The 57671-nt window shown below is 46.4% G+C and carries 41 protein-coding genes (2 of these 41 cut by a window edge); 18 read left to right on the forward strand and 23 right to left on the reverse strand.

Annotation, left to right across the window (positions count from 1 at the left end; genetic code table 11):
* From tilS to AAE02nite_RS06165, 17 genes are all read left to right on the forward strand, one after another.
* On the forward strand, positions 1–1104 hold the 3' portion of the coding sequence (gene tilS / locus AAE02nite_RS06085) for a tRNA lysidine(34) synthetase TilS (protein WP_146895982.1). The gene continues 222 nt to the left of window position 1, outside the view; the window shows 1104 of its 1326 coding nt (coding positions 223–1326); its start codon lies beyond the left edge, outside the window; the stop codon is at positions 1102–1104.
* 397 nt (positions 1105–1501) lie between these two features.
* Positions 1502–1957 (forward strand): NfeD family protein, encoded by a 456-nt coding sequence (locus AAE02nite_RS06090; protein ID WP_146895984.1) that lies wholly within the window; start codon positions 1502–1504, stop codon positions 1955–1957.
* 10 nt (positions 1958–1967) lie between these two features.
* Complete coding sequence (locus AAE02nite_RS06095) at positions 1968–2942, forward strand: SPFH domain-containing protein (RefSeq protein WP_146895986.1); 975 nt, start codon at positions 1968–1970, stop codon at positions 2940–2942.
* A gap of 219 nt (positions 2943–3161) precedes the next feature.
* Positions 3162–3671: a hypothetical protein gene (locus AAE02nite_RS06100; RefSeq protein WP_146895988.1), complete on the forward strand. Its 510-nt coding sequence runs from the start codon at positions 3162–3164 to the stop codon at positions 3669–3671.
* A gap of 197 nt (positions 3672–3868) precedes the next feature.
* On the forward strand, positions 3869–4531 hold the full coding sequence (locus AAE02nite_RS06105) for a hypothetical protein (protein WP_146895990.1): 663 nt from the start codon (positions 3869–3871) through the stop codon (positions 4529–4531).
* A 155-nt stretch (positions 4532–4686) separates the two neighbouring features.
* Positions 4687–5238 (forward strand): cupin domain-containing protein, encoded by a 552-nt coding sequence (locus AAE02nite_RS06110; RefSeq protein ID WP_146895992.1) that lies wholly within the window; start codon positions 4687–4689, stop codon positions 5236–5238.
* Between the two features lie 145 nt (positions 5239–5383).
* Complete coding sequence (locus tag AAE02nite_RS06115) at positions 5384–5656, forward strand: DUF4242 domain-containing protein (RefSeq protein ID WP_146895994.1); 273 nt, start codon at positions 5384–5386, stop codon at positions 5654–5656.
* A 323-nt stretch (positions 5657–5979) separates the two neighbouring features.
* Positions 5980–7127, forward strand: a protein-coding gene (locus AAE02nite_RS06120) for an IS3 family transposase (RefSeq protein WP_146895996.1) whose coding sequence is annotated in 2 segments (ribosomal slippage) — positions 5980–6256 and positions 6256–7127 — 1149 coding nt in all. Because the reading frame shifts where the segments join, the coding sequence is not laid out codon by codon here.
* 389 nt (positions 7128–7516) lie between these two features.
* The gene (locus AAE02nite_RS06125; protein ID WP_146895998.1) at positions 7517–8314 is read left to right on the forward strand and encodes a HipA family kinase; all 798 of its coding nucleotides are present in this window, start codon (positions 7517–7519) and stop codon (positions 8312–8314) included.
* A complete protein-coding gene (locus AAE02nite_RS06130; protein WP_146896000.1) occupies positions 8292–8675 on the forward strand; it encodes a DUF3037 domain-containing protein in 384 nt (127 codons plus the stop codon). Before AAE02nite_RS06125 ends, AAE02nite_RS06130 begins: the two co-directional genes overlap by 23 nt.
* Before the next feature lie 56 nt (positions 8676–8731).
* Positions 8732–9904, forward strand: a complete 1173-nt coding sequence (locus tag AAE02nite_RS06135) for a sialidase family protein (RefSeq protein ID WP_146896002.1) — start codon at positions 8732–8734, stop codon at positions 9902–9904.
* A gap of 205 nt (positions 9905–10109) precedes the next feature.
* Positions 10110–10829 carry a tetratricopeptide repeat protein gene (locus AAE02nite_RS06140; RefSeq protein WP_146896004.1) on the forward strand — a complete coding sequence of 240 codons (720 nt, stop codon included), beginning with the start codon at positions 10110–10112 and terminating at the stop codon, positions 10827–10829.
* A gap of 286 nt (positions 10830–11115) precedes the next feature.
* A complete protein-coding gene (locus AAE02nite_RS06145) occupies positions 11116–11895 on the forward strand; it encodes a 3-keto-disaccharide hydrolase (protein WP_146896006.1) in 780 nt (259 codons plus the stop codon).
* Positions 11896–12067: 172 nt separating this feature from the next.
* Positions 12068–12850 (forward strand): SDR family NAD(P)-dependent oxidoreductase, encoded by a 783-nt coding sequence (locus AAE02nite_RS06150; RefSeq protein WP_146896010.1) that lies wholly within the window; start codon positions 12068–12070, stop codon positions 12848–12850.
* Between the two features lie 162 nt (positions 12851–13012).
* A complete protein-coding gene (locus tag AAE02nite_RS06155) occupies positions 13013–13873 on the forward strand; it encodes a fumarylacetoacetate hydrolase family protein (protein ID WP_146896012.1) in 861 nt (286 codons plus the stop codon).
* 313 nt (positions 13874–14186) lie between these two features.
* Positions 14187–15521, forward strand: a complete 1335-nt coding sequence (locus AAE02nite_RS06160) for a purple acid phosphatase family protein (RefSeq protein WP_170252530.1) — start codon at positions 14187–14189, stop codon at positions 15519–15521.
* A 3-nt stretch (positions 15522–15524) separates the two neighbouring features.
* On the forward strand, positions 15525–16358 hold the full coding sequence (locus AAE02nite_RS06165) for an amidohydrolase family protein (protein ID WP_146896016.1): 834 nt from the start codon (positions 15525–15527) through the stop codon (positions 16356–16358).
* A gap of 17 nt (positions 16359–16375) precedes the next feature.
* Here the strand turns inward: AAE02nite_RS06165 and AAE02nite_RS06170 are convergent, their stop codons facing one another.
* From AAE02nite_RS06170 to AAE02nite_RS06210, 9 genes are all read right to left on the reverse strand, one after another.
* The gene (locus tag AAE02nite_RS06170) at positions 16376–17449 is read right to left on the reverse strand and encodes a metallophosphoesterase (protein WP_146896018.1); all 1074 of its coding nucleotides are present in this window, start codon (positions 17447–17449) and stop codon (positions 16376–16378) included.
* 136 nt (positions 17450–17585) lie between these two features.
* Entirely contained in the window at positions 17586–18581 is a 996-nt protein-coding gene (locus AAE02nite_RS06175; RefSeq protein WP_146896020.1) for a glycerophosphodiester phosphodiesterase family protein, read from the reverse strand.
* A gap of 384 nt (positions 18582–18965) precedes the next feature.
* Positions 18966–19565: a histidine phosphatase family protein gene (locus AAE02nite_RS06180; RefSeq protein WP_146896022.1), complete on the reverse strand. Its 600-nt coding sequence runs from the start codon at positions 19563–19565 to the stop codon at positions 18966–18968.
* Positions 19558–21018, reverse strand: a complete 1461-nt coding sequence (locus tag AAE02nite_RS06185) for an FGGY-family carbohydrate kinase (RefSeq protein ID WP_146896024.1) — start codon at positions 21016–21018, stop codon at positions 19558–19560. Before AAE02nite_RS06185 ends, AAE02nite_RS06180 begins: the two co-directional genes overlap by 8 nt.
* Positions 21015–22475 (reverse strand): FGGY-family carbohydrate kinase, encoded by a 1461-nt coding sequence (locus AAE02nite_RS06190; RefSeq protein ID WP_146896027.1) that lies wholly within the window; start codon positions 22473–22475, stop codon positions 21015–21017. The genes AAE02nite_RS06185 and AAE02nite_RS06190 overlap by 4 nt, the downstream gene beginning before the upstream one ends.
* A gap of 22 nt (positions 22476–22497) precedes the next feature.
* Positions 22498–23499 (reverse strand): 2-hydroxyacid dehydrogenase, encoded by a 1002-nt coding sequence (locus AAE02nite_RS06195; RefSeq protein WP_146896029.1) that lies wholly within the window; start codon positions 23497–23499, stop codon positions 22498–22500.
* 81 nt (positions 23500–23580) lie between these two features.
* A complete protein-coding gene (locus AAE02nite_RS06200) occupies positions 23581–24882 on the reverse strand; it encodes an MFS transporter (protein WP_146896031.1) in 1302 nt (433 codons plus the stop codon).
* A gap of 91 nt (positions 24883–24973) precedes the next feature.
* The gene (locus AAE02nite_RS06205) at positions 24974–26374 is read right to left on the reverse strand and encodes a RagB/SusD family nutrient uptake outer membrane protein (protein WP_146896033.1); all 1401 of its coding nucleotides are present in this window, start codon (positions 26372–26374) and stop codon (positions 24974–24976) included.
* 12 nt (positions 26375–26386) lie between these two features.
* Positions 26387–29647 carry a SusC/RagA family TonB-linked outer membrane protein gene (locus AAE02nite_RS06210; RefSeq protein WP_146896035.1) on the reverse strand — a complete coding sequence of 1087 codons (3261 nt, stop codon included), beginning with the start codon at positions 29645–29647 and terminating at the stop codon, positions 26387–26389.
* A 376-nt stretch (positions 29648–30023) separates the two neighbouring features.
* On the opposite strand from AAE02nite_RS06210, the gene AAE02nite_RS06215 reads away from it, so the two are divergent.
* On the forward strand, positions 30024–30791 hold the full coding sequence (locus tag AAE02nite_RS06215; protein WP_146896037.1) for a DeoR/GlpR family DNA-binding transcription regulator: 768 nt from the start codon (positions 30024–30026) through the stop codon (positions 30789–30791).
* Positions 30792–31066: 275 nt separating this feature from the next.
* On the opposite strand, the gene AAE02nite_RS06220 is transcribed toward AAE02nite_RS06215, so the two are convergent.
* From AAE02nite_RS06220 to AAE02nite_RS06285, 14 genes are all read right to left on the reverse strand, one after another.
* Entirely contained in the window at positions 31067–32779 is a 1713-nt protein-coding gene (locus AAE02nite_RS06220) for a GMC oxidoreductase (protein ID WP_146896039.1), read from the reverse strand.
* Positions 32780–32795: 16 nt separating this feature from the next.
* A complete protein-coding gene (locus AAE02nite_RS06225; RefSeq protein WP_146896041.1) occupies positions 32796–33341 on the reverse strand; it encodes a gluconate 2-dehydrogenase subunit 3 family protein in 546 nt (181 codons plus the stop codon).
* 515 nt (positions 33342–33856) lie between these two features.
* Positions 33857–35305, reverse strand: coding sequence for a carbon starvation CstA family protein (locus tag AAE02nite_RS06230; RefSeq protein ID WP_146896042.1), 1449 nt, complete (start codon positions 35303–35305; stop codon positions 33857–33859).
* Between the two features lie 79 nt (positions 35306–35384).
* Positions 35385–37073 carry an FAD-dependent oxidoreductase gene (locus AAE02nite_RS06235; RefSeq protein ID WP_246150835.1) on the reverse strand — a complete coding sequence of 563 codons (1689 nt, stop codon included), beginning with the start codon at positions 37071–37073 and terminating at the stop codon, positions 35385–35387.
* 95 nt (positions 37074–37168) lie between these two features.
* Complete coding sequence (locus AAE02nite_RS06240; RefSeq protein ID WP_146896044.1) at positions 37169–39184, reverse strand: FAD-dependent oxidoreductase; 2016 nt, start codon at positions 39182–39184, stop codon at positions 37169–37171.
* Between the two features lie 124 nt (positions 39185–39308).
* Positions 39309–41375 carry an FAD-dependent oxidoreductase gene (locus AAE02nite_RS06245; RefSeq protein WP_146896046.1) on the reverse strand — a complete coding sequence of 689 codons (2067 nt, stop codon included), beginning with the start codon at positions 41373–41375 and terminating at the stop codon, positions 39309–39311.
* Between the two features lie 146 nt (positions 41376–41521).
* Positions 41522–43195: a RagB/SusD family nutrient uptake outer membrane protein gene (locus AAE02nite_RS06250; protein ID WP_146896048.1), complete on the reverse strand. Its 1674-nt coding sequence runs from the start codon at positions 43193–43195 to the stop codon at positions 41522–41524.
* 12 nt (positions 43196–43207) lie between these two features.
* Complete coding sequence (locus tag AAE02nite_RS06255) at positions 43208–46543, reverse strand: SusC/RagA family TonB-linked outer membrane protein (protein WP_146896050.1); 3336 nt, start codon at positions 46541–46543, stop codon at positions 43208–43210.
* A 59-nt stretch (positions 46544–46602) separates the two neighbouring features.
* A complete protein-coding gene (locus AAE02nite_RS06260) occupies positions 46603–47655 on the reverse strand; it encodes a FecR family protein (RefSeq protein ID WP_146896052.1) in 1053 nt (350 codons plus the stop codon).
* A gap of 227 nt (positions 47656–47882) precedes the next feature.
* Positions 47883–48515: an RNA polymerase sigma factor gene (locus tag AAE02nite_RS06265; RefSeq protein WP_146896054.1), complete on the reverse strand. Its 633-nt coding sequence runs from the start codon at positions 48513–48515 to the stop codon at positions 47883–47885.
* Between the two features lie 486 nt (positions 48516–49001).
* The gene (locus tag AAE02nite_RS06270) at positions 49002–51278 is read right to left on the reverse strand and encodes an FAD-dependent oxidoreductase (protein WP_146896056.1); all 2277 of its coding nucleotides are present in this window, start codon (positions 51276–51278) and stop codon (positions 49002–49004) included.
* Positions 51279–51306: 28 nt separating this feature from the next.
* The gene (locus AAE02nite_RS06275; protein WP_146896058.1) at positions 51307–53745 is read right to left on the reverse strand and encodes a glycoside hydrolase family 31 family protein; all 2439 of its coding nucleotides are present in this window, start codon (positions 53743–53745) and stop codon (positions 51307–51309) included.
* On the reverse strand, positions 53745–56555 hold the full coding sequence (locus AAE02nite_RS06280) for a glycoside hydrolase family 2 TIM barrel-domain containing protein (RefSeq protein ID WP_170252531.1): 2811 nt from the start codon (positions 56553–56555) through the stop codon (positions 53745–53747). Before AAE02nite_RS06280 ends, AAE02nite_RS06275 begins: the two co-directional genes overlap by 1 nt.
* Before the next feature lie 75 nt (positions 56556–56630).
* Positions 56631–57671, reverse strand: partial view of a sodium:solute symporter family protein gene (locus tag AAE02nite_RS06285; protein ID WP_146896062.1) — the 3' portion only. The gene runs 672 nt beyond the window's last position; only the last 1041 of its 1713 coding nucleotides appear in the window; its start codon lies off the right edge, out of view; it ends in the stop codon at positions 56631–56633.

The raw sequence follows: 57671 nt of genomic DNA on the forward strand, positions 1-57671 counted from the left end.
GTACCGTTTTACAGCGAACAATTTAATACCCAGGAATTCGCCCAACAGGAAAAAATATCGACCCAAATGGCCGCCCGCACCCTGCGGTATAGTTGGTTTGAACAACTCCGGCAGAAACTAAATTATAACTATGTAGCCACCGCCCACCACCAGAACGACGCCGCCGAAACCATATTGCTGAACCTAACCAAAGGCACCGGCATTGCCGGCCTGCACGGCATAGCAGTTAAAAAAGAATATTTAATTCGCCCCCTGCTCTGCCTGAGCAAAGACGATATTTACGAATATGTAACCGAAAACCAGCTTATCTGGCGCGAAGACAGCTCGAACGAAAGCACCAAATACCAGCGCAACCTAATCCGGCACGAGGTAATGCCGGTACTAAAAAAAATTAACCCCAGCTTAGAAACCACCATTAGCCAAACCGTTGAAAAAATTCAGGGCGCCGAACAAATTTACCTGGCGTATATTAATCAGGTTAGGCAGAACGCCTACCGCACCGAGGCCGGCGTAACTTACCTGGATTTAGAGCCGCTCCGGCAAGCCACTGCTTTGCCCGTAGTACTTTTTGAACTCCTCCGCGACTACAACTTTAATTACGATAATACCAAAGCGATTCTGGAAACTTTTGCAGGTATTTCGGGCAAAACTTTCGAATCTGCAACGCACGTGCTGGTAAAAGACCGCGACCAGTTGGTTATTACGCCCAAAGATTTACGGGTTTACGGTTCTTTTGAGATTAATGAAACTGACGAATATTTCGAGCAACCTAACCTGAAATTGCAAATCCGCCGAGCAGCAGCCGAAAATTACCAAATCCCCCGCGGCCGCCAAATCGCCGCCCTGGATTTAAACTTGCTCCAGTTCCCGTTGAAAATACGACCGTGGAAAGAAGGCGATTGGTTTGTGCCGCTGGGCATGAATGGCAAAAAGAAACTCAGCGACTTTTTTATCAACGAAAAAATACCGGTTAACTTAAAAAACAGAATTATGGTTTTAACTTCCGATAAATCCATCGTATGGATAATCGGCTACCGCCTGGACAACCGCTTTAAAGTAACCGATAAAACCGAACAAGTGCTGGAGTTGGAAATAAAGCCATAACATTAACGGAATAGATATTAGCAGTCAGATTTAATTTTTAATGCCGTGTCAGGTGTTATTCACCTGACACTTCTTTTTTCAAGTAAAAGGAATATTTTATTTCAAGTAAAAGAAATATTTTATTAGCCCAAGTAAGTAAGAAATGACACCTTACGGCAACGGATGCTCGCAATTTCTGAATAATACCGAAGCGCTCACTTCTTCTATATAAAAAGACTTTAACCCAATGTTCTGATATCGAAAGAGCAAACCCCGGCGGACATTTGAATCTGAATTCATCCTGCGCGGGAAAGATGGTGGATCTTCATCTCTTCCTGATTGAATTCAGAGATATCGGGCCGGTATAATAGTAAAAATACGCATTTTTTTGTATATTGAGATTTAACCCCTTACTGCTATGCAAGACCTATTTCAAAATCCGGCTGTCCTTTGGTTTATTGCAGGACTGGCGCTACTCCTGGCCGAGCTGGCCTTGCCCGGCCTGATAATTCTGTTCTTTGGCGTTGGTGCCTGGCTCACAGCTTTAGTTTACCTGTTTTTCGATATTGGTTTTAACACCCAGCTAGTCGTTTTTATGCTGAGCTCCGTTCTGGCCTTAGCCTTACTCCGGCGCTATCTCCTTAAAACCGATAATGCAACGGTTACTTTCCTGAACACAAACGAGTTAAACCAGGATTTTATCGGCCATACCTGCACGGTTAGCGAGCCAATTGCTCCGGGACCAGCGGGCGGGCGCGTTCAGTTCCGGGGCACGAACTGGAAAGCCCGCGCCGAAGTACCGGTAACGGCCGGTGAAACCGTCCGGATTATTGCCCAGGACAGCATTGTTTTAATTGTTGAACCGCTTACTTAACCTATACCACATGACTTCCACGATAATATTGATTGGCTTAGCCATATTTATTGTATTTCTTTTCTTATCGGCCCTGAAAGTAGTACCGCAACGCTCGGTTTTTATTGTAGAGCGGCTGGGTAAATACCACGCCAGCCTGGAACCGGGTTTCCATGTGCTTATTCCGTTTATCGATAAAATTGTTTACCGCCATACCCTGAAGGAACAGGCCATTGATGTGCCGCCCCAGAATTGTATTACCCGCGATAATATTGCCGTAGAGGTAGATGGCATTCTGTATCTGCAGGTGGTAGATCCAGCCAAATCTTCTTACGGCATCGATAATTACCGCTTTGCTGCTATCCAGATTGCCCAAACCACCATGCGTAGCGTGGTAGGTAAACTCGAACTGGACCGCACCTTTGAAGAACGCGAAACCATTAATGCCTCTATCGTAAACGCCGTTGATATTGCCAGCGAACCCTGGGGTGTAAAAGTTACCCGCTACGAAGTAAAAAATATTAATCCGCCGGCTACCATCCGCGATGCCATGGAAAAGCAAATGCGCGCCGAACGCGAAAAAAGGGCCATTATTGCCGAATCGGAGGGTGATAAGCAAGCCCGCATTAACCGTGCTGAAGGCGAAAAATCGCAGATGATTGCGGTATCGGAAGGGGAAAAGCAGCGCCGCATCAACGAAGCCGAAGGCCGCGCCGCCGAAATAGAACGCATTGCCTCGGCTACGGCCCAGGGTATCCGCGAAATTGCGATGGCTATTAACGCCGAAGGCGGTATGAACGCCGTAAACCTGCGGGTAGCCGAGCAATATTTAAACGAATTCGGCAAACTGGCCAAAACCAACAACACCATGATTATACCTACCGATTTAGCCGATATTTCGGGCGTGGTGGGCAGCATTACCTCTGTAATGAACCGCATGAAAGAAGAACCTGCTTTTACTCCAGGAAACGGCCTTCCCAAAGCCACTAGAAATACCGCCGGGTAAAATATTTTCTGGTTGGTTGCAAAAAAATTAAATTCAGGTAGTTCTATAAATCCAGAATTACCTGAATTTTGGTTTAAATATATAGTGCAGATAAGCCGAATAACTCCTTTTATCTGGTAGTTATGAGTAATGTAAGGCAGCGAAGTTAACTAGAACATGCAACTGAAATAAAGGATTTCGGGTCATACAATTAAAACCACGGCAACCTAAGCATCACTTATGCAGCAGAACTTACAAAGCAAGACAATAATACTACGATTTTCAAATTCAAGCCTGAAGGAAAGAATTAGGGTATATAAATTATTTAGCAAGTCAATATTTTATGGCTTGTTAATGTTTTTTGCGATAGTAGTTAGCAGTTGTGAAGAAGAGAATGCAAACCCAATAGATGGTTTGAAGGGCAAATGTTTAGAAGCTAAAGTCATTACCTCTTGGGGGTGTACTTCCGCTGTATTCGTACAACTACTTAATGCCAAGACAGGCACTAAGACTTTCTATGAGGGCAAAGATTACGAAAACGTTATCCTGTTGAGCAGTCTTCCGGATAATCTTGATTTAGGTGCTGACTACAGCAAGACGTTTTACTTTACAATAGATATGTCAAATAATTTTGAAAGTTGCACTAAATTCAACCCCTGTCAGATGATAGCAGTGCAGGAGCCATCCCCGGTAACTATTAAAGTTTGCGGAAGTAGCTTTTCAAATAATAGTTGCCCAAGTGCTGAGTAAAAATGCTTTTCCCCTAATTAAACAGAGCCAGCAGTAATCAAAAGCAACTTAAAAGTAATAGCACTATCCACAACCCAATATTTACCAAACCCTTGCTTTGCTGTGGGAATGGCAAATACCCATTCTTAAAAATAGCATTAAACTGATATAATTAAGTTAAGAATACAACCCATTAAACAAATATTTGACCAATTTGTATGGACACCTCTACAGAATATTCACTCAAATTGGCCAGTAAAACTATACAAAAAGCAACAACTGCCTTTATTATTTTATTCTGGATAGTATTATTTGGTGGCTTTTTTGTGTTGGATGTTCTAATAGGTGACTTTCCTTTACCCACTTACCTCGCCAAAACGGTCATCCAATTAATTGGGGTATTTCTGTTTGCCAGCATAGTTACGGCGGTGGCCTTTGCTTTTTACCGAAAACCAGGCAAGGTTATTTTAAATGAGCAAGGCATTCAACTGCCGCATTACCCTTTCATCTCCTGGGAAAGTATTCAATGGTACAGGATAGATCAGTTTTCTTCCAACAGCAACACCAAAAGAGTAGAGATAAAAGTAAACGGCGGTAAAGCGGTCATTTTAGCAGAAGAAAACGAACCATTGTTCCAACTTGCCGCGGATATTTCACAGCGGCTACGTATTCACAATCCAGCAGCTAAGGATTTCAGAGAATTAAAATCATCTAAAATAAAGGCCATTATTTTAATTCTAATATTTACAGCTATCCACCTAGCTATAATTATTCAAACTAATTTCGATAAAAAGTATATCATAATTTTCACACCGGTTTTGTTGGTTACCATCTGGGCTATTTTGCTGGACCACTTAAAAAAGCCAACCAACCAAAGCTAAGCCTTAACTTAATACCAGCGTTTACAGATTTTTTGAGTTAATTTAAAATAAACCCTGAACGCGGCACAAAGCTCTTAAAATGGCAGCAGCGCGGAACTCGAAATTACTTTAAATCTTTATTCCGATTTTGTTCTGAGAAATTTAATAGTGAAAAAGTGGCTTTTAAAAACAAAATAATTCATAACCTAAAAACTGGTCAGGAAATAAAATTCTTGCAAACCAAAAAAGATACCGGTGGCCAAATTTTAGAGATGGAAACCACTTATCATGCTTACTCCCTAGAACCGGCTGCTCATTATCATCCGCACCAGGCAGAGGAATTCCGGGTTTTAGCTGGCGAACTGACCGTGCGGATAGACGGAGAACTGAAATTATTAAAATCCGGCGATACGATCAACATTCCGCAGAACAAAGTACATGCTATGTGGAACCATACAAATAATAAGACCGTGGTTAACTGGAAAGTTATACCGGCCCTGAACACCGAATATTTTCTGGAAACTGTAACCGGTCTGGCCCAGGACGGTAAAACAAACAAGGCAGGAATGCCGAATATATTGCAGGTTGCTTTACTGGCGGCTAAATATGCCCCTGAATTCCGGTTGGCCAAACCACCTTATGCTGTTCAGAAAATTCTATTTGTGCTCTTAACCCCTTTGGCGTACTTGTTGGGTTACCGCCCTTTTTATAGAAAATACCTCGACTAAAAACCTTAACCAGCACACCATAGCCACCACCTTACCGGCAAAATATAAGCAACTAACCAATAGTATACATGTGGAGCCAGAAACCACATAAAACGGGGCGATACCGAAAAGCCAGACGAGTAGGAAAACCTTTAAATAATCTGTTATGCCAAAGTATGTAATAGAGCGGGAGATTCCCGGCGCCGGCAAACTTTCTGCCGAACAATTAAAAAGTATTTCAAAAACTTCCTGTGGGGTGCTCAGTAATATGGGCCCGCAAATTCAGTGGCAAGAAAGCTATGTTACCGGCGACAAGATTTATTGTATTTATATTGCCCCCAATGAAGAAATGGTACGGGAACATGCCCGGCAGGGCGGCTTTCCGGCAAATTCGGTAAGCGAAGTAGCTACCATAATTGACCCGACCACTGCAGAATAATTTTAACTTATAAGCGAACACCAATATTGACACCACATTTATACAAAAGATTTCGGTGCGATAAAATTTCGGCTATTTACCAAATGGCAGCATATTAAGGAGTTCCTTTAATGCAGCTAGTCATCCCGAAATTTTATCGCACCGGTATTTTTCTGACCACCATCAGCAACCTTATTTGCCCTTCGGCCACTTGCCTAAACGGCCATATAAAACCGTTTGAACCAATCTGCCTCCTAAATTTCTGCTATTTATTTTGTAAGTATCCCTAAAAAGGAGACAGTTTAAAAGTAGACAAAAAAAGTGTTTATATTTAAACTGAACAGATGAAAAAGAGCAGAATTAGTGAAACTCAGATAGTAAAAGCTATCCAGGAAAATGAAGCCGGTCGCAAGACAGCGGATATTTGCCGGGAGTTGGAAGTCAGCCGGGCCACGTTTTACAAATGGAAGAGCCGGTATGGGGGCCTGGAAGCCTCCGATGTAAAGCGGCTAAAAGAGTTAGAAGAAGAGAATAGCCGGCTAAAGAAGATGTATGCCGATTTGAGCCTGGACCATAACATCCTCAAGGAGGTCATCACAAAAAAGGGCTGGGGCTCTGGCAACAAAAGCAATTAACCGAAGAACTTATTTCGGACTATAGCCTACCGATTGCCAGGGCCTGCCGCTTAACCGGCCTGGCCCGCTCGCATTATTATTACCAGAGTTGCAAAGATGACACAGAAGTAATCACAGCGCTGCAGGAGTTGGCCGCTGCGCATCCGGTATATGGTTTTCGTAAGCTGCTGGCTTACCTGAAAAGAGCAGGAAAGTCGTGGAACCACAAGAAGGTGTACCGGGTCTATAAGCTTTTGAATCTAAACAAGAAGAAAAAGGGCAAGAGAAGGTTACCCGCACGGGTAAAGCAACCATTAGCCCAGCAAGCAACCCTTAACGACAGTTGGAGCATGGACTTTATGAGTGACGGTTTGGCATCGGGTAATAAATTCAGGACTTTGAATGTAATAGATGATTGTAACCGGGAGGCATTAGCCATTGAGATAGCCACCTCTATTACAGCCAAGAGAGTAACCAGAACCCTGGAACAGCTGATTGACTGGCGCGGCAAGCCAGCTGCTATACGGGTAGACAACGGAACCGAATTTACCAGTGCTGACTTTACCAGTTGGTGTAAAAAGGAAGATATCCAAATCCAATATACCCAGCCGGGAAAGCCCATGCAAAATGGCTTTATCGAACGCTTCAATGGCAGTTACCGCCGGGAGATATTAGATGCTTACCTATTCTTTGACCTGGAGGAAGTGCGAGAGTTAACTATCAAGTGGATGGAAGAATATAATACCCGCAGGCCTCATGAAGCGCTTGGTAATCTTACCCCGAGCAAATGGCCAGAAAAAAACAAAAGTGGAAATATGGAAAACTTGCCGCTGCCCAAGGAGCCCGCACCGCAAGTTTACCACATTCCCACTTCATAGTAGGGGTAGTAAGGTAGTTTAGAATAGTCTACTTTTAGAATGTCCTATTTATGGGGTACTTACAATTTTCATAATGGCTAAAAATATAATTTTAATCATCAAGCGCTAAATCCCTCTCTTTCCTGCAAATGTCTATAAGACTACTACAGCATGGGTAATGCTGCTTGGTTCAATGGTTGAAGTAGGCAGGTATTTATCAAAAAAATTAATTTAAAAAGCATTAGCGCTCTTAAGCCAATAGCAAAATATTCCTCAGAAAAATAACAGCCAACCTTCTTTTCTTCGGAAATTCTCGGAAATTTGCGCTGCCCTAAAAATATCCGCTGCAAAAATAATTTATGCAGAATAGGGTTTGGCGCTGAAAAGTCGAATTTTCGCAGGATGAACCTATGACTATAAATCCACCCGAGTTAAGAACGGTGCAGGTAACGCGGTACGTAACACCGCTGCGCGAAGGCGGCTCCTTACCAGCCATTGTAGAAGCCGACGATGATTTTCTGTACGCCTTAAAGTTCCGGGGAGCCGGCCAGGGCGAAAAAGCCCTGATTGCCGAGTTAATCGCCGGCGAAATTGCCCGGGCTTTGGGCTTGCGGGTACCCGAAATAGTATTTGCCCACCTCGACGAAGCTTTTGGCCGCACAGAGCCCGACGAAGAAATTCAAGATTTGCTCCGGGCCAGCGAAGGCCTGAACTTAGCCGTGCATTATCTTTCGGGCGCCATCACCTTCGATTCTTTGGTAAACGCCGTAGATGCCCGGCTGGCCTCCCAAATTGTCTGGCTCGATTGCCTGATAACGAACGTAGACCGCACGCCCCGTAATACCAACATGCTCATGTGGCACAAAGAATTGTGGCTGATCGATCACGGCGCGGCTTTTTATTTTCATCATTCCTGGCCTAACCTGGAAGAACAAGCCCGGCGGCCATTTGCCCAAATAAAAGACCATGTGCTGCTTCCGCAAGCCGCTGAACTCGAAACTGTGGATGCGGAATTCCGGAACATTTTAAGCCCCGAACGCATCCAGGCTATTGTTTCAGTTATTCCGGACGAGTGGCTAACTGGCGAATCGCCGTTTGACACGGCAGCAGCGTACCGGCAGGCCTACGTTCAGTTTTTAATTAATCGGGTAGCTACATCCGAAATATTTGTTAAAGCCGCGCAACATGCCAGAAAAGCACTTGTTTGAGTATGCCGTCATCCGGGTGGTGCCCTGTGTAGAACGCGAAGAATTCATAAACGTGGGCGTAATTCTTTATTGCGCTTCGCAAGGGTTTTTAAAAACCATCTACCATTTGCCCGAAGAACGGTTGCGGGCCCTCAACCCGGATTTAGATATAACAGAGTTGCAGGAACGGCTCCGGGCTTTTGAGCGCATTTGCGCCGGGTGGTCGCAGGGTGGAGCCATTGGGCAATTGCCGGTCGCCTCCCGTTTCCGCTGGCTTACGGCTACCCGCAGCACGGTGGTGCAAACGTCGGCGGTGCATCCAGGCCTGTGTACCGACCCAAACGAAACCCTGCAAAAACTTTATACCAAGCTAGTCTTGTAAATACTTCAGGCAACTAACCGTTCTTGTAAATAAAACCACCCCAACAACTTACCCGGATGAGAAGAATATTATTAGCCTGCCTCTTTATTTTATCTGTTTCAACAGGCTGGGCACAGTCGGGGGTGGTACCGGTTTTTACGGCGGGTACCGAAGGGCACCAATCATACCGCATTCCGGCTATTATTAGCTTACCCAACGGCCACTTACTGGCTTTTGCCGAGGGCCGGGTACACGGTGCCGGCGATTTTGGCGACATAAATATTGTATTAAAGCGCAGCACCGATAAAGGCAAAAGCTGGAGCAACCTGCAAACAGTAGCAGATTACCAGAACTTACAGGCCGGCAACCCGGCTCCGGTGCTGGACCTCACCGACCCCACTTACCCCAAAGGCCGGATTTTTTTATTTTACAACACCGGCGATAATCACGAAAACGAAGTCCGAAAAGGTAATGGCCTGCGTGAAGTGTGGTACAAGACCTCAACCGATGGCGGTCTTACCTGGTCGGAACCCATAAATATTACTACTCAGGTACACCGTCCGAATCAGCCTCAGGTAAACACTGCTTATACTTCCTCCGAAGACTGGCGCAGCTACGCCAACACCCCGGGCCACGCCATGCAATTTACCACGGGTGCTTACAAGGGCCGTATTTTTGTAGCTGCCAATCATTCGGCCGGCAATCCGCAGCCGCAGTTTCAGGATTACCAAGCGCATGGCTTCTACACCGACGACCACGGAAAAACCTTTAAATTAAGCACAACAGTACAAGTGCCGGGCTCCAACGAGTCTATTGCCACTGAACTCTCGGGCGGTAAACTCATGATGAACTCGCGCAACCAAAAAGGCGATATTCGGGCCCGGATTATATCGGTGAGCCGCGACGGCGGCGCCACTTGGGATAGCACCTGGTTCGACCACACCTTAATCGACCCGGTTAACCAAGGGAGTTTGCTCACGGTGGGTAAGAAAAAAGGTAAAAATATTATCGCTTTCAGCAATGCTGCCGACGTTAAATTACGCGATAACCTGACCCTGCGCATCAGCTACGACGAGGGCAAAACCTGGCCCAAGAGCATTTTAATAGATAAAAGCACTTCGCCTAATCAGCGCGATTATACTGCTTACTCCGATTTGGTAAATATTTCAAAAAAGGAAATTGGCGTGCTGTACGAGCGGGATAAATACCAGCAAATTGTTTTTAAAATCATGAAGTGGCAGCAAAAATAGTATCAGGATTAATATTTCTTCCCCATAAATGCCTGGGCTAAGCTTGAACGGATTTAGAAATATTTATCCTTTTTCAGGAAAGTGGAAATCCAGGCAAAATAAAAGCTGCCAGAACAATTATGAAGAAACTTTTTCGTGAAAGAAAAGAGTTAGGGCTTCAGGCACACTTTTTGAATTAACCAATACTACTCCTTACCCAGTACCCATGAAAAATTTTTTCTTTACTGTTACAATTCTTTTCCTGATGGGCAGCAGCGCCATCGCCCAAAAAGTAAGTTTAGTTAATCCCTCTTTAGATAAGGCCAATAAATATTACGATGCCGGCCTTTACAAAGAAGCCATTGCGGAATATTCAAAAACGATTTACATAGAGCCGTCCTTTTTGCAGGCTTATAATAATCGGGGGCTTGCCAAATTAGAGCTAAATGACTTTACCGGTGCCTTGGCCGATTTTAACAAAGTAATTAGTAAAGAGCCGAAAAACGCCGAAGCTTACCGCAATCGTGCCACCTTAAAAATTCGCAAGCAGGATTATGCCGGTGCCCTGACCGACTACGACAAAGCCGTGGCTTTGGGAGCCGACGATGCCGATGCTTATTTTAATCGCGGAATAGCCAAGGTATTTATGAATAAATCAAAAGACGCGCTGGCAGATTTTGACAAGAGCATTAGCCTGAAACCCGATGCCGTGGATTCTTACGTGGAGCGGGGTTTTGCCCGCATGAATGTGGGTGAAAATTCCGGTGCCTTAGCCGATTTTAACCAGGCTATAAAGCTAAATCCGAAATTAGCTACTGCCTTGTACGGCCGTGGCTACAGCCAATTAATGCTTAATAATAAAACCGCCGCCTGCACCGATTTACAGAAGGCAGCCCAGATGGGTTCCAAAGAAGCCCGGGATTTAATGGCTAAATCTTGCAAATAAGCTGGTAACCTGTTAAAGTTTGGTTAATATTTAATCCTCATAATTATTTCCCGAAGCCCCGATAGAACCGGGGCTTTTTTTATAACTATTTTTCTATCATGGGAAAACACGAGGTACCTTAACGCAGAATAGCTAATTCTGAACTTTTATAGCAAACGGGTTAATTACAGAAGCTGGCTCCCGATAATCTGTTAACTTCGGTCTTTCTTAAAGGCAGTTTTGCATAAGAGAAAGAATATTTAATATATTTAATCGCTCAAATCATCCGTCACTACAAATAATTAATATGGTCTATTCTTCTAATCTTAAGTTAGCCACCGCCGCTTTAATAGCCGGTTTATTTTCTTTAGGCCAGGCCTATGCTCAGAACCAGCCAGGCGCCGTGCCAAAGCCACCCAAAATGGTACCCGAAATGACCGAGTTCTGGGAACCTGAAGTGAAAACAATTACCCCGGGCACCGGCACTGCTGCTCCGTCTGATGCCGTTATTTTATTCGATGGCAAAGATCTTTCGCAATGGAAAGGCAAAGACGGGGGTGCCGCCAAGTGGCAGGTAAAAGACGGTGCGATGATCGTAACCAAAGGCACCGGCGCTATTACCACCAAGCAAAACTTCGAAGATTTTCAACTGCACGTGGAGTGGTCGGCACCCACCGAAGTAGTAGGAAACAGCCAGGGCCGTGGTAACAGCGGCATCTTTTTACAGGACCGCTACGAAGTACAGGTGCTGGATAATTATAACAACCGCACCTATGCCAACGGCCAGGCCGGCAGCATTTACAAACAAACGCCGCCGCTGGTAAATGCCATGCGCAAACCCGGCGAGTGGAATACCTACGATATTTTATACACGGCTCCCCGCTTTAAAGAAAATGGCACGTTGATAATGCCGGCCCGCGTAACCATAATTCATAACGGCGTAGTGGTACAGAATAACACCGAAATAAAAGGTGCCACAGAATATATTGGTTTACCTTCTTATAAAGCGCACGGCAAAGCCCCCATCCAATTGCAGGACCACGGAAATCCGGTACGTTTTCGCAATATTTGGCTGCGCGAATTATAATAATATTAGATAACCTATTTAGCATTATATAAACCGGCTGAAACCGCTGCCCTGGCGGCGTGTTTTCATCCGGTTCTGCTCGAAACAGAAATACCAACCAAATTCTAAATTGAAATCTAAACTTGGCTTTCTGAAAAACAGAGGTCCGGCATTGCATTAACCTAAAGGTATTATGGCATTATTTAGTTTGGCCGGAAAAACGGCAGTTATTACCGGGGGCGGCAGCGGCATTGGTCGCAGTATTTCCAAGCTTTTTGCCCGCCAGGGCGCCCGGGTTTTTATTCTGGAACTTAACTCAGACGCGGCGGCCCAAACCCTGCAGGAAATTACCGAAGAAGGCGGACAGGCCAGTTCTTTTGCCTGCAACGTAAGCAGCCAGGAAGAAGTAACCACTGTTTTTGATAATATCAGGCAGCAGAGCGGCCGCATCGATATTGTAATAAATAATGCCGGTATTGCCCACGTAGGTAATATAGAACAAACTTCAGAAGCCGACCTGGACCGCATTTACCAGGTAAACGTGAAAGGAGTTTACAACGGCATGTTTGCGGCTGTAAAGCACATGCAGGAAACCGGTGGCGGCGTAATTTTAAACCTGGCCTCAGTGGCTTCGGTCATTGGCATTCCGGATCGCTTTGCTTACTCGATGAGTAAAGGTGCCGTATTGACCATGACCTACTCCGTCGCCCGCGATTATATCAAAAATAACATCCGGTGTAACTGTTTGGCGCCCGGTCGGGTGCATACACCTTTTGTAGATGGCTTCCTGAAAAAAAATTACCCCGGCCGAGAGCAGGAAATGTTTGATAAATTATCTAAAACGCAGCCCATTGGGCGCATGGGTACCCCCGACGAAGTGGCGGCTCTGGCCCTCTACCTCTGCTCCGATGAAGCGGCCTTTATTACCGGCACCAACTACCCCATAGACGGCGGCTTTATTACCCTGAATACTTAATTTATTCAACCCGGTTTAGTTTAATCCGGTTTCACTGATTTTCTATTTTAAAACTTAAAAAACAGAGATAAAAACAGAACAAGCAAGGCTCTTAATTCCTGATACCTGCTACTAGATACTTGCTACTTATTACCTGATACCAATTACTTAAAACTTATATAAATGAAATTAATTCGTTTTGGTCAGCCTGGCCGTGAAAAACCAGGTTTGTTATTGTCCGACGGCCGCCGCCTGGATGCGAGCGCTTTTGGCGAAGATTATACCGAAGAGTTCTTCCAAAATAATGGACTGGCCCGGTTGGCCGCCTGGCTGGAACAAAACCAGGCATCTGCTCCTCTGGTTTCAGCCGAAGAGCGTTTGGGGCCACCTATTGCCCGGCCGGGTAAAATAATTTGCATTGGCCTGAACTACTCCGATCACGCCGCCGAAAGCAATATGGCTCTGCCTTCTGAACCGATTGTTTTCTTTAAAGCTACCTCTTCGCTGGTTGGCTCGAACGATGATTTAGTTATTCCGAAGAATAGTGAAAAAACCGACTGGGAAGTAGAATTGGCGGTAATCATTGGCAAAAAAGCTTCTTATGTTTCGGAAGAAGAAGCGCTGGACTACGTAGCTGGCTACGCTTTGCACAACGACTACAGCGAGCGGGCCTTTCAGTTAGAGCGCGGTGGCCAGTGGGTAAAAGGTAAAAGCTGCGATACTTTTGCGCCGCTCGGCCCGTTTATAGCTACCCCCGACGAGTTAAGCGATGTAAATAATTTACGTTTGTGGTTGAAAGTAAACGGCGAAACCAAGCAGGACGGCAATTCCGCAAACCTTATTTTTAAAGTTCCTTTTATTATCAGCTACCTGAGCCAGTTTATGTCGTTGCTGCCCGGCGATATTATTTCCACGGGTACCCCGGCCGGTGTGGGTTTAGGCATTAAGCCACCGCAATATTTAAAACCCGGCGATGTGGTAGAGTTAGGAATAGACGGTTTAGGCGAGTCGCGGCAGGTGGCAAAAGCTTACAGCCCAGCTTAAATATTCTAAAACCAGCTTCTTATTTCTGTTCAGGATAAAAGAAGCTGGTTTTGATTTTACATTAAGATAAACACTTTTTACTCTTTCGGAAATTCGCGGAAAAGCTTCGGATATTTCCTGCTACACCTGAGTAGAAGATTCTGTAACTTTTATCCATCTCTGGTTTTTATCTCAACTGTTATGACCGAAATCTATAAACTGTCCTTGTTCTTCCGCGTAATGATGTGGACAGTACTGGCTTATGGTCTAGAATACTACAAAAATAGGAGCCATTACAATTAAGATTTAAAGGAGGCGTTTGGGACACATGCGGATGAAACTTTTTGTCTTAAATATATTTAATCTTCTCTGGATTTCGGCCTGGCTGTTGCCCCTGCCGGTACAAGCCCAGAAACCAGGCAAAACCGAAATAAAAAGAGTAAATGCCACCCCTGGTCCCCGTCCCGACCGCATTATTTTAACCTGGCAAACCGACCCGACCACATCGCAGACCGTTACCTGGCGCACCGATAATTCGGTTACAACACCTAAAGCTGAAATTGCATTGGCCGATGCTTCGGCAAATTTTGCTAATTACGCCAAGGCTTTGCCAGCCCAGACCGAACCACTCAAAACCCAAAGCGGCGAAGCACTTTATCATTCGGTAAACTTTAGTAGTTTATCTCCCAATACGCTTTATGCCTACCGGGTAGGCGATGGTACTTACTGGAGCGAGTGGTTTCAGTTCCGGACCGCCAGCCAAGAACCCGAACCATTTTCCTTTATTTATTTCGGCGATGTGCAAAATCAGGTACTCTCCCAATGGTCCAGGGTAATTCGGGCGGCTTACGCCGAAATGCCCAAGGCTAAATTTATGCTGTATGTCGGCGACCTGATAAACCACCCCGAAGATGATACCGAATGGCAGGAGTGGTTTACAGCCGGCTCTTTTATTCATGCTACTATACCCAGTATTTTGGTGGCCGGCAACCACGAGTATACCCGCAACGCGGTTTACCTGCCGCGCATTACCCGTCATTGGGCAGCGCAGTTTAACCTGCCAGACAATGGGATTAAATCGGAGCCCGATCTGGTATATTACACCGACTACCAGGATTTGCGCATTATTAGCCTGAACTCGTATTGGAAGGTACCGGCCCAGGCCAAGTGGCTGGAGGAAATATTAAAGAACAATCCGAAAAAATGGACGGTAGTAACTTGTCATTATCCGGTGCAGTCTACCGCCATTGGCCGCGAAAACGAAAATTTGTTAAAGCACTGGCAGCCCATTCTGGATAAGTACAAAGTAGATTTGGTGTTGCAAGGCCACGACCACACCTATGCCCGCGGCACCAGTTCTTCAGCCAAAGAAAATAAAGAAGAATTTAAGACAGCGCCGGTTTACGTAGTATCTATCAGCGGGCCCAAAATGTATACTTTAGGTAACAAAGAATGGATAGGCCGCGGCGCCGAAAACACCCAGCTTTACCAAATTATTACGATTGAACAGGATAAGTTAATTTATAAATCAATTACCACTACTGGCGAGTTATACGATGCCTTTGAACTGCATAAGCAACAAGGCGAAGCCGCCCGCGTTACCGAACTCAAAACAACCAATAAAGCCGAGCGGCGGTTTACCAATACCCTAAAAGCCCCAACCAAATAAATTATGCAGATAGACGCGCACCAGCATTTCTGGCAATATTCCCCTACCGCTTACGATTGGATTGATAACACCATGAAGCCTTTGCAGCAGGATTATTTGCCGGAACAGCTGGCTCCTCTGTTAGAACAAAATAACTTTTCTGGCTCCGTGGCGGTGCAAGCTTTGCAAACCGAAGCCGAAACCGAGTTTTTGCTGAACCTGGCTGCTGAACATGATTTTATTAAAGGCGTAGTAGGCTGGACCGATTTGCAGGCCGCAAACGTGGAAACTAAACTCGCCAAATTAGCCCAAAACCCTAAGCTTAAAGGCTTACGCCACGTTGTGCAAGCCGAACCCGACGACCAGTTTTTATTACGGCCGGAATTTCTGCGCGGTATTAGCTTGCTGCAAAAATTCAACCTCACTTACGATATTCTCATCTACCCTAAGCACTTGCCGGTAGCCACCGAATTTGTAGCTAAATTTCCGAACCAACCTTTTGTGCTCGACCATATTGCCAAGCCATTTATTAAAGACCAAATATTACTGCCCTGGGCCCAGCATATCCGGGAACTGGCGCAGCACCCGCACGTGTACTGCAAACTCTCGGGCATGGTAACCGAAGCCGATTGGCATAATTGGCAACCATCCGATTTTAAACCTTACCTGGATGTAGTTACAGAAGCTTTCGGTCCCGAACGCTTGATACATGGCTCGGACTGGCCCGTTTGTACCCTGGCCGGCACTTACACCGAAGTCATGAACCTGGTAAGGGAATATTTAAACCAATTTTCCAAAACAGACCAGGAGAAAATATTGGGCGGCAACGCTATTCGGTTTTATAATTTAGCTGTTTAAGACTTTTACCGTTTTGATTAATCCAAAACAAACGAAAATTCGTCGTAATTAGCGGTGCGCCAGGCAAATTGCTGGGTAGTGGGCGAAATCGCGAAGAAAGGCGAGAAGGTTCTTACTTTTACGGTTTTACCATCGGGCAAGAACTCCAGGATGCGCAGCCAGCCATCACCGCCGTTGCCGTACCAGCCACCGCCCAGCGCCTGCGCATTAAATACCATTTGCTGTACTTTTTTGCCGCCCGCATTGGTGTCGGTCCGGAAGGCCACGTGCTCTTTGGGTTTATCCGGTGCGCCAATGTGGCCAGCAAATACCAACTGAATATTTTTTGATGGCTGCACTAATTTCTGATAGATTCCTGCCCCGTAATTTCCTTCGGCAATCGGGTAATTTTCTTTTATCATATGCTCATTTTTGGAGTTCATATAGGAGTGGGTCAGCACCACTACTTTATGCTGTTTATATTTATCCTGATTGATAACGCCTTTGGCCCAGGCCAAAGTAGTATCGCGTGGCGCAAATTCCAGCGTGAGGAACAAGAATTTCTGACCATGCGGGGAAGTAAATTCGAAAGCGGCATTCTCTAAAGTTGGTATCTTCTCGGCGTTTTGCGCTACTTCGCGCACCAGTTTCTGCGTCTGAAAATTCTTATCGACCGGAAAATATTTATTAAAGTTAGTGTTGCGGGAGCTGATATTGGAGTAGCCGTAATCGTGGTTACCAGCGGCGGTAATAAAAGGCACAATGCCATCTAGTTTACTGAACGAACGCGCTACTGATTCCCATTGCAATTTACTCGGTTGGTTGGCCTTTTCTCCATCCGGGTTAATCATCTCGTTTTGTTCAACCAAATCGCCGGTACAAAGCACCATTTTAATATTCAGCGACTCTACATTTTCTTTAATCCAGGTAGTCATTAATTCCAGTATCGGCTGGTTCCGTTCAAACTTTACGTAGGTTTGCGGGTCCGGCACCAAAATCATCGACCAGGATTTGGCATCACTTAAAGCGGGTGCAACATATTTCTTTTGGGCAAATACCTGCCCGGTTAAAAGAAGCGCAATTAACAGGTTCAAAAGAATTTTTGATTTCATTATGCTCTTAGGTTGAATAAAAACGGTCTAAAATATTTATACTAACCTCTTCAGGTTCTCAGGCGGGCGGCGTAGCAAGACCCAGCGCGAAAAAGCGCCACCTTAATTTAATATTTTTTACTCCTCGGCCTTTTTCTTAGCGTTTTGCTTGGCTCCCACCTGGCTTTTGAAAATACTTAAGCTGTGGACTTTTTTTCGGAATTAAATCCTGAATGGCAGCGGCGGCCTCAATGGGTAAATCCGATTCCAATACATCGGCACCGGCCTGGAAGGTTTCGCGGTAAGCTTTGCGGCGCTCGGCCGGGTCGGGTAATTTATCATAGGTAGGAGCCGCCGAAATCATACACTTTACGCCTCGGGCATGCAATAAATCGTAGAGTTCTTTGTTTTCCGGTTTATTCGTGGGGCCCACGTAAGCCATAATCTGCGACCAGGGCACGCCGGATTTTTCAAAATCTTCAAACTCCTGTTTCGTCCGGACAAATGCCGAAAACATGCGGTTTTTGTTTTGGTTGTAGTAATATTTGGCTTGCTGCGCGTTGTGCACCGTTAGCATCACATAGGTATCGGCCTGGTGCTCTTTTAGCTTTTTGGCAGTCATGAATAGCGGCACATCTTTTTTATCGAGGTTGATAATGGTTTTGCCTTTGCTCCATTTAATCACCTCGTCTAAAGTAGGAATCCGGTGCTCGGTAATATTGCCTTCCGAATCTTTTAATTTCAACTTTTGCAATTCGGCCCAGGTATAATCTGATACTTTTCCTTTGCCGGTAGTTGTTCGGTCTAAGGTAGCATCGTGCATCAGCACAATAACGCTGTCTTTGGTCAGCCGTGGGTCTATCTCGAAAAAAGCCGGCGTATGGCGCAGGGTATTCTCGAAAGTAGCAATGCAGTTTTCCGGATAGCCTTTGGTCATGCCGCCCCGGTGCCCGCTAATTAAAGGCACATCCTGCCCGGTGTACTTAAAAAAGGCATGTAAATCGGCTGGCGATTTTAAGTTTAGGGTATGGAGGTCTTTGCCTTTTTGAGCCCACAACTGGCCCGCCGAACTACTAAGAATAGCTACCAATGCCAACACCCGGAAATTACGAAAGGCTTTGGTTGGAGTAAACTGTTTAAAATATTTAATCATATTAGCTGGTAATAAATATTAGGTATTGATTACAGAAAATTTGCGGTGCCGGTAATTACATAATTTTTGCAGATTATGAACCTGTTTAGCATTTTATAAAATAACAGAAACTGTTGCCTTTACTGCGAAGGCACCATAGTCGTTAGGCTAAGCACCTTTTTCAATCGCTTAACTTTGAATTGCCCCTGACTTCAGTCAGGGGTGCCAAATATTTCCTTAAACCCGGGGCTAAAGCACCCGGGCAATGCAATGCGCTTATCCTGCATGTCTATTGTGTTTTCACCGGCAAGTAGTCTGGCAAAAGCTTTATAATGGGCGGTGATAACACCACCCATGGCATTAAACGCTATTTGAAGCAGAAATATAAAGCAGCTACTTAGCTAACTACAACTTACTATTAAGGCGCATCAGCGAAATTTCACCGGTTTCATCCAGGCCGAAATGCGTAATAGAAGAATTATCCAGTGTTAACCGACGATAATATTTCAGGGGCATGCCTAACTTGTAAGCCAGGTAAAAACGATTTACGCCGTTGTGAGCCACCACCATTACATTGCCACTGGGGTATTGCTGCCTTAAATCCTGGAAAAAATCATCTACCCGGTTTACGATTTCCTGGGCCGATTCACCGGTTCCACCGGCGCGGGTGTTGGCCGGATCTTCGCACCAGTTTTGCCACAGTTGCTCGTTTTCCGGAATAAATACTTCTTTGGCTTTGCTTTCCCATTGGCCAAAATCAGCTTCAATTAAGCGTTCGTCGGTTTTTACATCGGGGCGGCCACTCGCAATTTGGGCCGTTCGAAAAGCCCTTTCCAGCGGAGAGGAATAAATTGCATCAAAATGGATATTTTTAAATTGTTCGGCGGCTGACTGCGCTTGTTGCAAACCAATTTCGGTTAATGGTAAATCGGTGCGACCACAGTAACGGTTGCCATCGGCGTTCCAGGCCGTTTGCCCGTGCCGTAGTAAATATATGTTAAGCATATTGATAATCTTTCTGAATATAGCCCTTTTCCTGCAAGGTCCGAATAAATTCCTGGTAACCGGCTTCGTAGCTGGTGCTTAAGGCTGGGTTCGGTCTAAATTCTTTCTCGATGTGCGTAAGGGCCTGGGTAGCTTCTATAATAGAATTAAAATGGGTTTTGGAGGCCGCCAAAATAGCCGCGCCTACGGCCCCGGTTACATGCCGCATTTTGTAAATGGGCCGATTAAGCACGTTGCTCCGGATGGTAAGCCAGGTATCGGAATTGCTAGCGCCGCCGGCCGTATATACCGCTTTTACTTTTTCGCCGGATAATTGCTCGATCAACACAAAGGCGTACCGCTCGATGTAAGCGACTCCTTCCAGGTTGGCCACAAAACGCTGCGCCGGCGTTAAACCTTCCGGTTCAAAACCGCGGGCCTGCGGCGAAATAAACGGAAAGCGCTCTCCCTCCTGCCGGAGCGGGTAAGCAATATAACCCGACGGAATCAGTTGCGCGGCTTGTTCGTTCAGTTCGTCTAAATCAGCTTTAAATTCCTGGGTTATCCAATCGGCGCCGGTATTGCTGGCGCCACCGGGCATCCAGAATCCTTCGGGGTGACGGTGGCTGTAAAGCCGGTCTTCGGGATCTTTTATTTCGGTACGGGTTACGCCTTTTACGACCAGGGTTGTACCAATGGTAGTATTCCAGTCGCCGAGGTTAACGGCTCCCGAAGCAATTTGGGAGGCGCAGCCATCGGTCATGCCGGCTACAATTTGCACCTGCGAGTTTAAGCCCCAATCTGCCGCCAAAGCTGGTGCTAAATGCCCGATGGGGGTACCCGAAGGCACTACCTCGGGCAGCCACTCTTTTTTTAAAGGCAGTTGTTCATAAATATAAGCGGGCCAAAAGCCTTCGTTTACATCATAACCCGATTTTAACGCATTGGTATAATCGGTGATGCCCCAGTTTTCGCTCAGTTTACCAATAATATAATCGGTCGCGTGAATCCATTTGCGCAGCCGTTGGGCTTTGTCGGGATATTGTTGCCCAAACCAAACCATTTTGGATAAGCCACTGGAAGCATTGAAGCCGGTATAACCCTGCGGATGATATTTTTGGGCAGCCTGTTTACACAACCGTCCCTGCTCCGCCGAGCGGTTATCGGAGTACATAATTGCCGGGTATAAAGGATTATTCGCGGCATCCAGCGGAATAACGGTACCGGAAGTAGACGTAACCGATATAGCTTTAATATCCGTTAAGGCAATTTGTCCGGCGGCTTCCTTCAATAATGCTTTTACCGACCGTTCAGTAGCGGCCCACCACTCCTGTGGCGATTGTTCTTCGCGCGATTTTTCGTTTAAGGCAAAGGCTTCTTCCTGGCTGCCCACCACGTGGCCGCTTACATCCAGCAAAACTACGCGGGCGCCCTGCGTGCCAATGTCGATGCCTAAAAAATAAGGTTCCTTCATGCTACTTCCTCCAGGCACATTTGTTTAAAGGTGGCCCGGTTCTTTTTCCATTCGGTGTACAACTGCTGATCGCGGGCATTTACCTGGGGTTCTACCACGGTTACCGGCACCTCGGTCTGCCCGGTTACACCCAAGGCTTCGTTGCAAATAATAACGCCTCCCACTACCGACGACTGCTGATAATTTTCGCGCACCATCACTTTCTTCTGCAACAGGTTAGAAATAAACTGCCGCAGCAAGGGACTTTGAAAACCGCCGCCGCAGGCCCACACATAATCTTTTTCGTGCGCTTCAATATCGCAGAGGGTGCTGTAATTTTCTTTAATGCTGCAGGCAATATCCCACAAGGTGGCCCAAACAAAATGCGCGCGGGTTAATAAATGCGAAACCGGAGCCGGGAAAATAAAACCACCTTTCGTAATCGGAGTTTTTTCGTCGGCTACCAGCGATCCCAGCGAAGCCACACATTGTAGCTGCGTAAGCGCCGCCAACTCCTGTTCAATTACCGCGTAACTTTCGTTGGGGTAAAATATTTCTTTCAGGCGCTGATAATTCAGGCCCGTTACGCCCGCGTTGGTTTCCAGGATAAAGCTATCGACATCGGTGTGGCGGTTGGTCCACGACCGTTCCTGCGGGTCGATTATGTAACTATTAGCCAGTTTAATAATGGGCGTAGTCGTGCCCGAAACAATTACCACATCGTCCGGTGCCGGTTGCGTGCCCAAAACAGCGAGTTGGGTATCGGCACCGCCTATAATGATTACCGCCGCCGGCGAAATATTCAGGACGCTGGCCTGTTCGGGCAAAATATTACCCAGAATAGCACCGGCACTTCCTAATTCCGACAGGTTATTCGGGTTAATATCAAAAGTAAAACACAGTTCCGGCGACCACTGCTTTTGGGCTACGTCGTACAGCAAGGTTTCGGAAGCCTGCGAGTGCTCATACCGCGCCACACCGCTTAACATATATTGCGCCCAATCGCTGATACTTACAAAAGTGGCAAACTGCTCCCAAATCTCGGGGTGTCGCTCCCGGATACCAACCAATTTCAAAGCCGAAAACAGCGACGTAGGGTACCGGCCGGTTAAAGTATAAATATTGCTTTTATCAGTCATGAGGCTCTCCCACTCCCGGCCGCGGTGATCAATATTGGGTAAACCAATCAGCGATTCGCCGTTTTGACCAATTAAAACAATTCCTTCGCGCTGGCTGGTAGCGGTTAAGGCTTTTATTTCTACGCCGGGTACCTGCTGTAAAGCAGTTTGGGCCAGGTTGGTAATAATGCCCCAAAGCTCATTTGGGTTGAAGTAAATAGCTTCGGGATAATTTTCATCTTTGTGGTAAGGCATATTTGCCCGCTCCACGCTTAATATTTTGCCGCTGGTAGCCGCTACCGCCACCCGCACATTACCGGTGCCAATATCAATAATAATGTATGCTTCTTTTGCCGCCATTTTTTACTATTTACAGGTAGTTTTAGCTTTTAACCGTCAATATTTCTTTGTTGGCCAGTTGTTTTATATTCCGGTTATGGTCGGTAAACCAGCTTTTTAAGGCATCGTTCATGATAAAGGCATGGTGGTCTTCTACCTCAAAAGTAGCCCCAGCAATATGCGGCGTGGCCAAAACATTGGGCCGGTGAATAATTCTGTAATCGGTGGCATCGGGCGGCTCGTGGTCAAATACATCCAGAATAGCCCCCCGGATTTGATTATTTTCTAAGGCATCGAGTAAATCCTCGCGGTTAACCACCACGGCCCGGGCCGTATTTACAAAAATAGCATCTTTCTTCATCCGCGAAATCAAAGTCTTATCGATCATGCCTTTGGTTTGGTCGGTAACCGGCAAATGAATGGAAACTATATCGCTGGTTTCGAAAATGTCTTCGAGGGTAGTTTTTTTATAGACTGAATCGGATTGCTTTACATAAGGATCGTAAAACTGGATGGGGCAAGGGAAATTCTTCACCATCTCGGCAATACGCTGCCCAATGGCGCCAAACCCAACCATACCTATGGTGCGGCCGGCCAGTTCGTTGCCTTTAAATTGCAGGTACGAGGTATGCGCTCCGGCTTCCCAGTTTTCACCGGCCAGCCACTCGCAGCCGGCAATGGTGTTGCGTAAAAAAGTAATTACATTGGCCACAAACATTTCGGCTACTGCCTGGGCATTACGCGCCGGCGTATGGAAAACCGGAATATCGTATTCGGTGGCTTTTTCTACGGCTACGTTAGAGGGTGTGCCGCGGCACACACCAATAAATCTTAAGTCCGGGAATATTTCTATTACTTCGGCCGTAACGTTATCGTGTTCGGTTATTAAAGCATCGGCATGGGTTTCTTTTAATAAAGAAATTAATTCTTCGGCGTTATAGGCCCGGCCGTGAGGTTTCCAGGGGCGGTAAATAATTTCGCCAAACGTTTGGGCCAACACCGCTTGCGCTTTCTCGTGGTAAGGCGCAGTAATTAAAATTCTCATGGTAATCTTGTTTAGGTGAGATAAAAAGATCAGGAGTAAATAAACACTAGTCGCTTACCTCCCGGGAAAATTCTATAATTATTAACGGGTGCTTAATTCTTTGATGGGCCGCGTTGCTACATCGGCTTTTACATGATGGGCGGTTTTGGCGTTATCTGGCAGGGTAATAAATTTGGTGAGAATGGCGCTGAGTAAATAAAGACCGGCTAAAATCCAAACGACGCCTTCGTTGCCAACTAAGCCAATAAATACGCCCACAATAGCCGGGCCCAGAAAAACCGGCAAACCAGCGCCCAGGTTTAAGATAGCCATGGCCGCGCCTTTGTCTTTGGAAACCAAAGACGGTACCAGCGCCGATAACGGTACGTAGCCCGCCAGCAAAGCGCCCCACAAAACCCCGGCCATTAACACCACCCAGAAATTATCGCCGACCAGTTGCGGCGTGTAAAAGAATAACAAAGTAGACAAAGCACAACCTACACCGCCAAACCACATAACGGTATTGCGCCAGCCCATCTGGTCGCCGACAAAGCCAAAAATTAAATTAAAAGCAATATTGGCGGTAAAAATGGTACCCCAAATCTGCAGCCACTCAGTAGTAGAAAAGCCGTGCGCCGCCATGTACGTAGGTAAGAAAACCGGGAAAGCAAACTGGGCTGTGGTATTAATCACCCGCACCAGACCGCCTAACAAAACTTTGGGTTCTTCTTTTACAATGGTTAAACCTTTCATTAATTCCTGGGCTTTGGCACCCGGATTGGTATTGCTGGATTTAAATTTATCGCGGTTTAAAACCAGCGCAAAAAAGCCGCCCACCAAAACCCAGAAGATAGAGCTCCACATGGTGTTGATATAGCCTAAATGCTGAATGGCCCAACTGGAATAATAAGCGCCCAGCACGTTTAACCCGCCTGTAAACACAAACCAAAACCAGCCCACGGCCCGCCCCAGTTTTTGTTGCGGACTGCGATAGGTAATCCAAACCAGGAAAGAATAGGCAAATAATGGGTAACCAAAGCCCCGCAACGCATAAGTCAATAGCATAATCGGAAAGTTGAGGTCGGTCATGCCATAAGCCACAAAACCTATGGTACCAATAATATAAAGGAGTAAACCCATGGCCATTGTTTTCTTGGCACCGTAACCTTCGGCCAGTACGCCCGAAAACCAGGAAGAAATAGCGATGGTAATGCCGTAAACGGTAAACAAAGAAGCCGATTGCTGCATGGACATACCATGCTCTAATAAATAAGGGCTCAGCCAGCCTTGCTCCAGGCCATCGCCCATCATAAAAATTAAAATACCTAAATATCCCCAGCCCAGTTGCCCCGGCAGGCCAACTTTATCCAGCAAGGAATTTCCCGAATTTGTTTCTGTACGCATGTAAGTCTTTTGTTATGATTTTAAAATTTTTGGTGGATTGTGCGGCGGGTGCGTAAAAGCGTAAAATAATATTATTTATTTGGTAATCAAATCAGTAGCCGGGATTCTGTTTTAAATTTCCGCTGCTGGCATCAATTTGTACTTGCGGTATCGGAAACAATAAATCATTTTGGCTGAACGTATAGGGTAGCGCCGAGGCAGCATTTGGTTTATCGCCACCGCCATTTTTGGCGGTCATTACTTCCAGGGCTTTGCCGGTTCTTACCAGGTCGAACCAACGTAAATTCTCGAAAGCAAATTCAATGCGCCGCTCTTTCAAGATAGCCTCCAGAAATTGGTCTTTAGTCGTAAGGTCAGCCATGTTTAGAGCAGGATTAGGCTTAACCCGGGTATGCACCTGGTTTAATAAATCAAGCGCGGTTTGGCTAGGATAAGAGAGTTCATTCAGGGCTTCGGCTTTCATCAGCAGGATATCAGCATAGCGTAATACCACCATTCTGATATCAATGGTATTGTCGTTATTTACATTAGTATTATGAACTTTAGGACTGGAGTACGTCTTAATATTGGTCGTATCCACATTCGCATCTAACCGGGAGTCGTTTTTAAAGGTCTCCATAAAATCACGGGCGGCGGTGTTGTTATAATCGTGATTAACATTTAAAAAAGGATACCCTTCTGAATTAGTGCCGCTTTTAAAAACCACTTTAAATATTACTTCATTGCTTTTCTTGGCATAATCAAATATCCCAGCATAATCACCATCTAGCGCGTACTGATTAGAATTAATTACCTGGTCGGTATATTCAACTACTTTCTGGTAATCTTTCCGGACCAGGTAAACCCGAGCTAATAAACCAAGAGCGGCTCCTTTTGTAACCCGACCATCGTTAGCCGCATTTACCGTAATGGGCAAGGCCTCAGCGGCCTCGGTTAAATCAGTAATAATCTGGTTGTAAACCTCGGTAACCGGTGCTCTGGTGTGATTGATAGACGCAATAGGGTCTTTTGTTTCTTCAATCACCAAAGGCACATCGCCCCAAATCTGCACCAGATAAAAGTAGGTAAGCGCCCGAATAAATTTAACTTCGCCTTTTCGGGCCTCTTTTACCGTTGCGTCCATGGAAATATCATCTATTCTGTTTAGCACAATATTGGCCCGCTGAATAGTAAGATAGGAATTATGCCAGAAAACATTCAACCGGTCGTTAGCGGATGTTAAATTAAAATTATCAAAATCGGCGTAAGCACCGCCGGCCGGCGTGGTGGCAAAATTGTAAGTATTATCGCTCCGGACTTCCGCAAAATGATCCAGGTACCCGGGACGCATGCTCGTTTGCAGTCCGTCGTAGGTGGCCATTACGGCTTGCTCCATATCGGAGGCAGTATTATAAAAATTATCGACACTGTTTTCGGCCAGGGGTTTTAAGTCGATGTAGGACTCGCAGGAAATTATTGCAAAAAATAAGGCTATATAAAAGAGGTATCTCATGACTTTAAAAAATTAGAAGGAAATATTAATACCAACAGTAGAAGTTTTACTCACCGGATAATTACCAAACTCTTCGCCGGGGGTAAGCGCACTGCCGAAATTACTGGACACTTCGGGGTTATAACCGGAATATTTGGTCCAGGTGAAAGGGTTTAACAAAGAAGCATAAATGCGTACCCGGTTAATGCGCAGCTTACTCGTGAGGGTATTGGGCAAAGAATAGCCCAGAATAATTTCACGCATTCTGATAAAAGATGCATCTTCAATTTGCCAGCTGGAAGCCCGGGTATGGGTAGAAGAACCCACTCCCCAAACCGGACGGGGCGCATTCTCATCTAAATAAACCGACAAATTATTGCCCCACGCCTCGGCTAAATACCGGTGCATGGTATTGATAACCTGCAGACCCTGCTGGCTATAAACATTCGCCGATACATCAAATCCTTTTATCCGGTAGCTAATATTTAACCCGATTTGGTAATCCGGGTTATTATCGCCTAAAATCACCCTATCATCGGCGTTAACTAACTTGTCACCGTTGGTATCCTGGTAAATGAAGTCGCCTACTTTCTGATTACCCAATTTAGGAGTAGCGGCTAATTGGTCCGCAGATTCAAATTTGCCCAGCACCTGGTAACCGAAAAACGCACCTACCGGATGGCCAATTCTGGTAACATGGGAGCCGCTTAAACCGCCGGAAGAGATAATTTGCTCCTGACCGGGGCCCAAGGCCAACACTTTATTCCGGTTAGCCGAGAAGTTCAAACCCAGGGTAAAATCTCCCTGACCTATTTTCCGGTCGGTGGCTACCGCAAATTCGATTCCCTGGTTTTGTAAGGCCCCAATATTTTGCAGGGAGGTACTATAACCCGAGGAAGAAGGTACTGGAACATTCAGGAGCAGGTCCGTTCTATGGGAATAATAATAGTCGGCGGTGAAGGTATAATGTTTTAAGAAAGATAAATCAAACCCGACATCAATGGTCTTGGTCTTTTCCCAAGAAAGATTGGGGTTGGGAGCCGTACTCGGAAATAACCCCGATTGCACCACATCGCCGATGGGATATTTACCGTTAGTGGATAGTAAAGCAATGGAACCGTAGTACGGAATATCGTTATTCCCGGTTAAGCCATAACTTGCCCGCAGCTTAAGGTCATTTACAAAATCGTTTTTGAAAAATTCTTCCTCGGAAACCCGCCAACCTACCGATACCGAAGGAAACAAGCCCCATTTGGTGTTGCTGCCAAACCTAGAAGAGCCATCGGCCCGCAAGGTAGTTGTTACTAAATATTTGCTGCGATAATTATAAGAAGCGCGGCCAAAGTAGGATAATAAACTCCATTCGCGCTGGTCTTCGGAGCTATAGCGTTCCTGGGCGGTATTTATAGTTCTTACGTTATCGGTAGCAAAGTTTCGCCCTTCGGCCGTTGCATCTTTGCTAACTTCTTTTTGCATGCTGCTACCCAGCAAAAAATTAAAATTATGCTCGTTGTTGATGCTTTCGGAATAAGCTAAAGTATTATCCCACAAAATATTGACCGAGTTGGAATTAAATACCGAACCATAATTAAAGAAAGTTGTAGGGGCCGGCTCCGTGCGATAACTCAAAGATTTCGGCCGGTAATATTTCCGCTCAAAATAATTTAAATCGGCGCCAAAGGATGTTTTAAAAGTTAGTTTACTCGCAATATCATATTCTACATTGCCATTAAAGGTCGTCCGGAATTGGTTCATCTTATTATCAACCAAATTGGCCAAGGCCACCGGGTTTTGAAATTGCACCACATTCGACTCGCCACTCCACAAAGTTTGAAATAATTTATCTACCGCGTAAGAGCCATCTTCATTGTAAACCGGCAACTCGGGATGCTGCATCAAAGTACCAATAACTAACCCTTCATCGCCCCAGTTTTTCTCAGAACGCGCCAGGTTATTATTTATATAGGTAGGATTTACATTAATGCCAATGCGCAGTTTATCACTTAATTCCGAATCCAGGTTGAGCCGCACGCTAGCTTTTTCAATGCCCGAATTAGGAATAATACCTTCCTGGTCCTGGTAATTAGCCGAGACAAAATACCTGGTCTTGGTTGTGCCGCCGCTAACCGATAAGTCATAGTTTTGTACTTTGGCAATCCGGTAAAACTCATCCTGCCAATCTGTATTGGTTAAACCTGGTTCGCCATTAATATAAGGGAGCATATAGGCCGGATAGCGGTCATCAATATTTCTGAGGCTTAAAGCATCGGTTGCTTTATTTTTTGCGGGATTTTTGCTAATCCAGCTTAAATCGCGGGCCAGTTTGGTGTAGTTAGCATGCTCGTACGCATCCATTACATCCACTTTCTTGGCTAACTGCGAAACACCCCCGTAGGCATTAAAACTAATGGTCGGTTTTTCGCTGAAGGCGCCTTTTTTAGTAGTAATAATTACAACCCCGTTAGAACCACGGGAGCCGTAAATGGCAGTAGCCGCGGCATCTTTTAATACCTGAATACTTTCAATATCGCTGGGGTTAATGGAATTTAAAGGGTTTAAAGAATAATTAAAATTATCATTCCCTTGGTCGGTACCCGCCGAAAGCGGCAAACCGTCAATAACATACAAGGGCTGGGTACCACCCGTAATCGATCCCACGCCCCTAATATTAATAGTCATGCCGGCACCCGGCGCCCCATTGCTTTGCGCAATGGCCACCCCCGGAATTTTACCGGTCAGGGCTTGCTGAAAATTAACCACCGGCCTATCCACCAGCTCTTTGCTATCCACGCTAGCCACGGAATTGATTATATTTTTTTTACTTTCAGTTCCATAGCCCACTACCACCACTTCATCTAAACTTTTCGCGTCGGTAGCCAGGGTTACATTCAGGTTAGTAGCATTGCCAATAACCACCTCTTTTGTTGCATAACCAATATAAGAGAATACCAATACGCCGCCATTGTCAGGCACTTCCAGCGAATAGTTTCCGGATACATCAGTTGAAGCCCCTATAGAGGTTCCTTTTAAAACCACCGTTACCCCTATCAATGGCTCGCCTGCTTCCGATGAAACTATACCAGTTATTGGTCTAGTTGCTGCATTAAATAGTGGCGGTAAGGTATTTCTAGAATTTATTAGCCCACTTTTTTCTGTGATAGATAAGCTTCGGGCAAATAATGCCGGTTTTGCCGGGCTGGCGGTAAGTACCCCGGGAAAGCTAATGATAGCTATACCAGATAGTAAGCTAAGTTTAATAGCTTTCATCCAATGATCATAGTAATATTTTTTCATTTTAATTATGCGTGTGGTGTAAAAGAATTAAATAGATTAGGTTTACCGGTATAAAGGAGAAACTAAAACTTTTTCTGCTTACACATTCTCAGCAAGGGCAGTCGTTCGCAATTGTTTTAATCACTTCAATTAACCTGTTCCAAATAAACTAAATAAAAGTTAATTAAACTAAATTAAACCTAATTTAAATAAATTTAAAGTGTATAAATAATAAGTTTTTATTATAATTAACTTAACCTTGCAACATTTTAAACAATAGGTTTCTATTTTCAACATAAAAACAAAGATAATTGAAAGACTATTTAAGATATGTTAAGTTTGTATCAAACATTAAGGGAGAAATGTTAACTTTAGGTTAAGCTTTTAAAATTTATTCATGAAAAATATTACTGACAGACACCAGCTTATTTTGCAGAAACTTCAGGAAGACGGTCGGGTAAATATCCAGGAACTCAGCGATTTAATGGAAGTTTCGGGGGTAACTATTCGCAAGGACTTAAAGCTCCTGGAAGATAAAAACCTACTCTTCCGGACCCGGGGCGGCGGCTCTATTAATAATCCTTACACCAACGAAAGACCCATTGACGAAAAGGAACTAATAAATGCCGACGAAAAGCAAAAAATTGCAAAAGCCGCCTTGTCGCTAATTGGGCAAAACGATTCCATAATTATTGGTTCGGGTACTACCGTTTTTCAGTTGGCCCGCCACTTACACCCAACCAAACACCTGACGGTTATTACCCCAGCCGTTAAAGTAACCCTGGAACTCTGCAACCGGCCCAACGTTGAGATTTTACAACTGGGTGGATTAATCCGGCCCAATTCATCTTCGGTAGCCGGCTCCTTCGCCGAACAAATTTTATCTGGCATTTCGTGCGGCATTTTATTTCTGGGCGTAGATGGCATCGACCTGGATTTTGGCCTGTCTATTACTAATTTAACCGAAGCCACTTTAAATCAGCGCATGATAGAATCGGCGCAGGTAATTGCCGTACTGGCTGATAGCTCGAAATTTGGCCGGCGCGGCTTGGGCCGGGTGTGCAGCCTGGATCAGGTGCAATACATTGTTACCGATAGTGGCGTCTCGGACAGTATAGTTGAAATGCTCGAAGAAAGGGGTATTAAGGTAATTATTGCCAGATAACCTGATTCTGCAGAGCACCTGCAATCCGAATATTTAAATAGCCTTGCACCCAGCTTACATTTATAGCTATGTCTATCGCCGGCATCCCCCTGATGATGATTTCTGCCGGCCTCTGGCTTATAGCCTTGATTAATATTTTGGCACCGCAGTTCTGATATATGGTATTTTTATTAAAAGGCTAAAAAGCAAATGGCCGGTCTTAAGACACGGCCATGAGGCAATAATTTAATATTTACCGTAGCCCCTTTGGAAAACAAGGGGCGTTAAATTCCAAGTTAAATATTTCTTTTCTTCAGTTCTTTTACGGCATAATCAGCGGCGCGAGCGGTTAAAGCCATGTAGGTTAAAGACGGATTCTGGGTAGCGGTGGAAGTCATACAGGCCCCATCGGTTACGAATACGTTTTTGCAGGCGTGCATCTGGTTCCAGCCATTTAGGATAGAAGTTTTGGGGTCTTTGCCCATGCGGGCGCCGCCCATCTCGTGAATATCCAAGCCGGGTGCTTGTTTCGAATCCGAAGCTGTAATATTTTTAAAACCGGCTTTGGTAAACATATCTGAAATCTGCTCCAGGTAATCCTTTACCATTTTCTCGTCGTTGTCGTCATAGCCTATGTTGAATCTAAGTTGCGGAATGCCCCATTCGTCTTTCAGCGTAGGATCCAGGCTTAGGGTATTGGTTTCTTTCGGAATGGTTTCGCCCATCATGTGGCTACCTACATTCCAGTTGCCTAATTTTGGTATCAGTAAATTTTCTTTTAATTCGGCACCTAATCCGGTGCGGCTTTGGTACTGCCCCCGGTTAGCACTAAATCCAGCGGCATAGCCCCGTAAAAAGTCAGTTTCCTGTTTAAATACGTTTCGGAAACGCGGAATATACCCGCTGGTAGGCCGCCGGCCATCGGTGGTAGTATCTAAAAAGCCATCGTAACTACCCGAAACCCGGGCACGGTAATTATGGAAAGCCACGTATTTACCCAAAACGCCACTGTCGTTACCCAAACCATTCGGGAAGCGGCTGGAGGTAGAGTTGAGCAATATTAAATTGGTATTAATAGCGGCTGCATTTACAAAAATAACAGGTGCGTAAAACTCAATAGCTTCTTTGGTAATTGCATCAATTATTCTTACACCCGTAGCTTTGCCTTTCTGGTCGTCGTAAATAATAGATTGTACCATGGCTTGCGGGCGCATGGTTAAGTTACCGGTTTTAGCAGCCCAGGGCAAGGTAGAAGCATTGCTGCTAAAATAACCACCGTACGGACAGCCGCGCTGGCATAATACCCGGTTCTGGCATTTGCCCCGCCCCTGCTGGTGATGAATGGCTTGTGGTTCGGTTAAGTGGGCGCACCGCGAAATAATTACGTGGCGGTCTGAATATTTAGATTTTACCTGTTCTTTAAAATATTTCTCTACGCAGTTTAACTCCAGGGGCGGTAAAAAATCGCCATCCGGCAGTTCCGGCAAGCCATCTTTGTTACCCGAAATACCGGCAAATTTCTCGACGTAGCTGTACCATGGAGCGATATCTTTATACCGAATGGGCCAATCTACGGCAAAGCCATCGCGGGCTGGGCCTTCAAAATCAAAATCGCTCCAGCGCTGGGTATGGCGGGCCCATAGCAACGATTTGCCGCCTACCTGGTAACCTCTAATCCAATCAAAAGGCTTTTCCTGTACGTACGGATGTTCCTGGTCTTTCACAAAAAAATGCATGGCATCTTCGCGGAAAGCATAGCACCGGCTGATAATTGGGTTAGCTTTGGTAATTTCCAGCGGAACCTGCCCGCGGTGTTCAAATTCCCACGGATTTTTAAAGGTAGTAGGGTAATCGGTTACGTGTTTTACGTCGCGACCGCGCTCCAGCACCAGGGTTTTCAGGCCTTTGCCGGTAAGTTCTTTGGCGGCCCAACCGCCGCTTATGCCCGAACCTATTACAATGGCGTCGTAAGTGCGGTTTTTGATACTATCGGTATTTAAATTTGCCATCTGGGGTATTAAGTATTTATTTTTTAGCGGATGCGGTTACCGGAAAACAGCCATTATAACGGCCCGGTACAAGTTCGTATTTATAAACTTCGCGCATCACGTATTCGGAGTTTAAATAACCCTGAATGGTTATATTTTTCAGGAAAGGAAAAAAAGGTTCTTTCTCGGGGGGTAATATTTTAGCGGCCTCTTCGCGGGCTTTTAATATTTCCAGGCGCTGGGCAGGTGAGCAGGTAACAAACGATTTGCCGTAATGTGCTTTTACAGTTTCGTCTAGTTCCGTCAGTCCCTCTACAAAGCGGTTCTGTGCTGATTTTTCGTAACAATCGGCGAGCATGGTCAGGATAAACCGGTGTACACCTAAGTCTTTCGCTCCCGGGGTATTTGTAGCAGGAATGATGGTTTCTACTATTTCTGCCAATAAAGCTTGCTGGTCCGGAGAAACTAACTGATTTAGGTTACCGGAGAGGGTGTCTGCATTCCAGGCATTGGCCCAGGCGGGTAATGAGAGGGTTCCGCCCAATACCAGAGCCAGGCTTTTTAAAGCCGTTCGTCTTTTCATAAATGTAAAAAAGAAAATATTAAGCTAAAGTTCAAATTGCAGTGGTAAGAAAAGGCTTATTTCTGGTAAAATCATGAATATTTTATCTGTCTATCTTTTGAAAGATTCCATCTTTCAATGCACGGGTGCTAACTATGCTTAGAGGTCTAAGAAGCCTCCCGGCCGGCGAGCCCCGTTTGGCCACTCGGGCTGTCTAAGCTTGTTTTCCTCCTCCGTCGGAATGCTGCGCACCACAACCTTAGAAGGCCCTCGCTGTCCAAACTGCTGTAGTTTGCTGCGTAGCTTGTGCTTTTCTAAGCCTAAATTATTTTTAAAAATTAATTAACAAGCTAGCCCAACAACGCTATTCTGCTAGATTCCGGTTCGGCCGAACTCCTTCCCTAATTTAGGGAAGGTGCCCGGAGGGCGGAAGGGTTAAATACCTCCAGAAGAAAAGCAAGGGTTCGCCGCAAAGGTGAAAACTATCGAATGGAATAAACTCAACTATCTAAAGAACAATCTAATACTCTAAATTCCTAAACAGTCTCCAACTTTACCTTTTGTTTATCCCGCACCCGGTAAACTTTAAGCAGGGTAATAATTAAAAGCACCAGGGCTACGACCACACCCGCTGTATAAGCAATTTCAACCGGGAGGCTAAACCCTTCGGGGGCTACTAAAATATAAGCGGTTACCACGGCACTCATAAAAACCGCCGGCACCAGCGATACCCAGAAATTCTTTTTCTCCCCAATCAGGTAAGCCGTCACCATCCACAACACTACGGTAGCCAAGGTTTGGTTGGTCCAGGCAAAATACCGCCAGACCGTACCAAAATCAATAAAGGTTAAAGCTAGGCCGGCCGCAAATAACGGAATACTAATGAGCAGGCGGTTGCGGAAGGAAGCCTGATTGGATTTCAGAAAATCAGCAACGATTAATCGGGCACTCCGGAAAGCGGTATCGCCGGAAGTAATAGGCGCGGCTACCACCCCCAACAATGCCAGAAATCCACCTAATTTTCCTAAGAGTGAATTAGATATTTCGTTTACCACAAAGGCCGCATTGCCGTTTTGTTGGGTCATTACCTCATTTAATTCCCGTACGCCGCCAAAAAAGCTCATACTAATAGCCGCCCAGATTAAAGCCAGCACGCCTTCGGTAATCATGGCGCCATAAAAAATGGTACGCCCTTGCTTCTCGTTGGTCATGCAGCGGGCCATCATCGGCGACTGCGAAGCATGAAAACCCGAAATAGCCCCACAGGCAATGGTCACAAAAACCATCGGAAAAATAGGAAACTGGGCCGGGTTCACGTGCAGGTTACTTAAATTTGCCGTACTTATTTCGGGAATGGCCAAGCCATTTTTCAGCATTACTACGGTAATACCCACGGCCATAAACAACAAGGCAAAACCAAACAGCGGGTATATTTTCCCGATTAATTTATCGATGGGCAGAACCGTAGAAAGAATATAATAAACAAAAATCAGGCTTATCCAAAGGGCCATGTTGCCGGAGCCGGTCATACTATCCAGAATTTTGGCCGGCCCCATTATAAATACGGCGCCTACCATAATCATCAAAAGCAAGGTAAACAGGCGCATAAACTGTTTCATGCCGTTGCCTAAATAATAGCCGGTAAGTTCGGTAATGCTTTCGCCTTTATGCCGCAACGACAGCATGCCCGAAAAATAATCGTGCACCCCACCGGCAAAAATCGAACCCAGCACAATCCAGATAAACGCCATTGGCCCCCACATGGCACCGGCTACCGCCCCGAAAATAGGCCCCAGCCCGGCAATATTCAGAAACTGGATCAGGAATATCTTCCAGGCCGGCATGGGCACAAAGTCTACCCCATCGGTCATGGTCAGGGCTGGTGTCGGGCGTTCGGGTTTAATCCCGAATATGCGCTCTATTACTTTCGAATACAGAAAATATCCGACCACTAAGGCAACAACAGAAAGACAGAATGAAATCATAGCAAAGGTTGGTGGATAAGTAAAAAATTAGCCCAAAGTAAGCATTTTAAACTTTACTTTGGGCTTTAACCGTATATTTCTACAAGGCTTTTTTCGGCTGACTCAGAATTTGCTTATCCTGCTCCAAACGGGCTTTCAGTTGCTCGTAATCCAAATCCTGTACGGCAATATTTTTGTCTATGGCCATGGCTGCGGCGGTAGCGGCACTTTGTCCCAGAATCATAAATACCGGTTCCATGCGGATAGAACCGTAAGCAATGTGGGAACTTGATACGCAAACCGGCACCAATAAATTCTCGCATTCAGCTTTCTTCGGAATGATGGCGCCGTAGCTAATCTGGTAAGGATTTTTTAGATGAATACCAATATCACCTTCGTTTTGCACGTAGCCATCGGGCTTTACGTAGCGCTGAATATTGTGGGAATCTAAAGAATAAGAGCCCATGCCTACCGGGTTAGGAACCGGTTTCTTGCCCACCGTTTCGTTTTCCGTCATGACATAATCGCTTACCATGCGGCGGGCTTCGCGCACGTAAATCTGGTGCGGCCAGTTGCCGTTGTCTTTAAACTCGTCTTTGGCCAGGCCCCAGGTTTTTAGTTCCTGCTGCATATCGGCCGGCACCCGCGAATCGGTGGTCATGAAATACATTAAGCCTTTCTGGTAGTTTTCGTGCTCTTTAATTATTTCGCGCCGCCGCTCATAACTAGCTTCCGGGTAATCCCAGTTCATCCCAATATAGTCGGTGCTGACCGGGCCGTGGTTGTTGGTATCGGTTTTGCGGTTCGGTATTGGGTCGAATTTGCGGAATAATTCGCGCCAGCCGGAGGCGAAAACACGACCTAATAATTCGTACCGGGCCGGGTCGTAGCCTTCCGGCTTTGGGAAAGGCACCCGGTTGTCGGGGTGGTTCGAGAGGCACATCCGGAAGTTATACGCCTGTACTTTCTTATCACCTTCTCCTTTCACGCCGGGGTCTTCGGCCGAGATGAGCGGCAACAAGCCGCTGCTTTTATCGCCGGGCGTTTTATAGGGGTCGATGTTGGTTTTAAAATAATGGTCGTGGTGCAGCACGCCGGTTTGCACCCCATTGTATTCTTCGCCGTACAAACTGTTGGCTTCGCGGCCCACGTGGTAACTCACCCCGGCCGCCGCCATTAAATCGCCTTCGTAGGTAGCATCGATAAACATTTTACCGGTAAAGGTTTTACCGCTGAGGGTTTGAATAGAACTAATTTTTCCGTTCTCTTTTTTCACGCCGGTTTCCCGGTTCAGCCACTCATCGCGAAAAATTTTTAATTTGTTTTCCTTTACAAAATCCTCGAACACGGCCTCGGCGGCATGCGGCTCAAATATCCACATGGTGCGTTCACTGCCGTCAATGGCTGGGGTGCCCTGGCCTTTGTTACCGTACTCCTCTTGCTTCTGCCATTGCCAGGCATCTGCTTTCTGATAATGCATGTAAATGCGGTGGTAAAACTCCCGGGCCAACCCACCAATTACTTCTTTTTTGCCCGTATCAGTAAAGCCCAAACCACCCGACGATAAACCGCCCAGGTGTTTATCCGGTGATACCACCAGTACCGATTTGCCCATGCGGGCGGCTTGCACGGCAGCCGTTATAGCAGCGGAATTGCCGCCATACACAATTACATCGGCCTGATAAGTCTGGTCGTCTGCCTGGTTTTTGTTCCGGGCCGCATCTCCCGCACAGGAAAACAAGCCCATACAGAAGAGTAAACAGATAACATAAAGTTGATTTTTTAGCATGGAAAAAGTTTTAAAGGATTATCGTACTTAATTAAATTTCTATTTTGATTTTGCCTGGGCTGCATTTGGCCAGGCTTAAGATTTATTACCAGCAGTTAAGGCGCCGGCACTAATAATATGGCATCGGCTACTACCACGCCATCGGCATCTTTATTTGATATTTTAACAAAGGCCTGGTTACCTTGGGCAAAGTTATAAGTACCCAAAGAAGCCCACTCGCCGGAGGTTTGGCCTACCACCTGAATATCGGCTTTGTTAATAGAAATATCTTTCTGCTGTTTGCCGTCGAAAATCTGGAGATGGGTTCGGGTGCTCGCATTCGGGAGTTTCGGGAAATAAGCATACACCTGGTACCGGCCCGCTTTGCTGATTGTGGGCGTAAATTGTACGGCCTGGGTTCCGGAGGCATTTGCTTCACTGGTAAAATAGGTTGGGCCGTAACCACCTTTGTTATTCGTAGCCCACGAACCGGTTACTTTGGTGGTTTGGGTATTATCGTTATCTACCAGTATTTCGGGCGTGCTGCCATCGGCCAGCGGATTAGCGGCTAACCTTGCCTGCAGCTTTTTAATATCCACCTGTTGCACGGGTTGTTTGGCATCAATGGCCATACTGGCTGCAACGGCTGCCGACTGGCCGAGTACCATAAATACCGGCTCCATCCGGATAGAACCATAAGCAATGTGCGTGGCCGATAAGCAAACCGGCACGAATAAATTAGCAGCGTCTTTTTGCTTGGGAATAATGGCGCGGTACGAGATAGGATACGGCCCAAAACCACCTTCTTCTACGTTCCCTTCGTTTTTAACCATGCCATTTACGACCTGCCGGTCGCAGTTATGCGAGTCCATGGTATAAGCCGCCATACCCACGCCATCCTGTACCACCTCGCGGCCTTGGCAATGGTGCTGGGTCATCACCAGTTCACCGACCATGCGCCGGGCTTCGCGCACATAAAGCTGATGCGTCCAGTGGCCGTTTTTGGTGTATTCGTCTTTCGGATAGCCCCACTTTTTCATCTCGGCCCGGATGTGTTCCGGTACCCGCGGGTCGTTGCCCACAAAATACAACAGGCCTTTGGTGTAATCTACGTGCTCGTTCCAGATTTTGGCCCTCGTGGCATAGTCGGCCTCGGGGTAATCCCAGTTCATGCCAATCATGTCGGTCGAGAAACCGTTGCGGTTATTAATATCGGTTTTGCCGTTGGGCATCAGGCTCCAGATAAAGCCACTGCTTAAAGCAGTCCAGGGCTTTTTCTCCATTAACCGGACTAATAATTCGTACTTCTTTGGATCGTAATTGGCCGGCTGGGTAATGGGCACCTGGTTTCCGGGTACATTGGTCAGGGCAATCCGGAAATTGTAAGCCTGCACTTTTTTATCGCCGCTGCCCGCCGGTTTTAGTTCGGAATTATGAATGCCCCATAATAAACCGCTTTTGGGGTCGCCGGGTACCACGTAGGGGTCAATACCGTCCGGAAACTGGTGGCCATTCATCAGCTGCACGCCGTTAAAAGTTTCGTTGTACTGGCTGTTGGCTTCGCGGCCTACGGTATACGATACGCCCGCCCGGGCCATTAAATCGCCCTCGTAGGTGCAATCCATAAACATTTTGGCCCGTACAATTTTATTCGTGGCGGCTTGGGGCTGAGCAGCATTTTCGAGCGTAATTTCTTTAATCAGGTTCCCGTTCTTTTGCACGCGTGTGATCCGGTTTTCGTACAGTACATTTACCTGGCCGCGCTTAATATACTCCTGAAATAGCGCTTCCGCCACCTTGGGTTCGAAAGTCCATTGTTCAAATTTGCCGTAGTGTTGCCCAATACGCCGGTAAAAATCGCGGGCCAAACCGGTAATAGCGTATTTATTTCCAATATCGGTATAACCCAGTCCGCCCGAACTCATGCCGCCCAGATGGCGGCCCGGCTCAATCAGCAAAACGCTTTTACCCATTTTTTTAGCCGTATAAGCGGCAATTACGCCCGCCGAGGTACCACCGTAAATACAAATATCTACCTCGGTTATATTTTTATTCTGGGCCCGCAACGGTACGGTAAGTGTAGTAAAAATAAGCAGTACCAGCGGAATAATTAAAAAAGATAATTTTCTCATAAAGCTTTTTATAAAAAGTAAAAAGTTCTAACTGTTTAAGTCAAAGGCACACCTAACTGCCTATTCTTTTTCGGGGTAAGCTGCTGCTGATGGCCTGAAATATTGGTCCGAGCGCAGCGGCGTATTATTTTACCGGCACTAAAATTACTGCATCGGCTATCACCACCCCATCAGCACCTTTGTTCGATATTTCAACGTAGGCATTTTTACCTTTGGTAAATCTGTAGGTACCCAAAGAAGCCCACTCGCCCGAAGACAAGCCTATTTCTTTAACATCGGCCGTTTTTAAAATAATATTATTTTCTTTTTTACCATCGAATATGGTAATGGCCGTTTGGTTGGTCCGGTTTTCTATTTTGGGCAGGTAGGTATAAATTTGGTATTTACCGCTTTTGGTAATAGCCGGCGAATATTTAACTCCTTTGATCTCGCCAGCTGGCGCATCGGCCTGGAACCGGTTACGTCCGTAGCCGCCTCTGGCCGTCACCCACGAACCGGTTACCTTTACCTGGCTGTTATCATCATTATCAACCAGTATTTCGGGTGGGCGGTTATCTACCAGAGGATTTTGGGTTAAGCGCTGCTGCAGCCTGGCTACATCTACCTGCTGCACCGGCACTTTGGCATCAATGGCCATAACGGCTGCCGTAGCCGCCGACTGGCCCAACACCATAAACACCGGTTCCATCCGGATAGAACCGTAAGCAATATGCGAAGCCGACAAACAGACCGGCACTAATAAATTGGCGCACTCGGCACGTTTGGGGGTTATTGCCCGGTAAGCAATCGGGTACGGGTAACTAACCGATTTCTGCACGTCGCCTTCATTTTTCACCATACCGTTTACCACCACGCGCTGAATATTATGCGAATCCATGCCGTAAGCCGCCATACCCACTACATCCGGCACCACCTCAGCGCCTTCACAGTGTTTCTGGGTCATGACCACTTCGCCAATCATCCGGCGGGCCTCCCGCACGTACAATTGGTTCGGAAAACCACCGGTTTCTTTAAATTCATCTTTTGGGTAACCCCAGGTCTGCATTTCCTGGCGAATGGGCGCGGGTACCCGCGGATCGTGGCTCACGAAGTAAAGCAAGCCTTTGGTATAGTCTTCGTGCGCCTGCCAGATTTGCTGGCGGGTTCCGTAATCGGCTTCCGGGTAATCGTAATTCATCCCGATCATATCCGTAGAAAAACCGCCGAAATTATTAAAGTCAGTTTTGCCGTTGGGCATGTTTTTAATGAGAAAGCCGCCGGTGTGCTGCACCTTTAACTGGCCGTCCGGCGTTTTGCTGGTGGTAAAATTACTGTGGATGGTTTTCCAGGATTCTTTGGCTATATTCCGGGCCAGTAATTCGTAATGGGCCGGATTATAATTGGCCGGCTGGGTAAACGGAATCAGGTTGTTTTTATCCTGGGTCAGGCAAAGCCGGAAATTATAAGCCTGTACTTTTTTGTCGCCGGTACCGGTTGGGGACAACAATTCGGGGCTGATGCCCCACAGCAAACCGCTTTCGGGATCGCCGGGTACTTCATAAGGGTCTACGCCATCCGAAAATTGGTGAAAGTCAGCAACCTGGACGCCATTGTACGTTTCGCCGTATTGCGCATTGCTTTCCCGCCCTACGGTATACGATACGCCCGCCCGGGCCATCAGGTCGCCTTCGTAGGTACAATCCATAAACATTTTGGCTTTTACCGTCAGGTCGTTGGTACGCACGGGAGTTTGGGCATCTTCCAGTACAATTTCCCGAATCCATTCGCCTTCTTTCTTCACCCCGGTTACCCGGCGGCTTTTCATAATGTCTAATTTTCCTTCCCGGATAAAATCGGCAAAAACTTTTTCGGCCACGTGGGGTTCAAAAGTCCATTGCTCAAACTTGCCGTAATAGCTGCCGATGCGACGGTAGAAGTTTTTGGCCAAACCGGTTACCGCGTATTTATTGCCAATATCGGTTGCACCCAAACCGCCGGTAGTCATGCCCCCAACAAATTTACCGGGTTCAATCAGCAACACACTTTTGCCCATTTTTTTGGCAGTGTAAGCGGCTATAATACCGGCCGAGGTGCCGCCATAAATACAAATATCTACTTCGGTAACTTTTTTCTGCTGGGCCCATGCAGACCCGTTTATAAAAATTAAGCTGAGGGAGAAAATAAATAAAAAAAGCTGTTTTGCTGCAATCATGATGAATATTCAGGTAGGTGATAATTTAAAATATATTCAGTTGCTGTCCCGGTGCCCTTAGCAGGACCGCGACAGCAACCTAATAAAATAATTATTACGGAACCAGTATGGCGCGACCGGCAAAATCAAGGTCGGGCGCTATTATTTTAATACTTGGGATTCTGCTCTAAATTGGTATTGGTCAGCACTTCAATATTCGGGATAGGCCATAAATAATCGCGCGCGGCATCAAAGGTTCTGAGTTCCACTACCCGCATATCGGCTCTGTTTGGTACAGTTGCATAGTTAGGCGTTCCGTTGGCATCAATGGCCGGAGCAGTGGCTAATAAGCCCTTCGGAATACGACCGTAAAAAGTGCCATTCATTACCTGGTCCGCAATTTTCCAGCGCCGGATATCATACAAGCGGAGGCCTTCGTTTGCCAGCTCATATTTGCGTTCCTTGCGCACAATCGACCGTAGTTCTGCCTGGGTTTTACCCGCTTCAATGGGTGGCATATTTACTGATGGCCGCTGTCTGACCATATTAATGGCACTATAAACCGACGGATCGAGTTGCCCCAATTCAATTTTTGCCTCGGCATAATTCAGCAATACTTCGGCATAACGGGCCGCAATAATATTCAGCTCGGAAGCAGTTACATCAGCCTGATCAATAATATCGGTGTATTTGCGCCAGCAATAACCAGTAAAAGTAGCAAAGGCATGGGTGGCCTCTACATTATCTACCCGCCGGGCAGGCGTGGTGCTGAAATCCGTTGTTTTTAAGCTGTCTTTATTTGTTTCGAACTTAATATTTAAAAAGTTGGAACCGGGTAAAGCTACGGTATAGCCCAAACGGGGGTCACGGTTAACAAAAGGGTTACGCGGGTTATAAAGCGGCGATTTATCGATGGTTAACCCGTCGGTACATTCGTAGGCATCTATCAGCACCTGGCCGGGTACTTTGTTCGAATTACCCCGACCCATGCGGGAAAAGAAACACTGGGGCACCGTATGCGTCCGGATTCCTCTTAAATATTGGTAAGCAAAAATAATTTCGGTTGAATTTTGTCCGGCATAAGTAAACAACTGCCCGAAATTAGGATGTAATTTATGGTAGTTTAAATCCATTACATCTTTAGCGGCTTTAGCGGCTACTTCCCATTTGCCATTATACAAAGCAGTTCTGGATTTTATAGCCAAAGCCGCTCCTTTCGTGGCCCGACCATTATTCTGGGCATCATAACTTACCGGCAAGTCGGCAGCGGCTTCTTCCAGTTCGGTTAAAATAAAATTAACCACTTCTTCTTTAGAACTTTTAGGCAGCGATGCTTCCTCCAGTTTCAAAGTTTTGGTTACCAACGGAATGCCGCCAAATAGTTCTACCAAATGAGAATAATTATAGGCACGTAAAAAACGGGCTTCGGCTTTGGTACGGGCATACAATTGGGGCGTAGTTTTGTCTTTTACTTTATCAATATTATCGAGCAAAAAATTGCACCGACCAATATCAGTGTAAGCCTGTTGCCAAACATTCCGGACAAAACCGTTATTGCTGGCATGGCTGCCTTTGCCTATTTGCTGCAAATCGCTGTTATTCCGGTCCCAGCTTATATCGGCCGCATTATCCAACAACATGGGCAGGGGCAGGTTATCGCTGGGGTGCACCGCTAAAGAACTGTAACAGGCATTTATGGCCAGCAACAATTCACTTTCGTTCGTAAAAAACGAAGCATCGGAAGGGCCTTCCAGGGGATATTTTTCTAAATAATTATCGCAGGATGGGGCGGTAAATAGCAAACCGAGACCCATAACCCAATATTTTATTTTCTGTAACATTTTATCTTCTGATTAAAAATTAACATCAACACCAAAACTGTAAACTTTCACCTGCGGATAACCATTGCCAATACCCACGGGCGTTTCTACATCATAGCCTTTCCAGAATTTATCCAGGGTAAAGAGGTTCTGGCCGTTTACATAAAGGCGCAGGTTTTTCATGCCTACTTTTTGGACTAAGGTAGTCGGGAGTTTATAGCCTAGCTGTAAGTTTTTCAGACGCAGGTAAGAAGCATCTTTTAGCCAGAAGCTCGATACTTTCTCGTTGTTGGCTTCGCTGAAGGCCAGGCGGGGGAAAGTAGCATTTGGGGTTGCCGGGGTCCAGTGGTCTTTGTGCTGTTCCTGCACCGTACCACCTAAGAAGAAAGGCATAATGCCTTGCTGCCACAGGAATCCGTCGGACTTGCCTACGCCCTGAAAGAAAACATTTAAATTAAAACCTTTATAAGTGGCGTTGATGGTAGTACCAAAAGTTAAACGCGGAATAGTGCTGCCAATAATTACGTTGTCGTTATCATTAATAATGCCGTCGCTGTTCTGGTCTTTGTACTTGATATCGCCGGGTTTAATGGTTCCGAATTGTTTGGCATGGGCGGCTACCTCGTCCTCGCTCTGAAAAAAGCCTTCGGCTTCTAAACCAAAGATGGAATTTATGGGGCTACCCTCGCGGCTAACGGTCAGGCCGGTACGGTTTACCCCGCGCAAATCCACTACTTCATTTATTACATCCGACAGGTTGAAACTTACGTCGTAATTAAAATCTTTCACTGCTCCCCGGTAAGTAAGCCCCATTTCCCAGCCGGTGTTATTAACCACGCCCACATTTTGTGATGGGGCGGCTAAGCCAATAATCAGGGGTACATCCAGTGTGTACAGGATATCGCGGGTTTGCCGGAAATAATAATCGCCGGTAAAAGACAAATTATCTAACAAGGTCAGGTCTATTCCGAAATCCGTCATTTCGGTGGTTTCCCAGGAAATATCGGAGTTTGCCAGGGTATTGAGCGCGGCTGTATTTACTATTTGTTTACCCAGCGTGTAAGAACCTAAATTAATGAAGGAGGTGAACGGATAATTACCAATATTCTGGTTACCTAACCGTCCCCAGGAACCCCGGAATTTTAATTCGTTAACTACGTTTTTCAGCGGCTCCATAAAAGCCTCTTCGGAGATGCGCCAGCCCGCCGATATGGAAGGGAAGAAACCATATTTATTGCCAGTCGCAAAACGGGAAGAACCATCGTAGCGGCCGTTTACTTCTAACAAATATTTTTGGTTATAATCGTAATTAATCCGTCCGAAGAAAGATTGCAGGGCCCATTCTGCTCCCCCGCCACGGGCTTGCTGGTTATTAGCCGAGCCGGTATTGAGCACCGGATAATCCGGCAGAATAAAATTATCGCGGAAAGCCGATACAATATTGTTGCGGTAATCTTCGCGCGAAGCACCCAATAATAATTTCAGGCCGTGGCCGCCAAGAGTTTTAGTAGCCGTAAGGGTACCCCGGAAATTATTATAAAAAGCCTGGTTGCGCTCCTCGGTTAGGGTGCTTCTGGCCGGAACCAGGAAACTTACCGCACCATTGGGTTTATAGGTTTGTACCGACCGGTTAAAGTCGCTGTTGTTCGATTGGGCAAACCGGGGCGCTGCCGTTAACTCCAGTTGCAGCCATTCTTTGGGTGTATAATTAAGCGAAACGTTTAGCTGCGCCGATGGGCTGTTATTTTTACGTTCTCCGCCAATGCGGCTAAAAGCAATCGGGTTATCGCCATTCCAGCCTTCACCCCAGGTTCCATCAGAATTAATGCCTAACTGATTCGCCGGAATCCGGTTCATCCAATGAAAAACATCGGAGGTTCCCCGGCCGGGTTCGGTGGTATGGGCACTAACCAGTTGTAAGTCAAACTTCATGTTAAACTTATCCGAAAACAAAATATCGGCATTATTACGCAAGGTAAAGCGTTTGAAATTAGAACTTTCAATTAGCCCCTGCTGGTCGAAATAGCCCAACGAAGTCAGAAATCGAATTTTCTCACCCCCGCCATTCAAACTTACGAAATGGCTTTGCATAGCACCCGAACCAGTTATTACTTCTTTCTGCCAGTCGGTATCGGGGTATAAATCGCGGTTAGTGGGGCCTTCGGTGCGGTATTTATCTATTAAGGCATCGGTATAAAGCGGGGCCCGGCCTACGTTTACATAAGCTTCGTTGGTTAATAACATGTGGTCGATGGCATTAACCATATCGGGCATGTTGGTAGGTGTCTGAAACCCGCCGTAACCATTGTAACCAATGCTGAGCTGATTGCCCTTGGCCCGCTTGGTCGTTACCAAAATAACCCCATTGGCCGCCCGCGATCCGTAAATGGAAGCAGATGCAGCATCTTTCAACACCGAAATAGATTCAATTAAATTAGGATCGATGTTGTTAATTGAGCCTTCAATTCCGTCTATCAATACCAAAGGGTTGGAATCGCTCAGCGTTCCTATTCCCCGTATCCGGATGGTACCCGCATCGCCGCCGGGCCGACCGGAACTTTGGGTGACCGTTACTCCGGGTGCTACGCCTTGCAAAGCGGCTGAAGTTTGCCCGATTGGCCGGGAAGTCAAAGTCTCCGAAGAAACCGTTGCCACTGCGCCCGTTAAGTTTACTTTTTTCTGGGTACCAAAACCTACCACCACTACTTCTTCCAGCGCTTTGGCATCTTCTTCTAAGGTGACATTCAGGGTACCACCGGCAGCCGGCACGGCTACTTCTTTGGTAGCAAAGCCAATAAAGGAAAATATTAAAGTACCGCCGGCATCCGGCACCGATAAAGTATAATCACCCTCGGCCCCGGTAGTGGCACCCACCGAGGTTCCTTTTAACAGTACGGTTACGCCCGGCAGGCCTTCTCCTTTGGCAGAAGTTACTTTGCCCGAAATTATTTTATCCACTAATATTCCAGAAGATGGTTTAGATAAAGGCTTTTCGGCTGGTTTCGGTTGCGGCCGGACCGGTATGATAATATAATCGTTGGCCGATATTTTTTCGAAGGTAAGCTGGTGCGGCGCCAGTAATTGCGTTAGGGATTCGTCAATATTTTTGATTTGACCCTCCAGGGCTTTTAAATCACCTACAATCGGTAACAACAGTTCGCTGTCGTAGTTAAAGGTTACGTTATGCTGCTTCTCGAAAGCGGTTAATATTTTTACCAAAGATTGGCGGTTACTTTCTTTGCCAGTACTTCTTTGCTTGGGCAAGCCCCGGTTAAGGGCGGTAAGTACCTGCGCCCTGGCCGGGGGCATGAGGCCGGCAGACCAAATTACCAGCAGTAAAAGCGGTAGTTTGCGTAAGGGTTTTAACATAATTTTAGCTGTTTTGGGTGAATAATAAATTAGGAGATGTTAAGGGCCGGACGAAAAACTTACGCCGGTTTTATGGTGATATGCCGGCCTTTCTTTTCGATGGTTAATCTGAAAGACTTTTCGATAGCGGTTAACAGCAGATCGATTTTTTTGGGATTACCCGAACCGGTAAAACGACGGGTGGCCAGGGCTGGGTCGGCAAACGTTACCTGGTACCCATAGGTATCTTTTAAAACCCGCGCTACTTCGGAAAGCGGGGTATCTACAAAAACAATTTTATGCTGGAGAAAAGCACTATAAAGTGCCGGGTTATGAACGGTAATTTTATTTAAGCGGCTGCCCGGGCCCAATTCTACCAGTTCCCCTGGTTTCATAATTGCTTCGGTTTTTTGCGGCGAGCCATTTCCCTCCTGGTGCGCATCTGCAACGGCTACTTTCACCTTTCCTTCGCTCAGCACCACTCTGGTTTTTTGGGGCCGGTTGGTCAGCACAAACTTGGTTCCCAGCACCTCCACCTTTACCCCATCTGAAGCCTGAACCCGAAATGGCTGGTGATTTCTCGTATGCGTAACCGAAAAGTAGGCTTCGCCCTGTAGCTTCACTTCCCGCACCGAGGAAGCATCCCAAGGACTGGCGTAACTCAAAACGGAATTCCCGTTTAAAACCACTTTAGAATTATCCGGCAAGGTAATCGTGCGGATTTCGCCGAAACTCGTTGCAACCCGGATCGGAGTACTTTCGGTTTCCTGAAACTTCCACAAAGCCAAGCCGGCAAATAAAACACAGATAAATACCGCTGCTATCCGGTACCAATTAATCCGGGTTGTAGCCACCGTCTTTTTATCCGGTACCAGTTGTACTACTTTACCGGTTTGGGTTCGGGCTTCTATGTGCTGCCAAAGGCGGTTTACCTTTTCAGCGGGTAAAACGGCTGGTTTAAAATCGAGCGATAGCAGGAGGTTCCGGGCTTTTTCAACTTCGTGCTGCTGGTTGGGGTACGCGCGCAACCAGTTTTGCCAGAACTTTTCATTCTCCGGATTGGGTTGTAACACCCAGTTTTGAAAATAATCGTCCAGTAAAAAGTCCTGCGCGGTAAATCCTGTATAATCCATCTGAAAAAAATATTGCCTCTATTGTGCTGCTTCTAAATGGGAAAGAGCAGAACGCAGAATACTCCATCAAAATTTTCTGGATATTTATAAATATTATACTATTTACAAGACAATTCAGTATTATTTGATATTCTTCTAATCAGATTTAAATAATATTAAAATAATATTAATGTTAGGACTAGGAGGGCGATTAAAAGATTTTAGAATGAATATTCAGGACTCCCGGATTAGGATGGTAAAGAAATAGCAAAAAGGATTGAAAGTAAGATAGCCTGAACGTGTTCACGCAGCATCTCAATTGCCTTGGAAATAAGATTATAGGTGGATTTTAGCTGCAAACCCATTATTTCGGCTATTTCCTGGAAACTCAGATTATCGTAAAACCTTAAATAAATAGCTTCGCGCTGCCTTTTGGTTAAAGTGAGCATGGCCTGCTGCATTCTTTCCTGCTGATTTTCCTGTACATTGGCAGCTATCAGCACATGCTCCGGGGAAGCTTCGGCCATTGGCTCCTCTTTCGCAAAAGCATTGCTGAATTTGTTTCTTTTGGTATGGGCTTCTGCGGATACCTGCAATCTCCGCCGTAAGGATTTAAATAAGTAAAATTTAATATTATTGGTGGGCCCTAAGTTTTCTTTGGTTTGCCATAAATAAATAAACAGCTCCTGAATGCAGTCTTCCACTACTTCTGTCTCAGGGCAAATTTTGGTCCCGTAACTATATAATGCCTGTATATGCGCCTGATAAATTTCCGAGAAGGCATCCCGGTCCCCGCTTTTAAATAATTCCCAGCGCGTACTGTCGTTGGGAGCAGCAGCCACCGCAAAACTAGAATCAGGTTGCTCCTGGGAGAGATGCATGCAACGGGGTTAATGAAATGAAACAAAAATTATTTTCCGGATTTGTGCTGCGTTTATCCGTAACGCATTTTAAATATAGGTTATACCCGGCTTAAATGCAACCTAACATTAGAAAACCAAACCTGTTCAATTAATATTAACAATCTAGGATTGGTTTGCATCCAAAAGGAATGGCAGCCAAAAGCTTTGTGAACTGCCCAAAAATTTTCTTGACCGAAAAGAAAGAAAACAAAGCCGGCAGCGCCAAGCCAACCTTTATATTCCCTTATTTTTAGCGGATTACCTGTAAGTTTGTCACTGCCTCACTTCTAGTTAAAAAGCTTCGCTAAAACGAACATATTTTGATGTGTATGTTACTTGATGTGTATGCTAAATTAATTAATAAAAGGTGTAGCCGATAAACAGGACTACACCCAAAAGGGCTCCCCAAGCTTCTTCAACACCCAAACGAAATCTGGTTAAAGCTCCTTCTTTTTTATGCCATTTTTAATATACCTGTACCTCAAAAATGGCTGCCGGTACATTAGTCGATGGATGCTTCGGTTCGATTACCAGCCTGGAAGTTTTAACAGGTTCATCCAGCACAATTTTGTTAATCGTCTGATGATTGTGCCGCACCTCCCGGATAAGTTCGCCTTTATCGTTGCATAATTTATAGTGCTGCACGCAGAACGGAATCTCGTACTCCGGGTGGCCCATCAAAGAAGATTCCATGGGATGATCATAATCGGTATCGAAAGCCAGAATTATTTCTTTTATGGTTTGGGGTTGTTCCCATTCCAGAGAAAGCTTGGAATTTACATCATCGGCAGCCGGTAGCCAGGCATTGGGGCTGGTGGTAGGCCGAAAAAGGCCGTTGTTAATATTTTCCGGGGAAAATAATGAGATACCAGAATCCAGACGCAGGCCAAAATTATGGCCGGCGGGCCGGCGGTGCGGGCACCAGAATTCAAATTCATCTACGCCAATCTCCGCGGGCGGTGTTTGCTTGCCGTAGTTCGACACCGCTTTATTTATTTTGTTGAAAACCGTTAAGACCCCGGTAACGCGTTGTTCGCTGCCCCTGACCGCTACGGCATCGTGCTTCATCAGGCAAATAAAAATATAGCGGGGCTGGTCCACTTCGTAATCAAAATCCAGATGAATGTGCTGCTCGCCTTGACCTAATTTAATTTCTTTTTGTGCTACCGTTACATCCGGGGTGTAGTTAAAAGGTTTACTGCTGATGCGGAGTTCAACCTGAAGTGCAGTGGCTGCTTCGGCTTTTACCTGTAGCGTCAGGCCTGTGAGTTTACCGGCAGTTACCGGCAGCATTTGGGCCGCGGAATATTCCAGTTCAAGCCAAGGGCCATCAAAGGGCAATTCTTTTAAGGTAAACGCACTGGATGCAGATATTTCAGCCGAATTAACCAAATTTTCTTTTGCTGCAAACTTTATACCTGGTATATGGTGGCCGGTTTTCAGCAATTCCTGCTGAAGCACCTGCATGTTTTCCGGTTCGTTCAGTTGCATTAGCGACCAGTTATTTTTTACGGCTAAGGCGGCTGCCATGCCTACGGCTTGTCCGCCGTGGGCACAGGTACCCATTACACGCGAAGAACCAAATGCCACGTGCGAGGCACTGATAATGCGACCCGCCAACAATAAATTAGAAATATTGCGGCTGTAAAAGCACCGGAACGGAATCTGGTAAATGCCTTTGCCGTGCCATTGGTTGCAGCCGGGCTTCTCGCTGAACACGCCATCGGCCGGGTGTAAATCAATCGACCAGCCGCCGTAAGCTACCGCATCCGGAAAAGTTTTTTGCTCTACAATATCCTGCTGGCGTAGCATGTATTCGCCTTCAAAACGGCGGCTTTCGCGCTTGCCCGGAATATTGCCCACCCACTCCAGCGTCAGGTTTTCGGCCTCCGGGAAATTGCCCGAATTTTTAATGTAGTTCCAGACACCGTAAACTACTTTCCAGAGTTCCCACTTAATTTTTTCGGTTTCGTGTACGGTATCCAGGCGGCCGCCGTATTCAATCCACCAAAGGCGACAGCCAAAATCAGAAACATTAAAACTTTTGTAGCGCGGAATTTGGGTAATATCCTGCAGGGCATAGCTGGGCGGCAAAAACCGCACCGGCCGACCGGTGTCTTTCGTATAAAAATAAATGGTATGTCCCAGTAGTTCGCCGTATTCTGAGCTGGGCGCAAATTTCTCCCCGAACTCTTCCCGCGATTCCGCGCCCATCCGGAAAGCCGCTCCCGCCGAAAAAGCCATCAAACCATCGCCGGATGCGTCGCAAAACCAGGGTGCTGCCAACTCGTATTGGGTAGAATTCTGGCTACAGAAAGCCCACACTTTTTCTATTTTATCTTCGCTTGCTTTATCTACCTGGTAAACCGACGTATTCAGGAGCAGGCGAATATTGGGTTCTTCGGTTACTTTTTCGAGGAGCACGGTATCGAAAATAACGGCATTCCCTTCGGGGTTCCGGTACAGGTTTTCTACTAATATTTCGTCAATTACGCCGCCTTCGCGGGCCCAGCGGTTGTTGTTGCCCATGTGCGAAGTTGCCCCCAACACCCATAACCGTACTTCGCTGGAAGCATTCCCTCCTAAAACCGGCCGGTCCTGCACCAATATTACTTTAATACCGGCGCGGGCCGCCGTAATGGCCGCACAAGTTCCGGCTAATCCGCCGCCAACTACTACTAAATCTGCCGCTAAACTTTCCGTTCTGGGTTTTCTTGCCGCTACAAATATTTCCTTCTGCATACTTAATTCTTTGGATTATTTCTATCCTTTATTTCTGATTCATTTTGGGTTGATTTTTACCAGTTGTGCTGGTATTTGCTTTTTTAGCCGCTTCGCTGCTGCTTATTTCGTAATGGTGCCCGGCCTTAATTTTAAATTTGAGGGCACGGTCTTTTGCTAAATATTCAGCCGGAATTATTTGCCCGGTAGTATTATCCCGGACTTGTAAATTTTCGGGGTGCCAGTTTGCCGCTTTATTGGTAATAAGCGAGCGGGAAGTACCATCGGGGTAGGTAAACCGGTAAGTGCTAGGGTTAGGCATTAAACTATAAACAATCGCGTTTAAATCCGCCTCTTCTTTCTTTACCAGCACGCCCTGGCCTCCCACAAAAGCCGGTATTTTGTCTATTGGGAAAGCGTAATTTTTTAAAGTAGTCGGCCCCCGGAATATTTCGCCGGATTCCAGATCCTGCCAATTGCCGGCGGGCAAATACACGTGCCGGCGCTCCACGGTGGCGTAATCGTTGCCGTAGGGCGGGGTTACAAGCAAAGACGGGCCCAGGAGCCAGGAATATTGCCGCCTTGTTTTGGTAGCTAAATTATAGGTTGCCGTATCAGTGGGGAATGCAATGGGTAGCGGCGTAAGCGTAGTGGGGTAACCGGTTTCAAAGGCATCTACCGCAGCGCTATAAATATAGGGGGCCAGTTGGTTGTGCCAGTCGCAGGCTTTTTTTACCGCTGCCTCGTAAGCTGCGTTTTCGAGGTGCCACGGTCCCAACCCCACCGACATGGCCGGGCTTACCGCCGCTAGCCAGGCATTCCGAACAAAATATTTCTTCTGGTCTTCGGTGAGTGGCAAGGTTAAATATTTACCCGCCACAATATCGGGGTACACATTGGGCGCACCGCTGGCCGCGTAATTAAGCATGTTAATCACCGGTCGGTCCTGGTCGAAACCGTGCTTGGTATCTTCCAGCCGGATAACATCGCCGGGCACCGAAAAAGCCGAATTGCGCACCATCACGAGGTTGCCTTGGCGCATCAGGTGTTCGTTTACTTTATTTAGTTTGGCATCGTTGTTTAGTTTAATGCCGTCGTGCAGCATCATGTCTTCTTTATAACCCTGCACGCCCCATTTCCGGAATCCTTTGCCAAACCATTGCACAGCGGCCGGATTATCCTGGTTTAAAATATAAATATTGCCTTGCGGAAAATTTACTTTGTAAGGAATGGGTTTGCCTTGCGGGTCCGCTACGTAATAATTTTGCCGCAAACCTTCAAGCGGATAAGGACCGTTGTTCGTAGGGTTATAAAAACCATCGGCGGCTTTAGGGGCTTTGAAATTGGTGCGCAAACCCAGCAATAAATTAATTTTGTTTTGTTTAAGGAAAGCTTTAAAAGCGGCTACATCGGGGTAGCGCGGATTAGGTAAACCGTCTTTCCGGCTAGGTTCGGCGGTATCGTCCCAAATACCGAAGCTGTTGGTGGTACCTTCTTCCGGATTTTTGCGTTCGCCTTTCCAGAAGCCGGAACCTACTATGGCCCAGCTCAGGTGATAACCTTTTTGCAGGTAAGTTGCCAAATCTTTTTGTACCGAAGTCTGGTAAGTATTCCAGCCCAGCGAGCCGAAAGCTTCGTAACCTAATTCGAAAAAGTCGTACTTCGGCTTTAAATCGGGGTAGCCTTCTTTTACTTTTACCTGAGCATAATTTTTATAGATAGCCGCCGGCTTGCCGAAAAAATAATAAGCATTTATACCGGGTACTTGCGCGGCCCCCATTTTATTCTCCTGGTTGTTAATTCCGATGCGTTTATGGCCTTTTTCAAAAATGACCTGCCCCATACTCTGCACCGGGAAAAAGGCAAAACTTGAAACAAACCGGAGGCCGTTATCGGTGTTCAGGAAGCGGTTATTTGCAAAGCCAAACACGTTGGCGCTGGGGCCATACCCGCCGTGGTCGCCTAAGCCATAAGCCGGCTGCACCGGGGCCGTTCGCAAATCAATCACAAACGGCAGCTGACTTTTTGGGGAAGAGGAATTAGGTTTTACCTGAATATTCAGGTAATCATCAAAAAGGTAAATGGCTACTTCGGCTTTATTCCCTTGGGTGTTGGTTACGGTTAACCGGAGCAAGTTTTCGCTCCTGGAAATAAGGCTGGTGGTAACCGCATCGAACAAAATCGTGTCGCCGGGTGCCGAAAAGCGCAGTCCCGATACCGGGTGAAAGCCCGCTATATTTTTGCCTTGGTTTTTAAAAGCATATTTAAACCCGGCTGGCTGAATGATTAATTCGTAAGCTTGCCGCTTTACTTTTATTTCGGACGACGATTTACTGCCTGTTTGCGCCCATAAGGCAACGCTGCCAAGCCAAATTAGCACCAGACTCAGCAGGGCCACCCGGGCAGCCAAAACAGTACGAGCCGGCACAACGGGCCGCAAGGTTTGGCAGTTGGGCAAACAGCAAGAAAAGCTTAAGCTAAAACGCATTATTTCTGGGTAGAGGTAGTAAGTTTGGTGGGTTCGGCTTCTGGCGATGCGCCGGTTTGGGACAATGCTTTAACCGAAAAATTATAAGCGCGGCCTTTTTTCAAGTTTTGCAACAAAAGGTAATCGGCCAATGCAGAATTTACTTTTATTGTTTTATTAGCGCCATTTTCCTGATAACTAACCAGGTAGCCGGTTGCTTTCGGAACAGGCGATATTCCCAAAATAGCTTCCGTTCCTTGCCGGCTTACGCTTTTTACCGGCGGTGCCCCCAGCAAGTTATTGCCATCGGGCGTAACCGAATAAGTCTCGGACCAGCCGCTTTCGACGTACTGCTGCACAGTGCGTTTCATCCGGAATTGAATAGGCTGGCCGTTGGCAACGTTTGGCACCCGGCACAAGCCGCGGGTAGTTACCTGGATGGTTTTGGTTTTTGCGGGGTTGTTTAAATCCGGGCCGTACTGGATGGTATACAAATAATCGAAATTTTCGTAGCCGTAACCAATAAAAAAGCTGCTGTCGGCGGCTTCGGTGTACCAGATAACCGGCGGCAATAAACTGTTTGTAGCCGTAGCTTTTACCGGTTCCGATGGTGCTCCCTCGCCCAAATTATTAATACCGGCTACCGCAAATTGGTAAACCTGATCTTTTTCCAGTTTCTTAATATCCAGGTAATGGTTAATGGTGGTGTCGCTGCGGCTGCTCAAATCGTTTTTACCGTATCGCACCACGTAATATTCAGCCGTCGGATTTTTCTCGAATAACACCCGCACCCCGTTTTCGCCGGGAATAATGGCTTTAATTTTAGGTGCTACCGGTTTTTGCAGATATACCAGGGTATCGTATACATCGTAACCGGTCGGGGAAAGCAGGATAACTTTTAACGTGCCGGGATTTTGCGCGGGTACTTTCCAATTAATATTTGTGATTAATGTTTTATCGCCAGGCTTAATCACCGGCAATATATTAAACCCACTTTGCAGTATTTTCCCGTTGGTATCCTGTGCTTCCCAAACCAGTTTATAATCCCGGAGGGTATAGGCCGGCAAATCTAATTTTTCGCGGGGCTGCAGCCGGACAGTTGTTTTCACCGAGCGGCCGGGCGTAAGTTGGCCGGTGTGCTGTACGGTGAGTTTTCGCAGGGGCGCGTACTCTTTCCGGAAAGCTTCGTAAGCTCTTTTCTTTTGCCGGAATACGTTGACGATGCCCCAGGATCGGTTGCCGGTAGGAGCCGTGTTCCAGGCGGCGTGGGCCTGCCAGGCGCTGCGGTAATCATTAAAGGTCCAGAGCGAGGCACCCATTAAATATTCGCGGTGGCGAATGCTGTTGAGCATGCCTTTGGCATCAATCACCCCGAGATTTAAATTTTCGCTGGTTAAATTATAGCCGTACTCCGAGTAAAACATCGGCTTACCCGGATGGTTGCCGTACACTTTGTCGGCTTGCTTGCCTAAATCATTATATTTATTAAATAATATCATGTCAGAGAACTGCACCGGGTCGGTTTTCTGGTTATCGGCCGAATGGCTCACGTATACGACCAGGCGCGAATTATCCAGTTCTTTCTTCACGTAATTAATCGCCGATTCCACGTAGGCCATCACGCCCGGATTCGCCCCGATAGAGCCGATTTCGTTGCCCACGCACCAGCCAATAACCGATGGATGGTTAAACTGCGAATGCACCAGCTGCTTTAGCCATTGTTTCGGCAAAGGGTTATTCGCATCTACCAGCGCATCTTGGCCCCAAAGCGGAATTTCACTAAACACCAATATTCCTTTTTCATCAATATAATCGAGTACTTCTTTGGGCAAAGGCAAATGCGACAGGCGGGTCATGTTGGCGCCGGCTTTTTTCATTAAATCAATATCGGCTTTGTAACGCCAGGCAGGTAAAGTGTTGCCAGTGGTGCGGTCGTCAGGCACCCAGTTGTAGCCCATCAGCCGCACTTCTTCGCCGTTTAGTTTTACCTTCAGGCTATCTATTTCCAACTTCCGGATGCCAAAGCGGTCGGTTACCAGGTGTTGCAAATTAGCTCCCTGCGTCACTTTCACTTCAACGGTATACAGGTAAGGGTCGTCGAAATGCCACAGGTGCACCTGCGCCTTCGGCAAAGTAGTTTGGAGGGTATAAGGCGTAGAACTATTCGGCGGCAAAGTAACTGAGAGCGCTAATTTTTGGTCTTGCTTCGCTGATTTTACCAAACCGTTTTTATCCGTAAGCGTTATTTCGGTTTTAATTTTTTGGGGAGAGTTGGAGTCATTGATCAACAGTAGTTTTACGCTTACGCTGGCGGTATTATTTTTTAAATCGGGCGTAGCCAAAACGTGTACCTGTTCTATTCGCACCGGGTTATTAATAAAAATAGTAACGGGCCTCCGGATGCCGCCCCAGTTCCAGGTAGCGCCGCGTTTAAAGGTATTATCGGCCACTACTACCAGCGTATTTCTACCGCCGTACTTTAAGTCTTTCGTAACATCAAATTCAAACGGGAAAAACCCGCTGTGGCTTTCACCTAATAATTTGCCATTCAGCCAAACCTTGGCGTCGTGGTAAACGGCCTCAAAATTTAGCCGGATGGTTTTGCCTTGCCAGGTGGTTGGCACGTCTATTTCTTTGCGGTACCAGCCTTTTCCCGCGTAATGAGCGTATTCGTTGTGGGTATCCCAGTTGCCGGGCACTTCCATTTTATCCCAGCCCTGAGCCTGGTAGCTGGGGCTAAACCATTGCTGGTCTTCGCCTAAATTATTCGGGTCGGTTTTAAAAGTCCACTTGCCATTGAGCGATAGTTGCTCCTGGCCGGTAGTTTGCATTTGCGACAGTCCTTTTGGGGCAGGGAGCAATAAGCCAAAACAAAAAAACAGTATAATAAATATTCTCATGATATTTTAGTGGCTAGCATTTTCGAAGGGAACGGCCGCGACATTGATGCGCTGGGCAGCGCGCCACGGAATATAGGCCAATATTAAAATACCCAAAGCAATGCAAGCTACCAGCACCGTACCCGAAGTGGTCAGGAAACTTAATATAAATAATAGCAGCGCGGTAAAGGCCAGCGCAAAAGCGATAACGCGTAAGCCAAAATGATTTTGCTTCCGGATAAATAAAGCTTCTTCCGGATTGGCTTCCATATATTCGGCTTTGCGCACGGCTCTGGCGGCTACGTAGTCCAGGTGCTGCTGGCTCACTTTTTGGCGCGAGGCCGCCCAGATTTCGTAAGCAATCAGCATCAGGAACGGCAAGCCTACGCCCAGAATCATTTCTTCGCCGCGCGATAATTTTAATCCGGTAAGAAGCGGCAGCAATATTTTAAAGATTAAGTTTACACCTAAGCTGATACCGGTAATATATAAGGTAGCTTTACCGGTTAAGCGTTTCGAAAATAAAGCCCAGATAGGGGGCGCCAGTAAAGGACCGCCAGTAATGGCGCCTACGCTCAACACCACTTCTACCATGCCGCCAATGTAAGGCACCGCCAAGGCAATCAGTATCATGCCCAACCCGAATAGCCACGAGGAGTTACGGGCCACTTTCATTAATTTCTGGTCGGAGGCCTGCGGGTTGATGATGCCTTTGTAAATATCGTTGGTGAAGATGGCCGACACCACGTTGAGGGTAGTATTGGCCGAAGCCGAAGTAGAAAAATACATACCCGTCAGCATTAAGCCCATGAGGCCGGGTGGCAGTACCAGTTTACAGATGTAGAGGTAAGCATTTTCCGTATCGAGGCCCTGTAAATCGGGGTTAATGGTTTTGTAAAGCATGGGCGGCAGCATCCACAAAATCGGGCTGATTAAATATAAACCGGCAAACAGGAAGGCTACTTTTTTCGCGGATCTCGGGCTATCGACGCTGGTGTAGCGCTGCACAAAAGTCCAGTTGCCGCCAATGTAAAAAATATGGTACAAGGCAAAAGCCAAAATAAAACC

Source organism: Adhaeribacter aerolatus, from assembly GCF_007991635.1.
Classification (GTDB): domain Bacteria; phylum Bacteroidota; class Bacteroidia; order Cytophagales; family Hymenobacteraceae; genus Adhaeribacter; species Adhaeribacter aerolatus.

Excerpts from the sequence above, each read along its gene's own strand:
- AAE02nite_RS06090 (WP_146895984.1), top strand. The coding sequence starts at position 1,502 with ATGCAAGACCTATTTCAAAATCCGGCTGTCCTTTGGTTTATTGCAGGA.
- AAE02nite_RS06095 (WP_146895986.1), top strand. The coding sequence starts at position 1,968 with ATGACTTCCACGATAATATTGATTGGCTTAGCCATATTTATTGTATTT.
- AAE02nite_RS06100 (WP_146895988.1), top strand. The coding sequence starts at position 3,162 with ATGCAGCAGAACTTACAAAGCAAGACAATAATACTACGATTTTCAAAT.
- AAE02nite_RS06105 (WP_146895990.1), top strand. The coding sequence starts at position 3,869 with ATGGACACCTCTACAGAATATTCACTCAAATTGGCCAGTAAAACTATA.
- AAE02nite_RS06115 (WP_146895994.1), top strand. The coding sequence starts at position 5,384 with ATGCCAAAGTATGTAATAGAGCGGGAGATTCCCGGCGCCGGCAAACTT.
- AAE02nite_RS06125 (WP_146895998.1), top strand. The coding sequence starts at position 7,517 with ATGACTATAAATCCACCCGAGTTAAGAACGGTGCAGGTAACGCGGTAC.
- AAE02nite_RS06130 (WP_146896000.1), top strand. The coding sequence starts at position 8,292 with ATGCCAGAAAAGCACTTGTTTGAGTATGCCGTCATCCGGGTGGTGCCC.
- AAE02nite_RS06135 (WP_146896002.1), top strand. The coding sequence starts at position 8,732 with ATGAGAAGAATATTATTAGCCTGCCTCTTTATTTTATCTGTTTCAACA.
- AAE02nite_RS06140 (WP_146896004.1), top strand. The coding sequence starts at position 10,110 with ATGAAAAATTTTTTCTTTACTGTTACAATTCTTTTCCTGATGGGCAGC.
- AAE02nite_RS06145 (WP_146896006.1), top strand. The coding sequence starts at position 11,116 with ATGGTCTATTCTTCTAATCTTAAGTTAGCCACCGCCGCTTTAATAGCC.
- AAE02nite_RS06150 (WP_146896010.1), top strand. The coding sequence starts at position 12,068 with ATGGCATTATTTAGTTTGGCCGGAAAAACGGCAGTTATTACCGGGGGC.
- AAE02nite_RS06155 (WP_146896012.1), top strand. The coding sequence starts at position 13,013 with ATGAAATTAATTCGTTTTGGTCAGCCTGGCCGTGAAAAACCAGGTTTG.
- AAE02nite_RS06160 (WP_170252530.1), top strand. The coding sequence starts at position 14,187 with ATGAAACTTTTTGTCTTAAATATATTTAATCTTCTCTGGATTTCGGCC.
- AAE02nite_RS06165 (WP_146896016.1), top strand. The coding sequence starts at position 15,525 with ATGCAGATAGACGCGCACCAGCATTTCTGGCAATATTCCCCTACCGCT.
- AAE02nite_RS06170 (WP_146896018.1), bottom strand. The coding sequence starts at position 17,449 with ATGAAATCAAAAATTCTTTTGAACCTGTTAATTGCGCTTCTTTTAACC.
- AAE02nite_RS06175 (WP_146896020.1), bottom strand. The coding sequence starts at position 18,581 with ATGATTAAATATTTTAAACAGTTTACTCCAACCAAAGCCTTTCGTAAT.
- AAE02nite_RS06180 (WP_146896022.1), bottom strand. The coding sequence starts at position 19,565 with ATGCTTAACATATATTTACTACGGCACGGGCAAACGGCCTGGAACGCC.
- AAE02nite_RS06185 (WP_146896024.1), bottom strand. The coding sequence starts at position 21,018 with ATGAAGGAACCTTATTTTTTAGGCATCGACATTGGCACGCAGGGCGCC.
- AAE02nite_RS06190 (WP_146896027.1), bottom strand. The coding sequence starts at position 22,475 with ATGGCGGCAAAAGAAGCATACATTATTATTGATATTGGCACCGGTAAT.
- AAE02nite_RS06195 (WP_146896029.1), bottom strand. The coding sequence starts at position 23,499 with ATGAGAATTTTAATTACTGCGCCTTACCACGAGAAAGCGCAAGCGGTG.
- AAE02nite_RS06200 (WP_146896031.1), bottom strand. The coding sequence starts at position 24,882 with ATGCGTACAGAAACAAATTCGGGAAATTCCTTGCTGGATAAAGTTGGC.
- AAE02nite_RS06205 (WP_146896033.1), bottom strand. The coding sequence starts at position 26,374 with ATGAGATACCTCTTTTATATAGCCTTATTTTTTGCAATAATTTCCTGC.
- AAE02nite_RS06210 (WP_146896035.1), bottom strand. The coding sequence starts at position 29,647 with ATGAAAAAATATTACTATGATCATTGGATGAAAGCTATTAAACTTAGC.
- AAE02nite_RS06215 (WP_146896037.1), top strand. The coding sequence starts at position 30,024 with ATGAAAAATATTACTGACAGACACCAGCTTATTTTGCAGAAACTTCAG.
- AAE02nite_RS06220 (WP_146896039.1), bottom strand. The coding sequence starts at position 32,779 with ATGGCAAATTTAAATACCGATAGTATCAAAAACCGCACTTACGACGCC.
- AAE02nite_RS06225 (WP_146896041.1), bottom strand. The coding sequence starts at position 33,341 with ATGAAAAGACGAACGGCTTTAAAAAGCCTGGCTCTGGTATTGGGCGGA.
- AAE02nite_RS06230 (WP_146896042.1), bottom strand. The coding sequence starts at position 35,305 with ATGATTTCATTCTGTCTTTCTGTTGTTGCCTTAGTGGTCGGATATTTT.
- AAE02nite_RS06235 (WP_246150835.1), bottom strand. The coding sequence starts at position 37,073 with ATGCTAAAAAATCAACTTTATGTTATCTGTTTACTCTTCTGTATGGGC.
- AAE02nite_RS06240 (WP_146896044.1), bottom strand. The coding sequence starts at position 39,184 with ATGAGAAAATTATCTTTTTTAATTATTCCGCTGGTACTGCTTATTTTT.
- AAE02nite_RS06245 (WP_146896046.1), bottom strand. The coding sequence starts at position 41,375 with ATGATTGCAGCAAAACAGCTTTTTTTATTTATTTTCTCCCTCAGCTTA.
- AAE02nite_RS06250 (WP_146896048.1), bottom strand. The coding sequence starts at position 43,195 with ATGTTACAGAAAATAAAATATTGGGTTATGGGTCTCGGTTTGCTATTT.
- AAE02nite_RS06255 (WP_146896050.1), bottom strand. The coding sequence starts at position 46,543 with ATGTTAAAACCCTTACGCAAACTACCGCTTTTACTGCTGGTAATTTGG.
- AAE02nite_RS06260 (WP_146896052.1), bottom strand. The coding sequence starts at position 47,655 with ATGGATTATACAGGATTTACCGCGCAGGACTTTTTACTGGACGATTAT.
- AAE02nite_RS06265 (WP_146896054.1), bottom strand. The coding sequence starts at position 48,515 with ATGCATCTCTCCCAGGAGCAACCTGATTCTAGTTTTGCGGTGGCTGCT.
- AAE02nite_RS06270 (WP_146896056.1), bottom strand. The coding sequence starts at position 51,278 with ATGCAGAAGGAAATATTTGTAGCGGCAAGAAAACCCAGAACGGAAAGT.
- AAE02nite_RS06275 (WP_146896058.1), bottom strand. The coding sequence starts at position 53,745 with ATGCGTTTTAGCTTAAGCTTTTCTTGCTGTTTGCCCAACTGCCAAACC.
- AAE02nite_RS06280 (WP_170252531.1), bottom strand. The coding sequence starts at position 56,555 with ATGCAAACTACCGGCCAGGAGCAACTATCGCTCAATGGCAAGTGGACT.